Origin of the sequence: Halobellus inordinatus, assembly GCF_024464655.1 — an archaeon.
Lineage (GTDB): Archaea > Halobacteriota > Halobacteria > Halobacteriales > Haloferacaceae > Haloquadratum > Haloquadratum inordinatus.
Map to the genome: position 1 here is coordinate 222,011 of NZ_JANHAV010000002.1, position 54,549 is coordinate 276,559.

Genomic DNA, 54,549 nt, shown 5'->3' on the forward strand with positions numbered 1-54,549 from the left:
ACGCGCGTCTTAGACGACTGGCGGGAGGTGATGGCCGGCAAACTCGGCACCTCCGAGTACCTCGATCTCACGCGGATGACGGCCGCGATGGGGGAGTTCAACGCTGGTCACCTCCTCGTCGACGACGGCTACGACATCGAACCGGAGATCGAAGTGTCGACGGGGCACGCTATCGACTACCGGGCCGAAAGCGACGACGAGTCCGTCCTCGTCGAAGTGACGCGGCCGACGCCGACGGGACAGCGTCGCGCGGGCACGCCGATCGCGGCCGTCCGCGACACGGCAGCGACGAAGTCCGATGGGCAACTGGAAAAACACGGCGGCGGCGTCGTCCTCTTCGTCGACTGCTCGTCGTTCCCAGACGACGAGTGGCAGTCGATACTCGCCGAGCGGCCGGACGTGCACCACCGGCCGGCCGTGGTCTTCCGGCTCAGGCCGTCCGGTCGCGTCGAAGGCTACACGAAGGGGAACGTCCCGCTCGACGTGCCTGTGTGAACCGCCTCGGGGTCAAGTGGTTCGAGAATCTCCGATTCTCGTCATCACGGAAATCGAATATTTCCGTATGACCCCGAGGCACTCGGCCTGCTCAGCCTGTAGAATACCTCGAAAAAAGTCGTCTGTCGCGCTACGTCTCTATCTCAGAAGGACACCTGTTGAGGACCTTCCTCGCCCGTCGCGTAGGCGTCTCGATCGCTGTAGTACCGGCGACCGATGGCCTCGTGACCGAGGCCACAGAGGAGCGCCGAGTGGGCGTCGTCGGCGCTGGTGTAGGTCTCAGAGCCCGCACGAGCGAGTACGTCTCCGAGGCGCGCGGTCCCGTTGGGGAGTTCGATAGTCTGGTCGCCGTACGCCTCGATGAGGTCCTCGGTCGTGGCCGGGAACTCGTGACCGCCGATGAGATCGCCGGTGCGGTTCAAGCGCATTACACTCTACTCTGAGTGCTGGGTATTCTTAATGGTTTTCTATGATGGAATATGAGGTCTCTAAATTCCTTAATCATCTTTAATCGTGGATGGCTCTCACGGGGACTCTTGTCACGGATAGTTTTATCGCGGGTACACTTCACACGGGGCGCAAGGGCTTTGAAACGGCACCGCCGACTCTCCGACGTGACACGGGAACGCGACGACGCGACCTCGGCGGCCGACATTTCACCGGCGGCGGACCTCCACGTTCACACCACTGCGTCCGATGGGACGCTAACGGTCCCCGAGCTCCCAGCGGTCGCCCGCGACGGCGGCGTCGACGTCGTCGCCGTGACGGACCACGACCGGATCCACCCGGAACTGGACGCACCAGTGACGACGCGCGACGGCGTCACCATCGTTCGCGGGATCGAACTCCGCGTCGACGCCGGCGACCAGCGGCTCGACCTCCTGGGGTACGGCGTCGAAGCAACCGAGTCGATCCTGTCGGTGACCAGACGCATCCAGGAGAACCGGAAGCGCCGCGGCGCGGAGATCGTCGCGCGCGCCGAGGAGCGTCTCGGCGTCGACCTCGACGTGGAACTGCGCGATGGCATCGGACGACCGAACATCGCCCGCGCGATCGACGAGAGCGACGCTCCCTACGACTACGACGGCGCGTTCGAACACCTGATCGGCAACGACGGCCCCTGCTACGTCGAGCGATACGTTCCCTCCTTCTCGGCGGGAGTCGACGCCCTGCGGGACTCCTGTGCGGTCGTCGGACTCGCACACCCGTTCCGCTATCCCGACCCCGAGAGTGCCTTAGCGCGCGCCCGCGAACTCGACGCCGTCGAGCGCTACTACCCCTACAGCGACTCTAGTGCCGACCGCGAAGACGGTGCGCTCGTCGACGAAGTCGCCCAGGACGCAGCGCTCCTTCGACTCGGGGGCTCGGACGCCCACGACCGGACGCTGGGCGTGACCGGACCGCCACGGTCGGCGTTCGAGCCGTTCGCCGCCCGTCTGTCGGGCGTCTGACGCCGTTCTCGGTGTAGATAGCCGGGAGCATAGAGTTAAACCCCGAGCGGCACCAAAGAGTGTGTATGAAGTGCCACTACTGCGACCGGGACGCCGCGTACGCCGCGGAGAAGGACGGAATCAAGGTCGGGCTCTGTGAGCGGCACTTCCGGACGCAGGTCGAAGCGTTAGCCGACTCCGAAGAACTGGCCGCCATCCGCGAACAGATCGACATCGACCGGACCGAGTGAGGACCGACGCGGTCCGTCACGCCCTCCGGATCTCTATTCGCTGCCCGCACTCCGGACACTCCTCGTCGACGATCGTCACCTGCGCGTCGCACACTGGACACGCCGCTCTGTAGCAGGCCGGATCGCCCATCGGCCGATCATTCACGCCCGACCGACAAAGCCTTTCTGCGCCGCTATCGCAGCGTCGCTCGTCGTATCGCGGTCGCAATAAAAGAAGTCAGTGCCTGCGGACGTTCGGCGCGCGGTTCGGGCAGAGGGTCGCGGGTGTGGTGTAGGCGTTTTCCTGAGAGGACGCTTACATTGCGCCGCCCATACCGCCCATGCCGCCCATACCGCCCATGCCGCCGGCGCCGCCGGGTGCGCCGCCTTCGTCGCCGCCGTCGTCGCTGCTGCCGCCCTTGAGGTCGCCAGCGGCGATGACGTCGTCGATGCGGAGGATCATCACGGCCGCCTCGGTGGCGGACTCGATGGCCTGCGTCTTGACGCGGAGGGGTTCGACGACGCCGTCGTCCTCCATGTTGACGATGTCACCGGTGTAGGCGTCGAGACCGGCAGCGAAGTCGCCGTCGGAGTGCTCCTTGCGGAGGTTGACGAGCGACTCGATGGGGTCGAGGCCGGCGTTCTCAGCGAGGGTGCGCGGGATGACGTCCAGCGCTTCGGTGAAGGCCTCGATCGCGAGCTGCTCGCGGCCGCCGACGGAGCTGGCGAACTCGCCGAGCTCCATCGAGAGTTCGGTCTCGGAGGCGCCGCCGCCGGGCAGGACCTGGCCGTCTTCGAGCGTCGTCTTCACGACGCCGAGGGAGTCCTCGATGGCGCGCTCGAGTTCGTCGACGACGTGCTCGGTGCCGCCGCGGAGGATGAGCGTGACGGACTTGGCGTCCTCGACGTCCTCGACGAAGATGCGCTCATCGCCGCCGATGTCCTTCTGGGCGACGGAGCCGGCGAAGCCGAGGTCGTCGGCTTCGATGTCGTCGAGCGAGCCGACGACGTTGCCGCCGGTCGCGCGGGCCAGCCGCTTCAGGTCGGAGGACTTCGCGCGGCGGACCGCGAGGATGCCCTCCTTCGCGAGGTAGTGCTGGGCCATATCGTCGATACCGTCGCCGACGAAGACTACGTCAGCGCCGACGTCGACGAGCTGATCGACCATCTCTTTCAGCTGTTCTTCTTCCTGATCGAGGAACTGCTGAAGCTGGTCGGGGTCGGTGACGTTGACTTCGGCGTCGATCTCGGTCTCGCGAACTTCGAGGGCACCGTCGAACAGCGCGACGTTGGCGTCCTCGACGCCGTACGGCATATTCTCGTGGACGCGCTCTTTGTCCACGATGACGCCCTCGACGAGCTCGGAGTTGTCGATCGAGCCGCCGACGACCTTCTCGACGGAGACGTTGTCCGTGTCGATGCTCTCCTCGTCGGCGACCGCGACCACGGCGTCGACGACGAGTTCGGCCAGCAGGTCCTTCGAGGATTCGGCGCCCTTGCCGGTCATCGCCGTCTCGGCGATCTTGACGAGGGTGTCGCGGTCCTCCTCGGAGACCTCGATGGCGTTCTCCTCGAGAATCTCCTTGGCCTTCTCTGCGGCCTGGCGGTACCCCTGTGCGATGGTGGTGGCGTGGACGTCCTGCTCGATGAGCTCCTCGGCCTGATCGAGGAGTTCACCAGCGACGACGACAGCCGTCGTGGTCCCGTCGCCGACCTCGTCTTCCTGGGTCTCGGAGACCTCGACGATCATATTCGCCGCGGGGTGGTCGATGTCCATCTCCTTGAGGATCGTTACGCCGTCGTTCGTGACGACGACAGACCCGCCGGAGTCGACGAGCATCTTGTCCATCCCTTTCGGACCCAGCGTGGTCCGGACGGACTCGGCGACCGCCTTCCCTGCCGAGATGTTCATCGACTGCGCGTCCTTCCCCTGTGTGCGCTGGGAGTCTTCGCCCAGGATGATCATGGGCTGACCCTGCTGCATTCGCTGAGACATAATCAACCGTTGATTGTTTGTGATTCTATAAAAAAGTAACGCTACCGGCTCCAGAAACCCCGACTGCGGACGACGAAAGCCGTGGTAAAGGTTGACATAATGGTGTTTTTATATTCTCACTTCGGTCACGCCTATGCAAAGCCCTATTATCCGAACTCGCCTTACGAACGTTCGATGACGCTCCGGGAGTTCATCGACGAATTTGCGGACGGCGGCCACACCGCGTCCCTCTCTATAGTCAACAGCGACCAGCCGCCGATGGTCGCACAAATGCTGGAGTCGCTCTTCGATGAGCAGCCCGTTTCCGTTTCGGAGGTCAGCCGCGTTCTGTCCGATTCGAACGTCGTCCAGTTGCGCCGCGACGGCAGCGTCGTCGCCGAGTCGGCGTTCAGCGACGTTCGCGACTCGATTCTCGCGGTCAACTCGGACATCTACATCACGGGTACGCGTCCGCTCTCGGAAGTCGAGACTCCCGAAGTCGTCCGCAACCTGGAAGGCACCCGCTTCCGCGTCCGCGGCTACCCGGCCGGCACGAAAGGCAAACTGCTCCTCATCGAAATCTCCCGGTACATCGAGGCGATGGCGCTGCAGCACGGGGTGGGCGAACTTCACACTGGCTTTCAGCGACTCTCGCGGATCACCGACGAGCGGGGCACCGCACGTGCGTACGAACAGCTATCGCAGACCGATCTCGACCTGCACGTCTACGGAATCGGCGATCCGCGTCCGTTCGATACGTGGTCTGTGGCCGTCCACAACGACGACGTCCCGGAGATCCGAAACGGCTGGTTCGTCGTCTTCGCACCGCCTCCGGATAGCGACGCCGAGGGTGCTGCCCTCGTCGCAATCACCGAAGACGACGAGGTGTGGGACGGCGTCTGGGTACTCGACGCCGACGCCGCGCGGCAAGTCGCGTCGTATCTCTGCGACGAACACGGCGCGGCGTAGCACCGACCTTCCGAGCGGCTATCCCTTTGATACCACGACGTATACTGCGGCTTGCCGTTCCGCCGTCGCAGACGCGGCCGCGTCGCTGGAATCGAATAGCCTGATAGTCGAAAAACGAGCGCCTCGCCGATCCAGAGACCGACTCAGCCCGACTGTCGGACGTCGAAGCCCTGCGTCAGTTCGTTGTGTTTCCGTTCGAGGAACGAGTAGACCGCACCGTGGGGAGCCCCGTCGAGGATCATCCCGACGGCCCGGCGGACGGCGTCGACTTCTTCGGGCTGACCGATGACGCCCAGGGTCGTACCCTTGATGACGACTTCGGCACCGGTGAGTTCCTCCATCAGTTCCCGAGTCCGGCCGTTCTCGCCGATGAGGCGGCCTTTCTGTCGCTGGAGGTCGTTCTTGTTTCGCGTGTGCGATTCGAGGTCGACGAGTTCGAACGTCCGGAGCTCGTCGTCGAGGATCGACAGCGCCGCCTCGGGCGTGAATCCGCGCCCGATCGCCCGAACCACGTCGGGGGCGAGCATTCCGCTCACGGGATCGCCGACGTCGTCGATGGCGACCGCCCCGCTCTCGGAGTCGATGTCGAGACGTACTTCGGCCCGGCGTTCGATCTCGCGCATCGTCTCACCACCCTCGCCGATGAGGACGCCGATGCGGTCCTGCGGGACCTTTACGTGTTTCATACACCCCGCTACCCGGCGGAACGGTTTAAGAGTTTGTTCGAGAATGTACCGCGGTCACATGCCCTGTAGTAGCGTTTGCACCTGATTGCACAGCCGATCGCACGGCTGCGTGCGAGTCGGTGCGTGAAGACTTGCAAACGCTACTGTAGCAACCCCATTCAGGAGCCAGCGTCGTCCGGATTCTCGGGTGTCCCGGACGGCTCCGGCTCGACTTCGGTGACGAAGTCGTAGAGGTCCGTCCCGCTCACCTCGATGCCCTGTCGACTGAAGAACGCGGCCACGTTGCGGCAGTCCCGGCGGAGGAACTCGTCGGCGTTCGGGTGATGGATCGTCACCGCCTGTCCGAGGTCGATCACGACGAGTTCGCCGTCGTGGATGATCATATTGTACTCCGAGAGGTCGCCGTGGACGAGCCCCGCCGAGTAGAGCCGCCGCATATATTCGCGCACGACTTCGTAGGCCGTCTCGGGGTTCTCCACGTCGACTTCGGCCAGTCGCCGGGCGCGGTCTTCGACGAGCCCGACGAGTTCCATCACGAGGACGTTGCGTTCGACGGCGATCGGTTCGGGGACGCGAACGCCTGCTTCTCGCGCCCGTTTGAGATTCGCGAACTCCTTGCGGGTCCACGCGAGCACGATCTGCTTTTTGTCGTTGCCGAGCCCCTCGAACCGGGGGTCCCCTTCCAGGTACTCGCGCATCTGCCGGAAGTTCGAGGCGTTGATGCGGTAGATCTTGACGGCGACGTCGCGCTCCTCGTCGTCTTTCCTCCCGAGTGCTTCGTAGACGTTCGCCTCTTTGCCGGTCGAGATCGGTCCGCCGAAGGCGTCGACGTAGCCGTCCTGGACGAGTTTGTAGATCGCCGCGAACGTGGCGTCGTCGAAGACCGACTGCTCGACTTTGAACTGATCGGCGTCCTTCAGGCGCTTGCGGAACTCGTCGAACTCGCGGTCCCGACGCCGGGCGATCCGATCGGCCTCGGTGTCGGTGACGTCGATCTCTTCCCACTCGTCGCCCACACCCTCGGCCTCCTCGGGCTCCAGAAATCCGTACTCGTCTGGATCACTCATCGGTGTGGGTTGGGGGCTCGGTCTGAATCGCTGTACGAAAAGACGGCGTCGGCGTCGATCCCGGCCACGGACTCCACTCCGTCGAGAACGCCCCGCGTCGGGTCCACGCCGACACTCGGATCACTGGATGTGTCCTTCCTCGCGGAGCTGGTCGGCCTCGGACTTCTCGTAGCGCCAGGTGATGTCCCCTTTTTCGTCCTGCCAGTCCCACGGTTCGACGAGGACGACGTCGTCCTCGCGGATCCAGATGCGCTTTTGCATCCGGCCGGGGATTCGTGCGGTGCGCTCGACGCCGTCGGCACACCGGACTTTCACGCGGTTCGCCCCGAGCATATTCGTGACGACGGCGAACACCTCGTCGTCGTCGGGCATCCGGAGGTCACGTCGCCCCCCGTTCTCGTCGTCGCTCATACGCGGGCGTTCGTCGCGCCCCGGTTTAAGTTCTGCGAGAGGCGTCGTAACCGACGCTCCAGAACGATTTCGTCTATGCGCTCCTGGTCGGTCGTGTCCCCGAACGGCCTCAGGCGACGGTTGGCCAGCCGTTTCCGAACGAAACCCAGACGACAGTGTCATACGCGCGCCGTCGGTACCGGCGTGTATGGATTCCGATACGCTCCTCGTCGCCGGTGGCCGGGTGCTCCGCCCCGACGGCGACGTCGTGGACGCAGACGTGCTGATCGACCGCACGGCCGGCCGGATCGAGGCCGTCGGCTCGAAGCTGGCGACCGAACACGACGCCGACGAGACGCTCGACGCCTCGGGCGGACTCGTGATGCCCGGGTTAGTCAACGCACACACCCACGTCGCGATGACGCTTCTCCGGGGCTACGCCGACGACAAGCCGCTCGACGCGTGGCTCCGCGAGGACATCTGGCCCGCAGAGGCAGCGCTCACTGCCGAGGACGTCCGCGCCGGCACCGAACTCGGCCTCGTCGAGATGATTCGCTCGGGGACGACGACGTTCGCGGATATGTACTTCCACGTCCCCGAGATCGTCGAGGCCGTCGACGAGGCGGGAATGCGCGCCCGCGTCGGTCACGGCGTCGTTACCGTCGGAAAGGACGAGGCGGAGGCCCGCGCAGACGTTCAGGAGAGCCTCGACGTCGCTCGCGAGTACGACGGCGCCGCCGACGGTCGGATCCGAACGGCCGTGATGCCGCACTCGCTGACGACCGTCGACGAGGACCTCCTACGGGAGGCCGTCACCGACGCGCACGACGCCGGCATCCCGATCCACACACACGCCAACGAGACTCGGGACGAAGTCGAGCCGATCGTCGCCGAGCGCGACGAGCGTCCCCTCGCGTACGCCGACGACGTCGGTCTCCTCTCGGATTCGGACTTCCTCGCGCACGGCGTCCACGTCGACGAGAGCGAGATCGACCTGCTGGCCGAGCGTGGCACGGCGGTCGTCCACTGCCCGGCGTCGAATATGAAACTCGCCTCCGGGATTGCACCGGTGCAGAAACTGCTCGACGCGGGCGTGACGGTCGGTCTCGGCACCGACGGCGCCGCCTCGAACAACGACCTCGACCTCTTCGACGAACTCCGCGACGCCGCGATGATCGGCAAACTCGGGGCCGACGATGCCTCGGCCGTCCCCGCGGAAGCGGCCGTACAGATGGCGACGCAGGGCGGCGCCGAGGCGCTTTCGCTCCCTGGTGGCCGCGTGGAGGCCGGCGCCGCCGCGGATCTCGCGATTATCGACCTCGACGCGCCGCACCTCGCGCCCGCGCACGATCTCGTGAGCCATCTGGCGTACGCCGTCCGCGGATCAGACGTCCGCCATACGGTCTGTGACGGACAGATCCTGATGCAGGATCGCGAACTCACGACCCTCGACGAAAAGCAGGTCGTCGAGACGGCGCGACGACGCGCGGTCGACCTCGTCGCGCGCGCGGAGTGATCACTCGGAGACGACGTCGACGCCGTCGTCCGTGACCGAGACGGTCAGCGATTCGATCGACCGCTCGTAGACGCTCGCGTGCCGCCCGTTCTCGACGTCCACGCGGACGGTCTCTTCCAGTAACCCCGCGTCGACGAGTTTGCTGGTCTCCCGATACACCGTCGACAGCGGTACGCCGGACCGATCGCTGAGTTCGCAGGCCGTGGCTGGCCGCCCTGCCGCTCGGAGGAGAGCGACGCCGGTATCGCTCGCCAAAAGCGTGAGCGCCTTCGACCGCGGTAGCGTGGTTTCAGCGCCGCCCTCGCCACGACGCTGCTCACCATCAGGTGCAGACATCTACAACGACTATTGTGGGCCACGAGTCTTGAAAGATTCTGCCGCGCGCTGTCGAATCGACTGCTGATATCGTAGCATTTGCAAGTCTTCACGCACCCGAGCAGACGCTGCGTGCGCTCGGGTGCGCAATCAGTTGCAAATGCGACTGTAGGTCCGGTTTTGGCCGGCGCTTGTCGTGGCCGACCGCTTCCACGCAACAAAATAGGGGTTCGGTAGCGTTTTGCCGCACCTGACCGAACGCCGGGGTATGAGTACGTACCCGCCTATCGGAGAGCAACTCGACGACTTCGAGTCCGCTCGCGAAGAGGGCCGTCGGAAGATGGACTGGGCGCTCCAGCATATGCCCATCCTCCGGGAACTGCGCGAGCAGTTCCGAGAGTCGAAACCGCTCGCCGGGCAGACGATCGGGATGGCGATGCACGTCGAGGCCAAAACCGCGAACCTCGTCGAACTCCTCGCGCTCGGCGGCGCCGAGGTCGCCATCACCGGCTGTAATCCCCTCTCGACGCACGACGACGTGAGCGCGGCGCTCGACGCCAACGACGACATCACCTCCTACGCCAAGCGCGGCGTCGGCGAGGACGACTATTACGCCGCCATCGAGTCGGTCGTCGACCACGAGCCGACGATCACCGTCGACGACGGGATGGATATGGTCTACGCCATCCACGAGGACTACCCCGAACTCATCGACACGATCGTCGGCGGGGCCGAGGAGACGACGACCGGCGTCCACCGACTGCGCGCGATGGACGACGACGGCGAACTCCGCTATCCGGTCTTCGCCGTCAACGACACGCCGATGAAGCGCCTCTTCGACAACGTCCACGGCACCGGCGAGTCCTCGCTCGCGACGATCGCGATGACGACGAACCTCTCCTACGCCGGCAAGAACGTCGTCGTCGCCGGCTACGGCTACTGCGGGAAGGGCGTCGCGAAGAAGGCCGCCGGCCAGAACGCGAACGTCATCGTCACCGAGGTCGAACCGCGCCGCGCGCTGGAAGCGCATATGGAAGGCTACGACGTGATGCCGATGAACGAGGCCGCCGAGATCGGCGACGTGTTCGTCACGACGACCGGCAACCGCGACGTCATCACCCGCGAAGACTTCGAGGTGATGGACGACGGCGTCCTGCTCGCGAACGCCGGCCACTTCGACGTCGAGATCGACCTCGACGCGCTCTCGGACCTCGCGGTCGACGAGTACGAGGCTCGCGACGGCGTCCGCGCCTACGAGATGGCCGACGGCCGCCGTCTCAACGTCATCGCCGAGGGCCGTCTGGTCAACCTCGCCTCTCCGATCGCGCTCGGCCATCCCGTGGAGGTGATGGACCAGTCGTTCGGTATTCAGGCGGTCTGTGTCCGCGAACTCGTCGAACACGGCGAGGAGTACGACGCCGGCGTCCACGACGTCCCCGACGACCTCGACCGGGAGGTCGCAGAGATCAAACTCGACGCCGAGGGCGTCGACATCGACTCGCTGACGGAGACGCAGGCGGAGTATATGGATAGCTGGAGTCACGGCACATAGCCGTCTCGCCGACCGCGCGGGCTGCCCCGCACTCGATTGCTACTGACCCCACGTCCACTTCGCGTCGAGAACGTAGCGATAGATCCCGCTCATCAGGATCGCGGCGCCGTTCGCGACCAGATACGGGATGGCTCGCCACTCGACGAGCAGATACAGCACCGCGAGTTGGATCGGAATCGCCGTCCCGCGGACGACGTTCGTCTTGAGGAGTCCGAACAGATACTCCGCAGTCCCGGTGTTCTGGGTCGCCTGAAACGTCCAGGCGTTGTTGAGGACGTACGAGAGCACGATCGTGATCTCGATCGCGATCACCGCGCCGACGAGGTAGTACAGGCCGACAGTGTCGACGAACAGCCACAGCAGCAGCATCTGAATCCCGGCGGTGACGGCTCCGACGATGACGAATCGCCGGAGCTGCAGCGCGAGCGGACCGCTATGGAGATTGCGTAAGAAGCTCCGGATCATCTTATCGGTAGCCGAGCGCCTCCAATCGGGCTTCGAGATTTTCGTCGACCGCGTCGGTCTCTTCGCCGGTTGCGTTCGCCTCGCCCTCGCGGAGCAGTTCGACGTGGGCGTCGACGAGCGGTCGGAAGCGGTCGACGACGCGCCGTGCCTCGCTCCCGTCGACAGCGTCGTCGTCACCCGCGTCGTCCCCCGCGTCGCCATCGATGCCGGCCGCGAGGTCCGTCTGCTGATCGGGATCGTCGGGGCGGTAGTACAGTTCGTGGGTGTCCGCGTCGACGTTTCGGATGTAGGTCCACTCCCGGTCGCGGACGCTCACCAGCAGATCACCGTCCGCGAGCGATCGCGGGATCGGCTGGGCCGTCACCTCCTCGTCGCGAACGGTGACCGAGACGACCGGCTCGTCTGCCGGCGGGTCGCCGTCGAGTACAGACGAGGTGAGCGACGTGCCGCTCCAGCTGTCGGGGGCGTCGACGCCCAACAACTCCGTCACGGTCGGCGGGATGGCGTCGAGACCGACCTGACGGTCGATCCGTCGCCCCGCTGCGCCCGGCACGTCGACGATGAGCGGGACGTTGATCAGCTCGTCGTACAGCTTCGGGTAGTGCGCGAGGTGGCCGTGTTCCTGGAACTCCTCGCCGTGGTCGCCCGCGACGATGATCGCCGTCTCGTCGTCGAGGCCGTTCGCGGCGAGTTCGTCCAGCAGTCGCCCGACGCTGGCGTCGACCTGCCGCGCGGCCGCCTGATAGAGCGTCCGCAGTTCGGCGAGGGTTCGTTCCCCGACCTCCCAGCCGAGGCCGGTCCGCGTGTGTGCGTGTAGCATTCGATGGGTGCCGAGCAGGCCCGAGGAGACCTCTCGGATGTACCGCGGCGCCGGGACGTACGGCGTGTGGGTGTCCATATAGTGAATCCAGAGGAAGAACGGCTCGGAGGCGTCTTCGAGAAAGTCGCTCGCGGCGTGTTCGACGTCGAACATCCGCGAGGTGTCGAGGAAGGGTCGGTCGTCGACGTTGCCGGCGAGTCGCGATTTGATCCGTCTGATCGGTGAGGCGGCGAACTGGAGCCACGCTTCGACCGTCGGATGTGTGGCGAGATACCGACTGTAGAGGCTGGACCCGACGCTCGCGACGAACGGCTCGAACTCGTCGAATCCGTCGTCGTAGCCCCAAAACGACGTGAGAAAGCCGTTGGCGGCGTTGAAGCCGCCGGTCGCGACACCCGAATCAGACAGCGCCCGTGCGAGCGTCGGCACGTCTTCGACGCCGATATCGCCCGAATCGGCGAACACCGGACGAGACGCCAGAATCGACGGAAAGGAGAACGGCGTCCAGTTCCCGGTCGCGAAAGCCCGCTCGAAGACCGTGCCGCGTTCGGCGAGGCCGTCGATCACGGGCGTGTGTCGGCTCGAATCGTACGTCCCGAGAGCGTCCGCTCGGAGGGAATCGACGGTGACGAGTACGACGTTCGAGACCGAAGTGTCTGCGTCCATATGTGAGTCGCTGATGGTACTCCGACGGCTGATCGCCCGCCGGCGGATACGCGTATTAGTGGATTGATGGTATGTTAAACATATATACCCGCGGATTTCTCGCGGCGGTGCTCGAAGGAGTCGCCCGTATGTCAGACGTTCCCGACGAATCCGCAGCGGGGCGGTCCGGTGTCGTCCGGTTTAAGGCCCTCTCTCCCCGAGTGAGCGTATGTCTTCGAACCGGAAGGGCGACCGCCGCGAACGCGAACTCGTCAACCGTCTCGACGAGGCCGGCTTCGCGGTGATGCGCGCCCCCGCCTCGGGATCGGCGACCGACCGGGAACTCCCGGACGTACTCGCCGGCGACGGCGACGTCTTCTACGCCATCGAGGCCAAATCCAGTTCCGGCCGTCCGATCTACCTCTCAGGCGAGGAGGTCGAAGCCCTCATCTACTTCGCCCAAAACTTCGGTGCGAAAGCGCGGATCGGCGTTCGATTCGACCGCGAATCGTGGTACTTCTTCCACCCCGGTGATCTCCACGTGACCGACGGCGGTAACTACCGCGTCAAGAAAGAGACCGCGCTCGCAGAGGGCGAATCGTTCGAGTCGTTCGTCGGCGGTCCCGCGCAGGCACGGCTGACCGACGTCGACGAATCGACAGCGGACGCGACGGCGGATGGGGGCGACAGCGACGACGCCTGATAATGATCACTCTCGTCTCTTACCGCCGACCATCGCCACCGGGAGTGGCGCTCGGCGGTACACAGTGAGAGTAATCACTATGAGAACGCGATAAGCGCCCTAGCGACGCTTCACGCCCGCTGTGTCTCGGCTCCAGTCGTCCCCGACGTTCGCCCGGAGTACGGACCTGCGTCCGCTTCTCCCGACTTACCACCCTCCTCGTCGCCTGCCCGGAGTTCGACGCGCGTGAGTCGCGAGGCCGGAAACAGGTACCGTCGGCTGTCTCTGAGTGCGTCGACCCACGTCCCGAAGTCGTCGACGGCGTCGCCCGCCGGCAGCGACTCGACGTACACGACCGCGAACACCGGTTCGTGGTCGCCGTACGCCGCGTTCGTCTCGTACTCTGAGACGAGGCGCCCCTCGCCGGTTCGGACTTCGTCGGCGCGGTCGCCGATCCGGTCGACGACGACGAGCAGTGCGCCAGTCTCGCGGTCGCGGACGAGGTCGCCGGGGTCGTGGTCGTGGCGGTCACACAGCGCGGGGCCGTCTTGGTCGACTGGCGCGAACATCAGGCCACCGCAGACGGCACAGACGCGCTCGCGTTCGTCGGGGGCCGGAACGAGGCCCGACTCGATTTCGATTGCGACGCGCCGGATGTGTTTGCAGCGCGCCCCGCGGATGGCGCTGTCCGGGCACGTGCAGGTCTCGCGTTCGGCGTCGACGACGTACGTGCCGCCCTCGCTCTCGACGACGTAGCGGCCGTCGCGGAGGGGCCGCACGGTCATCGGCTCGGCGCGGGCGCGGTAGGCGCGTCCCTCGTACCCTTCCGCGGGAAAGGTTCGCTGTCGACGGACGCGGGGCTGTCGGAGGTGGGGACGTCCGGCCCTCGTGTCCGCTGGGGGGGCTTCTGACGCGGGTGTGTTTCGTGTGTGCGTCATCTCTGATGCTCCCGAGAGATCTGCTCTCTCGCTAGTTACACGTACGTTCCGGACGAACCTAAACCCTCGTTTCAAGTGGAGCTCACCGCCGGAAAACCGCATCGAAGCCCTTTTAGAATGGCCACCGGAAGGCGGACGTATGGATATCGATGCGGAGATGCGCCGGAAGATCGTCGTCTCTATCGTCTCTGTCGGCGCTTTCTTCGCCCTCTTCGTCGGGATCGGCGTCACGTACGGCCCCGACCTCGGCGACACGGGCGGACTCGCTCTCGTCGGCGCGATCGCGCTGTTCGTCCTCGTGATGGCCGGCGTCGGCGTGTATCTGCAGGACTGATACTGTCGGACAGCAGTTCGTGAATCATTTTGGGACCCACGGGGAGCCGATGATTTTCACATCGGTCTGTCCGACAGTATGACTCGCCGGTAGGACTCCCTTACCGACTCACCGGCGACGACGGTTCGTCACGCGCAGCACACGACGGCTGTTCTGTTACTCACCGGTCGTGGTTTCCCGCCAGTCGCGAACGTCGCCAGCGTCCCGTACCGCGTCCGTGTAGTACGACAGTGGATGTGAAATCGTCTCACAGCGCTCGTCGGGGTCGACGCAGTCGCCGTAGGACTGCATCGTCGTACACGACGGCGGGGGATACTGTGTTCCGTCGGCGTTCGCCAGGTACTCGACGCGCGTCTCGATGCGCTCTGCCGTGTCGCCGTCGACGTCGAGAAGCGTCGTCACGTCGTCGGCGTCCATCCCGAACGCGACGAGGAACGAGACGAGTGAGAACTCCGCGTGCCCGGGGAGTGCCTCGTCGCCGCGGGCACGGCGGACCAGCGCTTTCATACACGGTGGGAACAGCGCGGGGACGACGGCGTCGACCGTCGTTCGCCCCGCGTCGTGGTCGTTCAGCAGGGAACGGAGGTCGGCGACGGCTGTCGAGACCGCCTCCGCGATCGCGTCGCCGCCGTCGGTGCCGCGCACCTCGAACGGGAGTCCGGTCGCGACGCGGCGCTCGACGGCCGCTTCGAGTATCCGAGACAGTTCCTCGGCCGCGACACGGACCTCGCCGGCGGCGACCTCGCGGTTGACGAGTCGCCACCGACTGCCCCACTCGGCGTCCGCGAGGTCGAGGTACGATCCCAGTTCGACCCAGTAGTGCGACGGGGCTCGGCTGCCGGCGCTTGCTCCACCGCCTCGGCGGGCACCGGGGCGGGCCGTGCTTCCAGTCCCGCCCGCCTGCTCGGGGCGCACGGCGTCTGCGAGATCGAACTCTCGGAGCACCTCCTCCAGCGACGCACGGGTGCGGCCACCGCTCTGGAGGTCGTCGTCGGCCGCGAAGTCCGTTTGAAACCGCTCGCGCGCGGTCGCCGCCTCGGCTTTGGCGTACTTCTCGACTGCTGCGGGCGTCTCGATCAGCGAGACGAGGATCCGCGCGATCGGATACGAGAGTAGTTCCTCTCTGGTGTCCCACCGACGCGGGTCCTCGGCGGCGACGTTGCCCTCCATCAGGGCGCGCTCGACCCGCTCTTTGCCCCGCTCGACGGCGGGTGCGTCCTCGGCGATGAGCGCCGCCGGCGAGATTTCGGCCTCGCGGACGGCCTCGCGGGCCCCCTCGAAGAAGGGATAGCGCGCGTAGAGCGGGTCCATCGGCATCGCACGAGCGTTGCGCCCGCCGCCGAATAAACACGACGATCGGTGAAGACCCGATCTGGCAGAACCGACGATCGACCGCGTCGACGACTGACGGCGCGTCCCGAACGCCACGGTCGGCGATCCACACCGTATCATCTAAGACGACACGTGCCCACTCTCTCTGCGTGCCGCAGTTCGACTACCCGTGTCCCGACTGCCGGGCCACGAACAGCCTTCACGACGCCGACTGTGAGTTCGAGGGAACGCCCTGGCCCGACGTCGAGAAGGCCTACATCGACATCGTCTCGCGTCTCACGGCCGCGCCGACCGAGGAGGCGGACCTGTATGACGCGGTCGACGGCGAGTGGGACGGCCTCCACCGCGCCGCGCTCGAACGCCTGAAGCGCGACGAGCGCGTCACAGAGGGTAACGACGTCCTGAGGCTCCTCACCGCCGCGGAGTTCCGCGAGCAGGTGTCCGAGCCGACGCGCGAGCCGATGCGGACGCTCTACCGCCACGGGAGCGTTCCCGGCTGTCACGACAACGCGGTCTTCGCGATGATCGCGTGGTACGAGATGGTCGGGCTCTCGTGGTCGGAGACCCGCGAGAACGTCGTCGAGTGGCTGCGAGAGAGCGGTGCGTGGGCTCGTGGGGGATTCGAGGAAACCTCGCCCGAAGCGTTGGTCGACTCCAAGCGCCACGTCTACGAGGCGGGGTACGGCTGGAAGGAGAAGGCCCAGGCGGCAAAGCGCGTCATCGATCGCCACCGCGGGTGATTTTCCGCCCGTTCGACGGCCTCGTTTGGCCGCGGCTCCGCGTCTTCAGTCGCTCTGGATGCGCGGCGCGAGCATATACGTAACGTTGCCCTGTCCTTCGGCGACCGCGTAGTGGATCTTCACCGGGAATTCCTCGCCGAGTTCGACGGTGACCTCCGCGTCCTTCGGGATCGCCTTGTTCATATCCTTCAGGTAGTCCAGCGAGAACAGCGAGTCGGCCGAGCCGGCCGTGAGCGCGATGAGATCGTCGGTGTCGAGTTCGAAGTCGACGTCGTCGGTGTCGCCCTCGGCTTCGATGTGGAACGCCTCGTCGGTCGCGTCGACGCGGAGCCGCACGTGATCGGAGACCATATCGGCGGCCTTGATCCCGCGATCGAGCTGTGCGCCCTCGAGTACGATCTCCGCGGCGAGATCCAGGTCGGGGATGTCGGGCTCTTGGCGGATCGAGTCGGGGTCGATGAGCGCGAGCGTCGAGGAGAGGCCGTCCATCCGAATGTTGAGCTTCCGGGTCTCCTCGTCGAGTTCGAGTTCGACGAGCTGGTCGCCGCTCGCCATCCCGACGAAGTCTTCGAGCTTCGCGAGGTTGACGCCGATGACGCCTCCGTCGGCCTCGTAGGACTCGAAAGCGGCGGCGTCGAGCGAGAGATCCACCATTCCGACGTTCGCGGGATCGACGGCGCGAATCGACAACTCGTCTTCGTTCAGCCGGATCTTGCACTCGTCCACCAACACGCTCACCGAGTCGAGCGCATCTTGGAGCGTAGACGCGCTCACGATGGCCTTGAACATATGGGCGGGGCTACGACAGCGGGCTTAAAAATACTCCTGATTTTTGTTCGCGCGCGCGACGACGAATAAGGTGATGTCAGTCGTGGACGGCAGCCGTCAGTCGTAGATGCCGCCGTCCGTCGTCGCTCTCGCAGAGCCTACGTGCTGGATCAGTCTTCGCCGGTATTTGACAGCCCAGCGTCGGCGACGCGGTACGCGCCGAGTCCGACGATCACTGTCCCGAAGATCCCGCCGAGAATCGGTATGCCGGGGAACGACGGGATCGATCCGCTCTCCGAAGAGGACGTCTCGACCGCCGAGGACGACGCGCCGGCGCTGGATCCGGAGTCGGACGTGGCGCCCGCTCCCGCCGCCGACGCCTCCATCTGCGCTCCCGAGACGTCGACGCTTATCGTCTCACCCGCGTCGAGCGACTCGGTCGTCGTGAGAAGCGAAATCGGCGAGGAGCCGACCCGGAGGTTCTCCGAGTGGCTCACCTTCGAGGTGTTGTAGCCCTGCAGGACGACCGCGAGCGACGACGTGTTGCGGACGACCTGCTTTTCGAACTGCCGTCCGGTGAGGTCGTAGGCCGCGCCGATCTGCGTGGTGCCGTTCGCCGGCACGCTGACGTTCAACTGGACGCCGGAATCGGTGCGTCTGTACTGCGCCTGCTCGCCGCCGACCATCGCGGCGTACGGCGACGCGTCGGCCGGGAGCCCGATGGTCACCGTACCGACGAACGGCCGGTCGGTCGGATTCTCGAAGGCGACCGTCTCTACGACGCTCGGGTTCGTCGAGGCGTTCTGCGCCGGAAGCATCTGCACGACGTGGCCCGTCGGTGAGCGGTTCGCGACGTTCAATATCGAGGTGTCGCTCGTCGGCGGCTGCGCCGTGATCGTCACGCTGTCGGTCGTCGACGGGTCCACCGTGCGTCGGTACTCGGCATCGCCGACGGCCGCCCGAATCTCGTAGGTCTCGTCCGATTCGAGCGGTCCGAACGCGAACGAACCGGTCGCGTTCGTCCGGTAGGTGTCGACGACGAACTCGTCTTCGTCGACGACTTCGATGACCGCTCCCTCGGTGCCGCTTCCGTCAGGATTGCGGATCGTTCCAGACACGCGCTCTGTGAGGTCCATCGACACCTGCGTCTGATTCTGTAGTATCTCGTAGTGCGTCGCGCCGCCGTGGCTGACGCGAACGGCGTAACTCGGCGCGTCCGGTGCGTCGACGCTGAACGACGAGCCGTCGATGGTCGTCGTGACCGAGCCGTCGGCGCGTTGTTGCTGCTGCGTGAGCGGGACGACTTCGACGCGAGCGCCGTCCGTATTTCCGTCCTCGGCGGTGACCGTTCCGCTGACCGTCGTCGTCGCGGAGGCCACGGGAACGAACGCCAGACAACTGACGACGACGAGGAGCGCGATGAGACGCCGCATCAGTCGCTCACCTCCTGGACGGCACCGGCGTCACTGCCCGTCTGCTGCGCCGATCTCCGATCGCTCGTTCCTGCGCTCGCGCTCGTCCGCACGCCGTGTCGCGGATCGAAGAACAACACGAGTAACATTCCGACGAGCAGCGCGAGGATGCTCACGCGCATCAGCGTGACGAACGGCACGCGCTTGACCGAGATCGAGGCGGTTCCGTCGCTGACGCCCGCGATGACGTAGGTGTCGACGAGCGGGCCGCGGTCGATCAGCACGTCTCTGACCTGGAGGCCGCCCTGCTGGGGATACTCGCGCTGGCCGGCGACGCCGGAGACGACGATGCCGTCCTCGTCGTAGACGGCGAGTGAGACGCCGTTAGCGACGACGCGCGTCGGGACAACCGACTCGGGCGGGTCGTCAGCCGGACCGATCGTCTGCGGGCCGGCGAGGACGATCGCGTCGGCGGTCGGGACGAACTCCCACATCACCTGGCCGCGCGCGACGACCTCCTGGCCGGTTTCGATGCCGACGGACCCGTTCCCGGCGACGCCGACCCAGACCTGGGAGTTGTCGAGTTGCACCACCGTCGCCTGTGGTCCCTCACGTATCGCCGTCACCGTCCCGTGGACGGCCTGTACCGAGGTGTTCAACGACTGCCCGCGGGTGAGGACCTGCGAGGACGACAGCGCGTACGTCTCGGGTTCGGGGTTGTTGGGGAACTCGTTCTGTTCGTAGCCCAGCACGCGGACGTCGTAGGGGGAGTCCCCGACGTCGCGCTGGGAAGTGTCGACCGCACCGCTGGCGACGCCCGTGGCCATCACCGATGCCTGACCGGCGAACAGGTACATAAACGGCAGCGAGAGCACGAGAAGCGCGGCGCCGACGTGAATGAGCGTGATCCCGCTTTCTTTCAGTTTCGCGTCTCGGCTCGTCGTCGCCGCGATCCGACTGCCCGTGCGCTTCACGGTCCCGAAGATGGCGTACGCCACCGGCGGCAGCACCGACAGCGCGCTCGCGTTGCCGACGAGCTGGTAGACGAAGGCGTCGCTCGGGCGAACGGACGCCAGCCGCCAGGTCTCGGAGGGCGCGACGGCAGCTCCGACGACCGTCGCGAGGCCGAACACGCCGAGGCTGATGAGACTCCGGCGCAGGCCGTCCCGCTCGTAGTCCATATAGAAGCCCAAGAGGAGAAGCACCGCGAGCACGAGCGGGAAACTCCAGAGGTTGTAGTAGCGCGACTCGACGGACACTTCGAGCCCGGTCATCGCGCTCCGCAGGACGGGGAAGGAGAGACCCCACAACGAGACGAACGTGAGGAGGCCGAACAGCAGGACGGCGAGGTGCAGCAGATTCGAGCGGTTGATCCAGCCAGCGAGGCCGGATTCGCCCGCCGCCGCTTCGGCGTCGTCGTCAGAGTCGTCGTTCTGCAACAGCCAGTAGGCGAACGGAGCGACCACGCCCAGTAGGGTCGTGATGCCCATCAGTATGAGGAAGGACGCGCCGATGCCGCCGTCGGCGAAGGAGTGGATGCTCCTGAAGACGCCGCTCCGAACGACCGAGGTCGTGTACACGGCGAGCGCGAAGACGCTCGCGGTCATCGCCGGCGCAAGGATCCGATAGCGGCCGCCGGGCCGGTAGTTCGTGACGGCGTGTAGCGTCGCGGTCAGGAACAGCCACGGGACCAAGATTGCCGTCTCGACAGGGTCCCACGCCCAGATGCCACCCCAGCCGAGGACCGTGTACGACCAGAGGCCGCCGAGCGCGACGGCGGCGGTGAGGAAGAGCCAGCTAAGCCGGAGCCAGCGCGTGACACTTCCGATCCACGCCGAGAAGAGGCCGTCGTCGCCGCGGAACAGCGCGATGAAGTGCGCCGCTCCGATGGCGAACGGCATCGTCAGCAGGGCGTAGGAGATGAACATCACCGGCGGGTGGATCGCCATATACGGATCGACGAGGAGCGGGTTCAGGCCCTGCCCGCTCGTCGGCACGAACCCGGGCGGCGCGTTGGGGAACTCCGTTCGCACCGAGGCGAACGGGCTCTGCAGCAGCAACATCGCCGTGAAGTAGGTCACGAGGCCGACGGTGAACGCGTGGATGAGCTTCCCGCGCCGGGTCGGGAACCCGCGTGAGAGGCTCGCGACTAGCGCGACGACGGCGACGATCGCCGCCCACAGGAGCACCGATCCCTCGTTGGCAGCGTATACGCCGGTCACCCGGTAGAGAAGCGAGAGGTACGAGGCCGTGTTCTCCCACACGTACGCGTTCGTGTAGTCCTGGTTGATGAACTGGTACGTGAGGTGTGCGAGTGCGGCAACTAGAAGCACCGCCGTCCCCGCGGTCAGTTTCGGGACGTACGAGAGGTACGCGTCGTCGTCGCGGAGGTACGACCGCGCGAGAATCGCCGTCCCCGACAGTCCCGAGAGGAACGCCAGCGCGAGCAGGATCGTTCCGGGATTCATACTGCGGCCTCCGTCAACCGGCCGGCCGTGTTCTCTGTGCTCTGCGACGTTCCGTTTGCTGTCTGTCCGGCCTGGTAGCGCTGCTTGGCTGTCTCCAGATACGAGCGGAAGTCGTCTTTCGCCGCGTAGCCAGGAATTCGGGTGAGTACCTCGCCCTCAGGCGTCACGATGACGTGCTGGGGCGGGTAGTTGATGTTGTACCGCTGTTGTAGCCGGGTCGCGCTCTCGGAGTCGCTGTCGAGGTTCACTGCGACTTTGGTGAACTCGTCGAGTTCCGATTGCACTGCCGGGTCGCTGTAGACGTTCCGGTTGTAGTCCTCGCAGTAGGTACACCAGGTCGTCCAGTAGTAGATTACGACCGGCTCGTCTTCCGCGGCGGCCGTCTCCACCGCGCTCGAATAGTTCGTCTGCCATTTGACCTCGCCGTGATACGAGTAGCCTTCGTCTGACAGGACCGGAGCTGCGTTCATAGAGAGGTACCCGATCCCGAGCAAGAGGGCGAAGAAGGCGATCGTCATCGCCTTTCGTGGGTTCATCGGTGTAGCCGCTTGTAGATTCCCGCAGTAAAATGTACCGTCGTAGACTTCTCTAGTCTAGCTGGGAAGTGGCAATATTCCGCACGTTTATGTCTTCTCAGTAACTCGATTTTCGCTGAGAGCCGGCGAGAAGTTGTGCAGAAGGGAATCTTTATTACTCGGCTATATTCATACGCAGATACCGTCGTAACTGAGGAATATACGAAATGATTGTAGAAAGTACGGTCACGGTGACCGAGCGATGAGTCAAGGAGATTCCACCCTCCTGCTCAAACCCGTCCTGCTCGTCTTCGGGACGGTTCTCGCGGCGATCCTCGTCGTGTTCGCCGTCAACGGCGCTATCGCCTTTATGGGTGGTCCGTCGGACGCGCCGGCGGCCGCCAGCGGTGGCGGCGGCGAGGTGCGAGAACTCCCCGGGACGTGGAACGGGAGCAAGTGGTACAGCGAGGAGCTTCGCGAACAGGAGTTCCAGTACAAGAACGCAACGGCGGGCGAAGAAGTGAACTTCGTCCCCAAGGAGATGAACAACTCGACGCTTCCGGAGAACGAAAACCGGCGCGAACTCATCCGTGAGGGTCGTGCCATCTTCGCGAACACGTCGAACGAGATGCCCGAACACGTCGGGAACGACCTCTCCTGTGCGAACTGTCACGGCGGAGGCGATCTCCCGACGACGACCGGAATGGTCGGGCAGGACATCGATATGATTCCGCTCGTCGGGACCGCGGCCGGCTACCCCGAGTGGACCGGCCGGACCCAGCGGATGCGAGATATGCGGCAGCGCATTATGGGCTGCTTCCTCCGCAGTATGAACGCGCCGGGCTCCGAAGAGGGCGTCCCGGCCTACGACAGCCGTGAGATCCAGGCGATGGAGTCCTATATGGTCTGGCTCAACAAGGGGACGCCGAGCGAAACCGTCCCGTACTGGCGGCACATCGAGAAGCCGGAGGGCGACGAGAAGGTGCCCGTCTCCGAGGTCAACCCGGTCCGCGGGGCCGAGCTGTACCTCGAAAACTGCGCATCCTGTCACGGTGCTGACGGACAGGGCGTCGAAGGACAGTACCCGCCGCTGTGGGGTGAAGACTCCTTCAACGACGGTGCCGGAATGGGCCGTATCTACACCTCCGCAGGGTTCATCCGCGAATCGATGCCCTACGGCGCTGGCCACACGTTCTCCAACTGGGAGGACGTCCAGGACGTCGCCGGATATATGAACGCGCACAAGCGGCCGCACCTCCCGCGACAGCCCAAAGACTGGGCGGTCGCCGGTGCGCCCGACGAAGCGGTCTACTACAACCGCACGCAGCAGCGCTTGGGCTACGATATGAATCCGATGACGAAGAAGCTCATGCTCGCGGGGATCCCGGTCGACGACACCCCGCTCGAGGAGGGTATGATCCCGGACGACGTCGAGCGGTACGAACAGCCGCTCAAGAACGAGTCGGTCGACGGCTCGTGGGAGACGACGTGGATCCGGACCTACGAGGACGTCGGTAACTCGACGGCCGACAACTCCACAGAGCAGTCGTCGATGTCGGCGCAAGACGCAGTCACGACCGCCTTCGAGGGCGAATCGTCCGCAGCGTCCGGCGAGACGGCGAGCTAACGGATTCATCACGACTAGCATCGAATGATGGACAATCCGACGACCGCCGCGGTGTTTTTCGCGGGGGTTTTGACCATCCTGACGCCGTGCTGTCTCCCGATGATCCCCGTTTTAGTCGTCGGAGCGAACGGACACGTGCTGCGACCGATCGTCATCGTGATCGGGAGCACATTGACGTTCACCGCACTCGGGGTCGCGACCGGGATGATCGGTTCGGTGACCCCCGACTCAGTCCGTGCGCCGTTCGCGGTGCTGATGCTCGGTTTCGGGATCGTGATGGCCGACGACGACGTGAACGACCTGTACTCGCGGTACGCCTCACGGCTCGCGGGACGGGCGTCGCGGCTCACGGGCCGGGTCGACGAGCGCGAGCACCCGCTCGCGAACGCCTTCGTGGTCGGGTTGCTGCTGGGCGTCATCTGGCTCCCCTGCGTCGGCCCGGTGCTCGGCGGCGTCTTAGCGTACGTCGGGACGGCCTCGGACGTGGTCGGCAGCGCCCGTCTCCTGGCGATCTACGGGGCGGGCTTTTCGATCCCGCTTCTCGGGGTCGCCTACGTCGGGCAGGCCGGGAGCCGGCGGCTCCTCGATTCGGTCACGAACGGCGAATCGACCGAGCTGTTCCGGACAGCGACCGGATACGCGCTCATCGCGTTGGGAATCGCTGTCCTCTTTGGGCTCGACAAACTTGCTCTTGCATCGGTAACGAACTGGCTATAACGTATGATCGGTAGTTCATCCACGGACGGCGACGGCACGCGCAACCGCACGAGCATTCGGTTCGCCCGTATTTTGGGCACCGTCACGGCGTTTCTCCACCGCCTGACGCGGAGCCGGCTCGTCTCGTGGGGGGCGTTCGGATTCGGCCTCCTGTCGATGGTGCTGATCTTCGGCTACGCCTCGGATACGATGTACGGCATCGAACACGGGGCGAATCTACTCGCGTACTGGCACATCTCGCTCGCGTGGGTCGCCGCGGCTGCGCTCGGCTCGACGTTCATCGGGAGCGCGCTGTATCTGCGCTACCGCGGCCCCTTCTGGAGCCGGCTGGCCCACAGTTCCGGTGAACTCGGATTCCTCTTCGCGACGCTGACGCTGTTGCTCGGTAGCGCGTGGGGGCGAGTCATCTGGAACTCCTGGTGGGAGTGGACCGACGTCAGGCTCGTGACGTTCCTGATCGTGTGGTTCATCTATGCCGGCTACCTGGTCGTTCACTCGGCCACGGAGGACCAGACGGGCGATCGATACGCGGCCGTCTACGGGGTCGTCGGATTCGTGACGGTCCCGCTGTCGTACGCGTCGACGCGGCTGTGGACGCCGACGTTCCACGAGACGACGATCGGTAACAGCGGCGTCAGCGCGAACATCGATCCGCTCACGCTCGTCGTGACGCTCGTCGCGGCGACGTTCCTGTATCTCTATCTCCTCGGGATCCGGATCCACCTTCACGAACTCGAACAGCAAGTACGCAGACTGCACTCAGCACGGAGGCGATAACGATGGAACCACTACTCTTGGCCGGATACACCGCGCTCTTCGTCGCGTTCTTCGGATACGTGACGTACTTACAGCGCCGGATGTCGCGGCTGGAACGACGACTCGAAGACGCACAGACGTAACGACGCGTAGTATTGGACAGCAAACCAGAACGCACACAAAACCTCAACGACGATTCAACGACAATGGACGACACGACTGACACATCGACTGATCGACGAGCGTTCCTGCGCCGCACGGCGACGGGCGTCGGCGCAGCAGCGACCTTCGCACTCTCGGCGGACACCGCGGCCGCCCAGTCGGAACCCGACTACGGCGGCTGGTTCGACGGTGTGGGTAACTTCGAGGGCACGTACGACTTCACCGGCCAGTCCGAAGTGACGATTTCGGTCGGATCTGAGGCAAACGGCGGCTACTACGGCTTCAACCCCGCGGCGATCCGCGTCGACCCCGGCACGACCGTCATCTGGCAGTGGACCGGGAAAGGCAACAGCCACAACGTCATCGCCGAGGACGGTACCTTCGAGAGCGAGATGTACTCCGCTGCCGGCGAGACGTTCGAGTACACCTTCGAGAGCGAAGGGATGTACAAGTACTTCTGTCAGCCCCACCGCGCGCTCGGAATGCTCGGCGCGGTCGTCGTCGGCGGCAGCGGCGGGATGGACTCGAGTCAGGTCTCCCAGCCGCTGCTCGAATCCGGAGGCGACGGTGGCGGCGGTGGCGGTAGTGGCGGCGAAAGCGGTGGCAGTGGCGGCGGCGAAAGCGGCGGCGAAGGCAGCGGCCTCTCCGGTGCCTCCGGGCCGATCTCCTTCGAGGGTGCGACGTTCGTCACGACGCTCGTGCTCGGCCTGCTCTCGCCGATCTTCTTCGCCGTCTTCCTGCTGCTCAAGCAGAGCGACGAAAGCGGCGGCCCGCCCGCGAACACTAACTGAGGATTCGCGCCGCTGGCGACTGTTTTTGTACTGCCGACGCGACCGTAGCCGACGGTTCTGACCCGTCGAAACTGTAGAGGCTGTTTCTAGCACGTCGACTGATACTGATTACTCTCGTCTCTTACCGCCGATCATCGCCACCGGGAGTGGCGCTCGGCGGTACACAGTGAGAGTAATCACTATGAGAGTCGTTCACGACACCGTTGAGCTCCTGCGACGGCGTTTCATCGAGTTGTCGCTCTCTCACTCCTCGACGACGTACTCGAACGTCGCGACGCCGGCGAGCAGCACGATGCCGGCGTACAGCGTGAGGAGGCGGAGCCAGCCACCGAGGGGCGCGCCGCTTTCGAGCGCGGTCGTGAGTTCGACCCCCGCGAGCAAGAGCGGGACGACGAGCGGCACCAGGAGGACGGGTAAGGCGAGTTCGTCCAGCCCCGAGCGGAACGTCAGGATCGAGACCACGACGCCGATGGCGGAGAAACCGACGGCCGACACGAGGAGGACGCCGACGATCGCGGCCGCGGTCGACATCGAGGGACTGTAGCCGAGGAAGACCGACGTCGCGCCCAGCGTCAACAGACTCACCGCGAAGATGAACACGGTGGTGCTGAGGACCTTCCCGAGGTAGATCGCCGAGCGGTCGATCGGGGCGATGAGCAGGCCGTCGAGCGCGCCGTTCCGATCTTCCAGTTCGATCGTCTTCGTGACGCCGAACGTGCCGGAGAACACGAACGCGACCCACAGCGCGCCGCGTCCGAGCAGCGCGGCGCTCTGGAGCGTCTGGACGAAACTGAACGCGAACGTGAGCACGACGAGCAGCGCGAAGACCGCAACCGTGGTCGTCACCTGCTTCGTCCGGCGCTCGATCTGGAGGTCCTTCTTGAGCACCCGATAGATCGCGCCGAGGAACGAACTCATCGCACTGCTTCGCTCGTCTCTGGTTCGGCGACGCCGATCGCCCGCCGATACGTCGATTCGAACGACGCCGCGCCCGATTCGTCGAGGTCGACGTCGGCTTCGATCCGTCCGCGGTCGACGACGAGCGCACGCGAGCACCGCTCGACGCCTCGCTCGAGGTCGTGGGTCGTCAACACCACCGTCCGGTCGTCGAAGCCGTCGAGGACGGTTTCGAGGTCAGCGACCGACCGCTGATCGAGTCCGGTGTATGGCTCGTCGAGGAGCAACACTTCGGGGTCGTGCAACAGCGCCCGCGCGAGTGAGAGCCGCTTTCGGAGGCCGTGGGAGAACTCGCCCGGGCGGTCGCTACCGCGGTGACTCAGGCCGACGGTTTCGAGCACCGACTCACACCGCGCCGCCGGGTCGTCGACGCCGTGGAGGCCGGCGTGAAACCGGAGGTTCTCCCGTGCGGTGAGTTCGTCGTACACCATCGTCTCGTGGGTGACGACGCCAACAGTTCGATAGGTGGTGTAATCGTCCGGTGCTAACGCGACGCCGTCGACCGAGATCGTCCCCTCAGTCGGCCGCGTGAGTCCGGCGAGCATTCGGAGGAGCGTCGTCTTCCCGGCTCCGTTCGGGCCGAACAACCCGAGCGTCGATCCGCGTTCGACCGTGAACGACAGCCGTTCGACGGCCGTGAAGTGTCCGTAGGATTTCGTCACGTCCGCGACCTCGATTGCAGGCGGGACCGCGTCAGCTTTGACCGGATCGTCTCCCGACCTCATCGAGCGCTTTCGGGCCGTTCTTCGCCCTCGTGTGCACGAACCGAGAGCTTGTTCGCGACGAGTTCGCCGCCGTCGTATCGCCCTTTCGCGACGACGACACGGCCGTCCTGAAGCGTATCGGGAACAGTCCCTTCGTAGACGACCGGGACGGTGTGGTTACCGTCCGTCACTGCGAAGGTGATCGCCTGGCCCTCGGTGTCGAGGTCCGTTGCGACTCCTTCCAGATTCACCCAGTCGTCCTGATACGTTCCCTCGTTCTCGGAGATCTGCGTCGGCGAAACGAACGCGGCCGAGGCGTTCATACTCGTCACGCCGAGCGTGGCGAGTAGCACGAGAATCCCGACCGTCGTGACGAGGAGTTTGTTCTTCCGGCGCACTACCGGAGGGAGTGGCTGGGTACTCTTGATTGTACCGAATCGCCACGACTTGGGCCGCTTCTGCCCACGCCTCCCTCCTCGCTAGACAACCTCGATAGTAGTTCCGCGGTCGTCTGTGGCCCCTGCCGCGTCGACGTCGCCGCCTCGACTATTCGCGGGTGGTGTTGGCGTGCCAACTCGTCCGTGTCCGTTTCTCGGGGCTCGCTCCGACGAACCTTTCCCCGCTGACCGTCTCTTAGGTCGTATGCAACCGACGCGTTCGCCCCGCGACGATCGGGCGAGAGTATCCCACGGAGGTGGGTGGTACCGATGACTGGGAAAGACCACTACTACAACAAGGCAAAGCAGGAGGGCTACCGCGCCCGCTCGGCGTACAAACTGAAGCAACTCGACGAGGAGGCGGGCCTGTTCGGTCCCGGAAACACCGTCGTCGACCTCGGTGCGGCACCCGGCGGGTGGCTCCAAGTCGCTGCCGAGGCCGTCGGCGACCGCGGCACCGTCGTCGGCGTCGACTTCCAGCGCATCCGCGACCTCGATCACGACAACGTCGAGACGGTCCGCGGCGATATGACCGACGAGGAGACGAAAGACGAACTCCGCGAGCGGATCGGCGACGACGGCGCAGACGTCGTCATCTCCGATATGGCGCCGAATATGTCCGGCGAGTACTCGGTCGATCACGCGCGTTCGGTCCACCTCGCACGGCAGGCGTTCGAGGTCGCACTCGACCTGTTGCCCGCCGGCGGCGACTTCGCCGCGAAGGTGTTCGACGGCCAGGACCTCGCCGACCTGCGCGCGGAGATCGACGAGGAGTTCGAGTACGTTCGCTCGATCCGCCCGGACGCCTCTCGGGACTCCTCGTCGGAACTGTATCTCGTCGGCAAACACCGGATCACGGCGCCCGTCGAAGAAGGCGAAGAACTGGACGTCGTCGTCGACGACGTCGGCAGCGAGGGCGACGGCGTCGTCAAGATCGACGGCTACACGCTCTTCGTCGCCGGCACGGAAACGGGCGATTCAGTCCGTGTCCGCGTCACCGACCTGAAGCCGAACTTCGGGTTCGCCGAAGTCGTCGAAGAATAGCGGTCGACTCTTTCAGCGAGCGTCTTCTGAGGCGCTGATTCGTGGCGTACGAGCCGATTACTCGGCGGCCCAGGCCTCGTCCTGCGTGTCGATGTTCGACCCGCCGAAGAAGCCGACCACGACGTAGACGAACGGCGTGTCGACGAGCGCGATGAGCAGTTTCAGCACGTACTGGCCGACGATCAGCGAGAGGATCACCGGAATCTCGAACTGGGTGCCGAAGCCGAGGACCTGCGGCGCGACGTAGAACGCGATCGCGACGAACAGCACCGTGTCGATGGCCTGGCTGGTCGCCGTCGAGGCGATGTTCCGAAGCCAGAGCATCGACTCGCCGGTGGCCTCGCGGATGCGATGGAAGACGAGGACGTCCCAGTTCTGGCTGACGAGGTACGCCAGCAGGCTCCCGAGGACGATGTTCGTCCCGGGCGCGAGCACCGCGCGATACTGCGCAGCCGACTCGGGGTTCACCGCTGGTGCGAGGATCGTGCTCCAGACGAGTCCGAGGAGAATGAAGTTCATCGCGAAGCCGACGTTGACCATCACCTGCGCCGCGTGGCGGCCGTACAGTTCGGAGTAACAGTCCGACGCGAAGAACGTTAGCGCGTACGCCAGCGCTGCGCCGGGCAGGATGATGCTCGCGCCCGTCACAGGCAGTTCGACCGGGAGCCCGAACGCGAGCAGTTTCGAGGCGGTCAACTGGGCCGCCGCGAGCGCCGTCACGAACAGCGCGACGAGCGCGATCCGCCCGGTCTGTGCGCGCGTCTCACTCATCGTCGATTCGTCCGTGCCGTGCGTCGATCTCGTCTAATCTATCCAGCGTCTTGCGGATCGACGCGCGAACCGCGTCGCTCCGGTTGACGAACTTCCCGTCGTCGCCGACGTGTTCGTCGAGGTCCGCGAGCAGTTCGTCGGGAATCTCTACGCTTATCTTGGCCATATCACGGGATTCTCTCGCGAATATTTAGGGCGTTCGCTATCGACTCCGTCGATCACGAAATCCGCTGTGTGTCGGCAGTTAACGCCGAGTGTGCCGGTTCGAGTTAGATCTCGGCGCTGCGAGACGGCGCGAGATCACGCCGTCCGCCGAGCGTGATCACGAACAGGACGCCCAGCCCGATCCCGTAAGCGACCATCAGCGGGATGGTCACGAGGAACATCGTGAGCACGTCTGCGGGGGTGAAAAGCGCCGCGAAGGCGAGGATGCCGACGGTCACCTCGCGCCAGCGCCCCCGCATCGTCTCGTACCCGACGCCCGCGCTGTTGAGCAGGATCATCAGGATCGGGACGTCCGCGAGGAGGCCGATACCGGCGGTCGTGAAGAAGATGAGCCAGAAGAAGTTGGTGATGCGGTAGGCGATCACCATATTCGCCTGGACCGCGTCGTTGACAAGCCAGGAGATGACCGAGGGCGCGATCGTCGTGTACCCGAGGACGAAGCCGCCGATCAGCCCCACCGTGAGCGCGCCCGTCCACACGAAGATCGCACGACGGCGCTGTCTGACGATGTTGCGCTCTCTGAGCGCCGGCCACGCGTAGTACGCGAGCAGCGGGGCCGTCACGAGCGCGGCGACGATCGTCGAGAACTTCACCTCGAACACGAGCGCCTCCATCGGGTGCAGCGCGACGACGTTGAGCACCTCTTCGGGCCGGACCTGCGCGGGCAGGCGGCGCAGGAAATCCTCGTAGACGCGCTTGATCCCGCCAGTGTAGAGCCAGCCGAACGTGACCGCCAGCACGGTCATAAACACCCCGACGATGCGGAACGCGTTCGAGGTGACGGAGTCGAGGATGAACGCGAGGTCGGTGTAGTACCCCTCGAAGTCGTCGTCTTCGGCGTCGCTCTCGTCTGCGTCCGCCTCCGACTCTGTGGCGTCCTCCTCGTCGCCGCCGGTGAACTCCTCGAAGAAGGCGCTGCCGGCGCGGGTGGCCCGGTCACTGATCGAGGAACCGCCGCTCTTCGCGGCTTCCCCCGACGCCGCTGCTGCGTCCCCGTCGGCCGCCTCGGCGTCCGCGTCCGCACCGGCACCGCCGTCTTGGTCGAAGCGGTCGACGATGGCCCGCGCTTTCGCCTTGTCGCCGGCGTCGAGCGCGTCGCCCGCGGCCGCCATCGCCTCGTCTTCGTCCATCGCGGCGAACACTTCCGGCGGAGCCGAGCGAACGCCCTGAACGTCGAGGTCGGAGAGGTCGATGGCGGTCGGATCGCCGATGCCGGCTTCCACGACCGCGAGGTCGTCGATGTCCTGATAGACGAAGTAGCCGACGGCGACGGCGGCAGCCAGGATCGCCGCGACGAGTACGTAGAGTCCAAGCAGTGCTAGCGAGGCCGGCGCGAAGACGACGTAGTCGCTCCCGATGGCGGCCAAGCCCTGATTAAGGTAGTCGACGCCGCCGCGCTCGAAGAAGGCGTAGACGAGGAGTCCGCCGACGACGCCGACGCCCGCGATCGAGTTCCAGTGGGCGCTGACCGTCCCCGCGACGTCCATCTGCTCGCTGCCGCGGCGGGCGGTGGTAACGATCTTCGCGAGATAGAGGCTGACGGCGTAGAGCGTCAGGACGGGGATCGCCCACATAATCTGCGTGAACGGGTCCGGCGGCGTGAACATCGCGCCGGCGGCGAAGACGCCGACGGCGGCGTGGCGCCACTTGTCGCGGAAGGTCTCGTAGGGGACAATCTCGGCGTACGAGAGCCCGGTCATCGCGAGCGGGAGTTGACTCGCGAGACCGAACGAGACGGTGAGCAGGAAGATGAACTGCGCCCACTTGACGATGGAATACGTCGGCGTGAAGCCGGCGGCGATGGCGTTCTTCGCGAGGAAGGAGAACGTGAACGGGAAGAAGACGTAGTAGCCGTAGGCCACGCCGAGCACGAATAGGCCGACCATCCCAGAGAGAATGAGCACGAGTTGCCAGACGGGGACCGGCGAGGAGGGCCAGAACCCGCGCACTTTCAGCGCGTCTCTGGCGAAGTAGACGAATGCGGGTGCGGCGAGGATGACCCCGACGGCGAGACCGATCTTCGCCTGCAAGAGGATGACGTCGAACGGCGTCTGTGCGATGATCGAGACCTCGCCGCTCACCTGTGCGGACATCTGGGCTCTCGTGACCCGTTTGAAGAAGTCCCACACGAAGAGCCGGAGCGCGTAGAACGTGCCGAGAAAGCCGATCAGGAAGAATATGAAGACTTTCTGGAGGTCCTTCTGCGCGGCTCGAAGCATCGCGCCGGCGGTCTCCCGCCCGGCGTCGAGTGTCTCTCTCGTGTCGTCGTCGAGCGCGCTAGACATACGTGAAGTGAGCCCGCTCGCAGTTATCAATCTTTTCGACCGCCGCGCCGGCGCGTCCGGACCGCGGCGGCCGGCCGTCGTCGTCTCAGCGGGTGACAGCGTTCACATAGCAGCGCGCCGATGCGGAAAGGCCTATAAGATCCGGGCGGCGAAACTCTGGTGAATGGCCGACGATTCGGAGCACGCGGACCAGACGCCCGACGCCGACGCATCTACGGCCGATGCAGACTCGTCAGACGCTGCCGCGGATTCATCTCGCGCCGACTCGTCCCCGGACGACGCGGCGCAGTCCGACACCGACGGAGCGCCGTCTGCGGCCGACGACGTGCCCGGATCGTCTGCTCACGGCTCAACCTCAGACGCAGAATCAGGCGACGACTCCGAAACCGCGTCCGGCGACGACTCCGAACCGGGACCTGGTGCGTCCACCGACGCCGATAGCGGTTCTGACTTGTCTCCTGACGCCGATAGCGATTCTGACTCGTCCACCGACGCCGAATCACCCACCGAAGTCGATTCGGCGGCGACGGTCGACGAACTGACGGCCGACGCTGACGCCGCTGACTCCGAAGACGGCGAGTCCGAAGACGGCGATTTCGACGGTTCGCCCACCGATGACGGAGACGCCGACGACACGGCGCCGGCTGACGACGCCGACTCCGAAACGGCGGACTCCGACTCCGCGACTTCGGACCCTGGCGTCGACGCGGATACGACCGACTCGGACGTCGATACCGATGGTCCGGCCCCTGCGACTTTCGATCCCGACGCCGCCGCCCCCGAAGCGGCTGTCGGCGACAATCCAGCCGTTGGCGACGACCCAGCCGTCGCCGGCACGGACGGCGGCGCCCCGGCGAACGCAGAGGCCGGTCCCGGCCCCGGGGCCGCGGAGATTTCAGAGCCCGGCGTCGACGAGGGATTCGTCTCCGAAGGCCCCGAGAGCGACGAGGAGATGCCGCTTGCGGCACACATCGAGGAGATGATCCGCCGGCTGGCGGTCGTTCTCGGGATCGGCGGCATCGTCACGCTCCTGCTGTATCCCGGTGCCGACCTCGTCAACTCGGCGTTCGGTCTGAACCTCGTCAGTTCCACCGAGGTCATCGACTTCCTCTGGAACAAGCACATCCCCGGCGCGCCGGAGATGGTCGACCGCCGACCGCGCGTGTACGGCCCGCTCGAACTCCTCTTGACCGAACTGAAGGTCGCCGCACTCGGTGGCCTCGTGGTCGGCTTGCCGGCGTTCGTCTACGAGACGTATCTGTTTATGCGACCGGGACTGTACCCCAAAGAACGGCGCTACTACCTCGCTGCGGTCCCGACGAGCCTTATTCTCGCGTTCGTCGGCATCTCTTTCGCGCACTTCCTCGTCCTTCCCGCGATCTTCGCGTACTTCACCTCCTATACCACCGGGACAGCGCTCGTGGCGTTCGGTCTCAAGGAGACGTTCAACCTCATCCTCATCCTGATGGGGTACAACGCCATCATCTTCCAGATCCCGCTGTTCGTGATGCTGGCGATTATGATGAACCTCGTCACGCGGCGGTGGCTCGAAGACCGCCGCCTCCTCTTTTGGGGGACGTTCCTCGGCCTCGCGTTCCTCGTCAGCCCCGACCCGACCGGGATGGCCCCGATCATCATCGGCGCGACGATGATCACGCTGTTCGAGGGGACGCTGTTCGTGCTGCGGTGGACCGGGAGAGGTTCGCTGGCTCCCACCGCCGAGGGACTGGCGGCCCGCCGCCCCTATGCTGCCGTGCTCGCGGCGCTCGTCGGGTACCTCCTCAGTCCCCTGCCGGCCCCGACGGGCTATTACGACCTTCTCCCCTCGGTGGTCGTCGAGACGCTCACGGCCAACGGCCTCGCGGTGTACACGCCTCTGATCATCGCGGGCGCCCTCGTCGGGGTGTTCGAACTCGTGTCGCTCCTCCTGCGCCGCTACGGCCGCTCGCGGCGGATGCTGCGGGCCCGTCTCGCGGTCGACACTGTCCGCCGTCCGGTGTGGCTGCTCGCCGTCGTCGTGGGGTATCTCGGTAGCCCCGATCCGGCCGTCCTCCGGTGGGTCACCGAGCTGAATCTTCGCCCGGCGCTGGCCGGCGGGATCGCGGTCGGGTTGGTGCTCGGCTACGAGGTGCTTCGTCTGCTGCTTGCGTCCCGCGAAGATCGTGCGGCCTGAGCTATCGGCTCTCTGTGCCCTTCCGGACAGCCAGAATCAGGTTCACAACGCTCCGACCATCCGCTGCCGCGGCTTCACTCGCTGGCGGTCGGGTACTCGGTCCCGAACACGTCTTCGACGAGCGGTTCGTCGCCCGAATCGTCGCTGTCGGCGCCGTCCTGCTCGTCCTCGCCCGCTGGACTGACACTGCCCGTCTGATACCCGTGGAGATCGAGCGTCACGTGCTCGAAGCCGAGATCCGTGAGGTGCTCGCGCGCGGCGACGACGAAGTCGTGATTGAGCGCCGCCTCCAGTTCGTCGGCGGCGATCTCGATCCGCGCGAGACCGTCGTGGTCGCGGACGCGGAACTGCGAGAAGCCCCACTCCCGGAGCACGCGCTCGGCCTTCTCGACGCGCGTGAGCCGCTCGGTCGTCACTTCGAGCCCCGTGGGAATCCGCGAGGAGAGACACGCCATCGAGGGCTTGTCCGCGACCGAGAGTCCGTACTCGTCGGCGATCGCGCGGACTTCGTCTTTCTCGATACCGGCCTCCAAGAGCGGCGAGCGGACGTCGAGTTCGTCGACGGCGCGGAGCCCCGGCCGGTGCCCCTCGCCCGGATCGGAAGCGTTGGTCCCGTCACAGACTGTCCCGACCCCTCGGTCGCGGGCCGCCTCGTACATCCGGCCCAGTCGCATCGTCCGGCAGTGATAACACCGGTCGCCGTCGTTGACGACGAAGTCGGGGTTGTCGAGTTCGGAGAACTCGACGATCTCGTGGCGGATGCCGATCTCGTCGGCGACGCGGCGGGCGTCGTCGAGTTCGGCCGCTGGGAGGGTCTCCGACTTGGCCGTGCACGCCACCGCATCGTCGCCGAGCGCGTCGTGCGCCAAGGCGGCGACCACCGCGGAGTCGACGCCGCCGGAGAACGCGATCAGGACGCCGTCGCGTTCGCCGAGCGACTCGCGGACCGCCGCTGCTTTCTCCGTCACCGACTGTGCGTCGGCGTCCTCGCCCCCAGCCGTCTCGGCAGCGGCGTCGACGTCGGCGTCCGCACCCGTCTCGATTCGCATACCCGCACTACCGGGTGCAGTCCCAAAAGCACGTTGTCGTAGACGCCGAGGCGGATCGAGCCCTGTCACCCGAGCGTCACACCCGTAACGTTTTGTCCGATCGCGAGCGAAGGCATCCTCGAATGGAGTTCGAGGCCATCCCGGGCGTCGGCGAGAAGACGGCAGCGGCGCTGTCGGAACTCGACGACGCCGAACGGGCACTCAGCGAGGGCGACGTGGCGACGCTGGCTCGCGCACCAGGACTCTCGGAAGGACGGGCGGCCGCCGTCGCCCGCGGGGCGATCCGCCGCCGACACGACGACGACGGCGGCTTTCTTGCGACCGACCGGGCCCGAGAGATCTACGACGACGTCCTCGGTCTCCTCCGTGAGCGAACCGTCACCGACTACGCCGCAAAGCGCGTCGCGACGCTCTACCCGACGCAGTCGGCCTCGCGGATCGCGGAGGTCCGAGCGTTCGTCGACCGTGCGACCGAGCGCGACCCCGACCCCGCGGCTCTCGACGCGCTCGACGGCGTCGAACCGCTCGCGCCGCCGTCGCCTCGTCGCGTCCGCGATCGCTGTCTCGCCACGGCCGACGCCGAGCGCTTCGCGGCGGCCGAGGAGGCGTTCCCCGAACTCTCCGTCGAAGTCGTCGAGGACACCCGCGGACTCGCCGAACTCGCCCGCTCGTACTCGACTGTCGTGGCCCTCGACGAGCAGTTCGCCGGCGTCGACGTCGAGGGCGACGTCCGCGTGCGCCCCGACGCGCTCGAACACCCCGACGAGATCGTCCCCGAGCGCGTTCTGGCGTTCTTCGCGGAGAACCGCTCGCGGATCCTCGCGGCCGCGGAAGTGCACGAGGCGGCCGGTATGGACGCACCGTGCGATATCGACGCCCTCCGCGACGCGCTCGCTCGGCTCGACGACGACGGGACGATCGTCGGGGACGCGGAACTGGACCGCCTCACCACCGCGGTCGACGACCTCGACGCGACGGTCGCCACCGCGGAATCAGTCGCCAACGACCGCCTCCGCGACGCGATCCGCGAGCGTGACGTCACCATCGAGGGAACGGACTTCCTCTCGCTGGTCGAACAGGGTGCGCGCGTCGACTCACTCTTGGATCGCGAACTCGACGACGAGTACGACGACGCCGTCGCGGCCGCGCGTGAGCACCTCGTCGACGCGCTCGACCTCCGTCCCGAGGAGGCGGATTTCGCCGAGCGGGCCTTCCCGAACGACCCCGCGTTTCCCGTCGAACACGAGTCGTCGGTCGTCTCGCGGCTCCGCACGGAACTCAAAGCGGGCCGCGACCGCCGGGCCGCCCGCCTCAAGCGCGAACTCGCGTCGGATCTCTCGGCGCTTCGCGACCCCGTCGAGGCGCTCGTCCGCGACGCGCTCGAAGTCGACGTCGCATATGCGGTCGCCCGATTCGCTGACGACTTCGACTGCACGCTCCCCGAGTTCGTGGACGGACTGGACACCGACGCGAGCGGTACGCGAGAAGGCGGGACTGCGAGCGACGCCCACGGCTTCCTCATCGAGGGGGGCCGCTCGCCGCTCTTGGACGTCGCCTTCGGCGAGGTCGACCCCGTCGATTACGGCGTCTCGGGGGCGACGTTGCTGTCGGGCGTCAACTCCGGCGGGAAGACGTCGACGCTCGACCTCGTCGCGCTCGTCGTCGTTCTCGCGCAGATGGGATTGCCCGTACCCGCCGAGCGCGTCGAACTCGAACGCTTCTCGGAATTACACTACTACGCGAAGACGCAGGGAACGCTCGACGCTGGGGCATTCGAGAGCACGCTGCGGGACTTCCGAAGCCTGGCCGACGGCGCGACGAACCGGCTCGTCCTCGTCGACGAACTGGAGAGCATCACCGAACCCGGCGCGTCCGCGAAGATCGTCGCCGGCATCCTGGAGGCGCTCGACGAACAGGCCGCGACGGCCGTCTTCGTCTCTCACCTGGCGGGCGAGATCCGCGACGCCGCAGACTTCGACGTCGCCGTCGACGGCATCCAGGCGCTGGGCCTCGAAGACGGCGAACTCGTGGTGAACCGCTCGCCGGTCAAAGACCACCTCGCGCGCTCGACGCCCGAGCTCATCGTCGAGAAACTGGCCGACGGCGACGAATCGGGCTTCTACGACCGATTGCTGCGGAAGTTCTGATTCGACCCACTTCCGAGCGGAGATTTTTCATTCAGTTCGGCGAACGAACACGTATGGCCCCCGAAACGTCCGCCGACGAGGAGAGCCGTGACGCGCCGCTCGCGCCCGACAGCGACGCCACCTACGAACTCGTCTATCGCGCCACCCGCGACGCGATCTGGGACGTGCTGGGGACGGCGACGCTCATCCTGTTTTACCTCGCGCTCGCGGCGATCAGCCTCTCGATCGCGTTTGCAGGCCTCGGGCCGTATCTCCGCGGCTCGGCGTCGTACACCGCGCTCGCGGTCGGTCTCGTTGCCCTCGGCGTCGGCTTTTTCGCCGTCTACCGCGTGTTCCGACTCGTCACCGAGTGAGCAGGTCACATCGGCCGGCGGCACTATAGTAGCACTTGCGCGTCTCCACGCGCGTGGTCGCACGCGGTCGTGCGGTCGATTGCGCAATGAGTTGCAAACGCTACGATATCCGTCGTCTGGGGAACGATTAAGTAGACTCCTCGACGTGGTTGAATCGATGAGGGACGACCCCGACGAGGGGATGCTGTCGTGGGACGAGTCCGTCTTCCGCGACGAACACGTCTTCGAGATCGACTACGTCCCCGAGACGTTCGAGCACCGCGAGAGTCAACTGGAGAGTCTGAAGTACGCACTTAGACCCGCCGTCCGTGGCTCGCGCCCCCTGAACACGATGGTCCGCGGCCCACCGGGAACGGGCAAGACGACCGCGGTGCAGAAACTCTTCGGCGAACTCGGCGCGCAGGGCGGCGTCGAGACCGTTCGTGTCAACTGTCAGGTCGACTCGACGCGCTATGCCGTCTTCTCGCGTATCTTCGAGCACATCTTCGAGTACGAACCGCCCTCGTCGGGCATCTCGTTCAAGAAACTGTTCGGGCAGATCACCGACCGACTGGTCGAGGAAGACGAGGTGCTCGCGGTCGCGCTCGACGACGTGAACTATCTGTTCTACGAGAACGAGGCCTCAGATACGCTCTACTCGCTCCTTCGGGCTCACGAGGCGCACTCGGGAGCCAGGATCGGCGTCGTCGTCATCTCCTCGGACCTCTCGCTCGACGTGATCGACGAACTCGACGGGCGCGTCCAGAGCGTCTTCCGGCCCGAGGAGGTGTACTTCCCCGTCTACGACGTCGACGAGATCGTCGACATCCTCCGCGAGCGCGCCCGTCGCGGTTTCCACGAAGGCGTCGTGGGCGCGCCCGAACTCGATCGCGTCGCCGAACTCACCGCCGAGAGCGGCGATCTCAGGGTCGGGATCGACCTCCTGCGCCGCGCCGGACTCCACGCGGAGATGCGCGCCAGTCGCACCGTCGCCGTCGAAGACGTCGAGGCCGCCTACGAGAAGTCGAAGTACGTCCACCTCTCGCGGAGCCTCCGCGGCCTCTCGGATCGCGAGCGCGACCTCGTCCGCGTCGTCGCCGAACACGACGGCAGTCAGGCCGGAGAGGTGTACGAAGCCTTCCGCGAGGAGACCGGCCTCGGCTACACCCGCTACTCCGAGATCGTCAACAAACTGGACCGCCTCGGGGTCGTCGACGCCGACTACGCCGACATCGACGGTCGCGGCCGGTCGCGGTCGCTGTCGTTGGCGTACGACGCCGACGCCGTCGTAGAGCGTCTGTAGTGCCGAACCAGCGTCGCTGTCGAATGCCACCGATTGCGGAGCGGAAGCTTTGTGCCGCACGTCGCCGAGACGACGCGTATGAAGACGACCGGCGGAACCGACGATCAGAAGCGACGCGCGGGCGAACGCGCGGCCGAACTCGTCTCCGACGGCGACGTCGTCGGCCTCGGCACCGGCAGCACGGCCGCGCACGCGATCCGCGCTATCGGCCGGATGGTCGCGGATGGACTCGACGTCCGCGGCGTCCCGACATCGTTCGACTCCCGTGCGCTCGCCCGCGAAGCGGGAATTCCGCTCCGGTCGCTCGATGAGATCGACGGCGTCGACGTCGCGGTCGACGGCGCGGACCAACTCGATCGAAACCTGGCGGCGATCAAAGGCGGCGGCGCGGCCCACGCCCGCGAGAAGGTCGTCGACGCGGCGGCCGACCGCTTCGTCGTCGTCGCCGATCCCACAAAAGTCGTCGAGACGCTCTCGCGCTCGGTGCCGGTCGAAGTGCTCCCAGACGCCCGGGCGGCCGTCGAACGCGACGTCGCGGATCTCGGCGGGGACGTGACGCTCCGTCGGGCCGAGCGCAAGGACGGGCCGGTCGTCACCGACAACGGGAATCTGGTCCTCGACTGCGAGTTCGGCACGGTCGACGATCCTGATGGACTCGCACAGGACCTCTCCCGGCTCCCGGGCGTCGTCGAACACGGTCTCTTCGTTGACCTCGTCGACGAGGCGTACGTGGGGATGGACGACGGCGTCGACGTCCGTACTCGGGAGTAGTCGGCCTCACGACCGTCTATTGACCGCTGTTCGAGCAATCGGCGGCGCTATCGCCGGTCGCTGTCGGTATCGGGACCGCTACGATCGGCGGCGCTATCGCTGGTCGGCGTCGTGGCCACAAAAAATCGGGATCGAATCGCCGGTTTACAGGTCGCGGGGCTGGACCGTTTTGCGGTCGTTCTCTTCCGCGCGACGGGCGGCGTCTTCGAGCAGTTCGTTCACTTCTGCGTCGAGTGCATCGTAGAAGTCAGAAGCGACGTTCTTGTCCTGGAGCGCTTCCTTGACGGCTGCCTTGACAATGAGGTCTGCCATACACGTCCCCCTATATCGGCACTATATAAAAATATTTTCCAAAACGCCGGCGTCTCCGTCCATACGGGTCGTCTATGGGGTTTCCTATGGGAATAATTTATATACCCAGGGGGCACATTAACCCTTCCTTTCGATATTGGGCGATACGGGCCACAAGCGGGCCCACATCGGGTGGCCGACCGCTCGATCCGGCCGTCGTCGAGTCGCCCGCGGTGAGACGCGCTGGGACTGTCGGACGTCTGTAGCGAAGTTCGTCACTCGGGTGATGACTATCCCGAAAAATAGCTCTATCCGACAGTGTGAAGCGACAGGTACGTGACGCTCACTCCCGGAGTGGTTCGTATGCGCGAAGTACTGGAAGCCGTCGCGGCGGGCGATCTCTCGCCGACGGAGGCCGAGGCGCGGTTGGCGGGGTACGTCACCACCGATGCGGGTCGATTCGACGCCGCTCGTGAGCAGCGACGCGGCGCGCCCGAGGGCATCCTCGCCGAGGGGAAGACACCGGCGGAGGTTGCCGTGCTCGCGGCTGCCGCCCTCGATTCGACCGGCCGGGCGCTCATCACCCGTGTCTCCGAGGATCACGTCGTCGCCGTCGCCGAGGAGGTCGACGCTTCGATCGACCTGTCGCACGACGAGCGCGCGCGAACGCTGGTCGCACAACGACCCGACTTCGACCCCCCGACGCTCGATGCGACGGTCGGGCTCGTCACCGGCGGGACGGCGGACGCGGCGGTGGCCGGCGAAGCGGCGACCGTCCTCGACGCGATGGGTGCAACCGTCGAACGCGTCGACGACGTCGGCGTGGCGCACCTCGGCCGTATCCTCGATCACCTCGACGTGCTCCGCGCGGCCGACGTCCTCGTCGTCGCCGCCGGACGCGAAGGCGCACTTCCGACCGTCGTGGCGGGACTCGTCGACACGCCGGTCATCGGACTCCCCGTCTCGACCGGCTACGGCCACGGCGGCGACGGGGCCGCGGCGCTCTCGGGAATGCTCCAATCCTGTACGGTCCTCTCGGTCGTGAACGTCGATGCCGGCTTCGTCGCCGGGACGCAGGCGGGCCTCGTCGCTCGCGCCGTCAGCGACGCCCGCTCCCAGTGAGGCCCGGATCGGCGACGTCTTCGACCGCGAGCCTGCACCCGACCTGTGTCACCAACTCACAAACAAACGGTCGATTTTGTGGCGCATTTCTGGACGTTCTGCACTCCCGCGCGCGTTCGCGGGAAGCCATATATGCCGTGCGCTCGTAGCGCAGGTACCGGCAATGGTGGCTGCCGGACACACGCATGCCAAGTTGTGACCACTGCGGGTCACACGTCTCCGATCGCTTCGCACGCGTGTTCGCCGACGAGTACGGGCGACTCCTCGCCTGTCCAAACTGCTCGGCGAACGCGGGTATTGCGGAGGTCGCGCGACGTCGAACCCGCACAGCGTGACCACTGAAGCGGAAATAGACCACCACGCGAAGCCGTACTCCGTATCTATCGGACGGCTGAACCCCCGTCCGATCACAATTCCCACGTCCCCGAGAGCGACAGCGTTCGCTCGACGGCGGGATCGGAAGGGCTACTTGACTCTCCACGAACGTTCTCTGCAATGAGTGAGGGCCCCGAGATCCTGTTGACGAACGACGACGGCATCGACGCGCCGGGCATTGCCACGCTCCGAACCGAACTCACCGCGCTCGGCGACGTCACCGTCGTCGCTCCGGACGGCAACCAGAGCGGTGTCGGACGTACGCGGAGCCACACCGCCGTCATCCGCGATCACCCGTGGGGCTACGCGCTCTCGGGTACGCCGGCAGACTGCGTCGCCTACGGCCTTCGCGGGCTGGAGACGGACTTCGACGTCGTCGTCTCCGGCGTCAACAACGGCCCGAACGCCGGCAACTACGTCGTCGGTCGCTCCGGGACGGTCGGCGCGGGTATCGAAGCGGCGTTCCTCGGCACCCCCGCGCTCGCCATCTCGGCGTATCACTCGACGGACTTCTTCCTCTCGCCGCCCGAGGAGTACGACTTCGCGCGCCCGGCACGGATCGCGCGGCGACTCGTCGCCCGGGCGCTCGAATCCGGCGTCTACGACGACGTCGACCTGCTGAACGTCAACGCCCCGGTGGACGCCTCCTCGCCGCCGGTCATCCTCACAGAGCCGCACCACGACTACGAGCAGGAGGTCGAACCGGCCGACCCGGTTGACGTCGACGACCACGAGGGCCAACTGACCGAGGACGAACGCCTCGTCCGCCTTCACGACCGGACGTGGCCCGGCGTCGTCGGCTGGGAGAGCCCGTTTCCGCCGACCGACGAGCACCGACAGCGCTACCCCGTCGGCAGCGACCGGCGCGCACTCGTCGACGCCGCGGTCAGCGTCTCGCCGCTCGCAGTGAGTCACGCCTCGCCCGACAGCGCCGCGCTCGCGGACGTCGTCGAGACGATCGACGTCGAGTGACCTCGCACCCGCCGCTCTCGCCACCCACGAGTGATGTCGACGATGACTGACGACCACTACGTCTACGTCTTGGAGTGTGCCGACGGCTCGCTGTACACGGGCTACACGACCGACGTCGAGCGCCGCGTCGCCGAACACGACGCCGGCGAGGGCGCGAAGTACACACGGGGACGGACGCCGGTCGACCTCGTCCACGTCGAGTCCTTCGACTCGAAGTCGGCCGCGATGTCTCGCGAGTACGAGATCAAACAGCTCTCTCGCGCCCAGAAGGAGCGGCTGGTCGGGTTGGACTAATCGACGACGGCGTCGGGGTGGCTGAATCGACGACGGCGCCAGGTCGGACTACTCTTAGGGATTATCGTCACTGTTCGGAGATTCTCGCCGTATCGTCCGGCGAGAAATCTATGAGGACTTACGATAATCCCTATCTGAGACGGCCTCGGGATGGAGCCGCCGCGCCTCGGCGACGACGGCCACGCCCAGTTCTTCCAGTCGGCGGGCGACGTCGACGTCGGTGAGCGTGTCGCCATCGTACTTCTCGGAAGCGCGTCGAATCCCCACCTGTTCGGGCACCGTGTGACCGTAGACGCCGCGGATCGTGCTCCGCATATGTTCGAGCGTCGCACCGTAGGAGCCGCCACCCGCGGTCGCGACGAGGCCGACGGCGGTGTCCCGGTACTCGTCCTTCGAACAGTAATCGTGGAAGTTGCGGAACGCCGAGGAGTACGAGCCGTGATAGACGGGTGAGCCGACCACGACAGCCTCGGCGTCGCGTACGATCCGCGTCAGGCGCGCGGAGTCGCCCTGCTCGTCGACGTCGGGATGATACAGCGGAAGGTCCACCGCCCCGAGGTCGAGCAGTTCCGTCTCTACACCCTCCTGGCGGGCGGCTTCGAGCACCAATTCGAGCGACTTTCTGGTGTAACTCATCCTGCGCCGACTGCCGCAGACTGCGACGACCGAGATCATTGTACTCACTCCGGGACCGAGGGCGAAAAGCGCGGCGGGTGTCAGATGCGAGCCGGCCCGTTGGTCGGCCGTTCCGTCGTCCAAGTGGCCGCTTCGCCGCACCTTTTTGGTCGCTGACGAGGACGGACCGATATGGACGCGATCTCCTTCGGCACGGACGGGTGGCGCGCGACCCTCGACACGTTCACCGACGAGCGCGTACGGATCGTCGGGCAGGCGGTCGCAGACTACCTCTCGGACGAGGGCTACGACGACCCCGTCTTCGTGGGCTACGACGCCAGAGCGACCTCGAAGGGGTTCGCCGATTCGCTCGCGGCGGTGCTCGCGGGCAACGGCTTCGACGTGCTCTTGCCGGAGCGCGACCGGCCGACGCCGCTCGTCGCCTACGCGACCGTCGACCGCGGGCTCTCGGGCGCGCTGATGGTGACGGCGTCGCACAATCCGCCGGAGTACAACGGCGTGAAGTTCATCCCCGACGACGGCGCGCCCGCGCTCCCCGAGGTGACCGACGCGGTCGCCGCGCGCCTCGCCGAACCGGACCTCCTCCCGGAATCCGAACACGGCACGATCGAGACGGTCGACGTCGTGACGCCGCACGCCGAACACGCCCGCGAACTCGTCGGCGCCGACCTCTCGGGGCTCACGGTCGTCCACGACGCGATGCACGGCTCTGGCCGCGGCGTCACCGACGAACTCCTCCGGTCGGCGGGAGCCGAGGTCGTCAGCATCCGCGACGACCGCGATCCCGACTTCGGTGGAACGCCGCCGGAACCGAGCGCAGAGAACCTCGAACCGCTCGTCGAGGCGGTCGACGCCCACGACGCGGACCTCGGCATCGCGAACGACGGCGACGCCGACCGCGTCGCGTTCGTGACGCCCGAGCGCGGCCACCTCGACGAGAATCTCTTTTACGCCGCCGCCTACGACTACCTCCTCGAATCGGACGCCGGCCCGGCGATCCGGACCGTCTCGACGACGTTCCTGATTGACCGGATCGCCGAGGCGCACGGTCAGGACGTGTTCGAGACCGCCGTCGGCTTCAAGTGGGTCGCGCGGGCGATGGCCGAGCACGACGCCCTCATCGGCGGCGAGGAGTCCGGCGGCTTCTCGATCCGCGGACACATCCGCGAGAAAGACGGCGTCTTGATGAGCCTGCTCGGGGCCGCCGCCGCGAGCGAGGAGGCGATGGACGCCCGCGTCGACCGCCTGCTCACAGCCCACGGTGACATCGTCGCGGACAAGATCAGCCTCGACTGTCCCGACGCCGAGAAGCAGCGCGTCATCGACGACCTCGACGACGCCCTGCCCGAGCGGGTCGCCGACCGCGACATCGCCGACGTCGTGACGCTCGACGGCTTCAAACTCCTCCTGGAGGACGGGTCGTGGCTCCTCGTTCGGCCGTCCGGAACCGAGCCGAAGATGCGAATCTACGCCGAAGCGCAGAGCCGAGAACGCGCCGATGCGTTGCTGTCGGCGGGCCGGGAACTCGTCGCGCCGCTCATTTGAGGACCCCGCACAGGCGGTCGTCGCGGCGGTCCTCCGCTCGGTCTGTCTCCTTGTCGTCGGTTCCCGCATCGGATTCTCCACCACTTCTTTCCGCATCGGTCTCTCCACCACTTCTTTCCGCATCGGTCTCTCCACCACTTCTTTCCGCATCGGTCTCTCCACCACTTCTTTCCGCATCGGTCTCTCCACCACTTCTTTCCGCATCGGTCTCTCCACCACTTCTCTCCGATTCGATTTCTCCAGCACTTTCCCCGCCCTCGACGATCTCGAACCCGAGCGCGTCGTAAAACGGACGCACCTGCTCGTGGAAGCGTGCCACGAGCGGCCCGTCTGCTCGCTCGGCGGCGGCGTCGACGAGGCGGCTCCCGATTCCGCGACCGCGGCGCGACCGGTGGACGGCGATCTGTTCGATCTCGGACGGCTCGGGATCGTCCGCCGCGAGTGCTCGACTACACTTGCCTGCATCGTCCGTACCGTCGACGCGAGCGAGCACGCAGACGCCGACGACCCGGTCGTCCGGCGCGTCAGTCCCGTCGTTCGTAGCGGTGTCGGCACCATTCTCGACCCGGTCTGTGTCGGCCGCTTCGGCCCGCTCTTGATCCTCAGCCCCGTATTCGGTCACAGTGGCGACGAGGACGTCGCCCGCGGCGATTCGACGGCGCACCCGCTCGGGATCGATTTCGAGCATCGCGGCGTCGAGCAGGCGGACGACGTCGTCGGCGTCCGCCGGCGTCGCCTCGCGGACGGCGTGTGTCACGTCGGAGAATAGGCGGCGGGGGTTAAGATTGCGTTCGAACGAGGCGAGCATCCGGCTCCAGCCGGTTCACCCGCCTTTGATCAGTCGCAGGACCCGCACGTGGGCGGATTCGACCGGTTGATCCTCCGGGACGGGGGTGCCGTCGACGATGACGGAGACCTCGTGGGGCGAGTAGCCGACTGACCGGACGACGTCGGCGTACGTTTCGTCGTCGTCGACGTCGACTGCTTTCTCGCCCTCGCCGACGACTTCGACTGTCACGCGCATACGCCCTGTTCGGCGCTCGCGGGCTTGCCGGTTTCGTTCCGCGCGGTCGAAGCGCCCAGTGATGGACCGGGTGGACCGCGACGGAACGCGGGTGGTTTATGGGCCGGCGGGTCCCTCTCACGCGTATGAGTGAGGCCGACTCGTCCGAGGACGTTCCGGCGGGGCGTGAGATCTGGATCGAAAAGTACCGGCCCGAGACTCTCGAGGATATTTACGGCCAAGAGGAGATCGTCGAACGGCTGCAGTCTTACGTCGCGCAGGACGACCTCCCGCACCTGCTCTTTGCGGGTCCTGCGGGCATCGGCAAGACCACCTCGGCCACCGCGATCGCCCGCGCGATCTACGGCGACGACTGGCGGAACAACTTCCTCGAACTGAACGCCTCTGACGAGCGCGGGATCGACGTCGTCAGAGACCGCATCAAGAACTTCGCGCGCTCTTCTTTCGGCGGCTACGACTACCGGATTATCTTCCTCGACGAGGCCGACTCGCTGACCGACGACGCCCAGTCGGCCCTGCGCCGGACGATGGAGCAGTTCTCCGACAACACGCGCTTTATCCTCTCGTGTAACTACTCCTCGAAGATCATCGACCCGATCCAGTCGCGGTGTGCCGTCTTCCGGTTCTCGCCGCTCTCTGACGACGCCATCCGGCAGCAGGTCGAAGACATCGCCGAGACGGAGGGCATCGAGGTGACCGAGGACGGCCTCGACGCGCTCGTGTACGCCGCGGGCGGCGATATGCGCCGCGCGATCAACTCCTTGCAGGCGGCCGCGACGACGGGCGAGGTCGTCGACGAGGAGGCCGTCTACCTGATCACCTCGACCGCGCGTCCGGAGGACATCGAGGAGATGGTACAGGCCGCTATCGACGGCGACTTCGCGACCGCGCGCGGCCGCCTGGCGACGCTGCTCGTCGACACCGGGATGGCCGGCGGCGACATCATCGACCAGCTCCACCGCTCGGCGTGGGACTTCGACCTCGACGAGCGGACGACCATCCGCCTGATGGAACGGATCGGCGAGGCCGACTACCGAATCACTGCGGGCGCGAACGAACGGGTCCAACTGGAAGCGCTCTTGGCGTCGCTGGCAGCCGAAGAGTAGTCGCCTCGATTCCGCAGTTTTTCACCCGAAACCCCCCGTAGCCGTCCGCTCTGTCTCCTGCACCCGGAACTGTTTTACCCGGCCGTGGGTCAACTGACGGGTAATGAGTGAACTCGAAGCGGAGTATCGCCTCGATTACTTCGAGGAGGAGGGCTTCCACCGGAAGCAGTGTCCGGTGACGGGCGTCCACTTCTGGACGCGCGACCCCGACCGCGAGACGTGCGGTGAGCCGCCCGCGGACGACTACTCCTTCATCGACAACCCCGGCTTCGACGAGGAGTACTCCCTCGAAGAGATGCGCGAGAAGTTCCTCTCGTTCTTCGAGGAGCACGGCCACGAGCGTATCGAGCCGTACCCGGTCGCGGCCAACCGCTGGCGCGACGACGTGCTTCTCACCCAGGCGTCGATCTACGACTTCCAGCCGCTCGTCACGAGCGGGCAGACCCCGCCCCCGGCGAATCCGCTGTGTATCTCCCAGCCCTGCATCCGGATGCAGGACATCGACAACGTCGGCAAGACGGGGCGTCACACGATGGCGTTCGAGATGATGGCCCACCACGCTTTCAACGCCCGCGAGGAGGCCGGCGACGAGTACGCCTACTCCGGCGAGGTCTACTGGAAGGACGAGACCGTCGAACTCTGCGATCAGTTCTTCGAGCATATGGGCGCAGACCTCGAAGAGATCACCTACATCGAGGATCCGTGGGTCGGCGGCGGCAACGCCGGGCCGGCGTTCGAGGTCCTCTACCGCGGCGCGGAACTGGCCACGCTCGTCTTTATGTCGATGGAACAGGACGACGATGGCGAATACGAGATGAAAGACGGCAACCGGTACTCGCCGATGGACACCTACATCGTCGACACCGGCTACGGCCTCGAACGCTGGACGTGGGTCTCACAGGGGACGCCGACGGTCTACGAGGCCGTCTACCCCGACACCATCGACTTCCTCAAGGAGAACGCCGGGGTCTCGCTGACCGACGAGGAGGAGGAACTCGTCCACCGGGCGGCGAAGCTCTCGGGCTATCTCGACATCGACGAGGTCGACGACCTGACTGCGGCGCGCGCCGACGTCGCCGACGAACTCGACGTCGACGCCGACGAACTGACCGAACTGCTCGAACCGCTGGAGACGATCTACGCGATCGCCGACCACTGCCGGACGCTGGCGTATATGTTCGGCGACGAGATCGTCCCCTCGAACGTGGGCACGGGCTATCTCGCTCGGATGGTCCTGCGTCGGACGAAGCGGCTCGTCGACGACGTCGGCGTCGACGCGCCGCTCGACGAACTCGTCGATATGCAGGCCGAACGCCTCGGGTATGAGAACCGCGACACGATCCGCGACATCGTCCGCACCGAGGAACGGAAGTACCGCGAGACGCTCGAACGCGGCCGTCGCAAGGTCGAGACGCTGGCGGCGGAGTACGCCGAGAAGGACGAGGCGATCCCCGTCGGGGAACTCATCGAACTGTACGACTCCCACGGGATCCAACCCGAGATGGTCGAGGAGATCGCGGCCGACCACGGCGCGTCCGTCGACGTCCCCGACGACTTCTACTCGCTGGTCGCCGACCGACACGAGGGCGAGGGCGCGTCCCGCGACGCAGTCGAACGCAGCGAGCGCCTCGCGGACCTCCCCGAGACGGAGAAACTCTACTACGACGACCAAGAGCGCACGGAGTTCGAGGCGGTCGTCCTCGACGTCATCGAGCGCGAGGAGGGCTACGACGTCGTCCTCGATCAGACGATGTTTTACCCCGAAGGCGGCGGTCAGCCTGCCGACCACGGGACGATCTCGACCGACGACACCACCGTGCAGGTGACGGACGTTCAGATCCGCGACGGCGTCGTCCTCCACCGGGCCGACGGCAACCCCGGCAAAGGCGAGTTCGTCCGCGGGCAACTCGACGTTGAGCGTCGCCGTCGGTTGATGCGGCACCACACCGCGACGCACGTCATCGGGTACGCTGCTCGACAGGTGCTCGGCGAGCACGTCCGACAGGCCGGCGCACAGAAGGGAACCGACCGCGCCCGGCTCGACGTCGCCCACTACGAGCGGATCACCCGCGAGGAGGTAAAGCAGATCGAGGCGGTCGCCAACGACGTCGTGATGCGAAATCTCTCGGTGAAACAGGACTGGCCCGACCGCCACGAGGCCGAAGAGGAGTACGGTTTCGACCTCTATCAGGGCGGGATCCCGCCGGGACAGAACATCCGCACGATCACCGTCGGTGACGACGTGCAGGCCTGCGGTGGGACGCACGTCGGCCGGACCGGCGACATCGGCGCGATCAAGATCCTCACCACCGAACCGGTTCAGGATGGCGTCGAACGCATCGTCTTCGCCGCCGGCGACGCGGCGATCGACGCCACTCAGCGCACAGAAGACGCGCTTTACGAGGCCGCCGACGTGCTGGACGTGACGCCCGAAGACGTCCCCGAGACGGCCGAGCGCTTCTTCACCGAGTGGAAGGAGCGCGGCAAGACGATCGACCGCCTGAAGACCGAACTCGCGGAGGCGCGCGCCGCCGCGGACGAGGGCGAGATCGAGATCGACGAGACGCCCGCCGTCGTCCAACGTCTCGACGGCGACGCCGACGAACTGCGCGCGACGGCGAACGCCCTCGTCGAGGAGGGGAAGATCGCCGTGCTCGGCTCCGGGGCTGGCGGTAGCGCCCAGTTCGTCGTCGGCGTTCCGGACGACGTCGGCATCAACGCCGGGGAAGTCGTCGGGCGACTCGCGGCCGAAGTCGGCGGTGGCGGCGGCGGCCCGCCGGACTTCGCGCAGGGCGGCGGCCCGGACGTCGACGCCCTCGACGAGGTGCTCGAACAGGCCCCCGAAATCCTCCGCGCCGTGCAGCGCGCATAAGCCGATCTCTCTTCGTTGCCGGACTGTTCTTTCGCTGACGACCTTCCGGCAACGCCCTCGTTCGACAGAAGACTTATCGACAGATGTCGGTTAAGTAACACTGTGTCCTCGATAGAGGGTGCTGTATCCCAGATCGACGCCGTCCAAGCGGCCTTAGTACTGCGACCGCAGACGGCCGCCAGCGAGGACCTCACCTGCAAGCGCGCGCTCGTCGACGACCCCAGCGAGGTCGAACTCCTCGGTGTCTCGTTCTCCCAGCGACCCGCCCGGTGGTACGACGAGTGGTGTGATGCGCTCGGCGCGGACCCAACCGCGGCCACAGTGATCACGACGCCCGAATTGGGTGACGACGATCTCGGCGATCGCGACCTCGGCGTCGAGACGGTCGCGGCGCCGTCGAATCTCACCGGCGTCGGTGTCAAAACGACCCCATATCTGAACGAGTGGTCCGACGCCGTCGTGGCTGTGGAGTCGTTGACGGTACTCCTCCAGTACGCGAGCCCACAGGTCGTCTATCGGTTCCTCCACGTACTCACGACGCGGATACAGACGACCGGTTCGGCGGGACAGTTCTATCTCGACCCGACGATCCAGGACGCCCAGACCGTCGACCTGCTCACAACGCTCTTCGATGTCGTCGTCGAGTGCGACGGCGGCGAGGACGACTGGACCGTTCGTCGCCGCGAGTAGCGACGCTAGGTGGACCATCGGTCGCCCAGATCCGTGGACCCGGCCACACTGCTCCGAGACGCATAAACCGCGCCTCGCCGATTCACGGGTATGCCCACGACCTCGAACGGCGGCGTCGACCTGTACTACGAGACGGCTGGCACGGGCGACACCGTCGCGTTCGTCGGCGACGTCGGCTACGGCGCGTGGCAGTGGGGCTGGCAACACGCGGCCGTCGCCGGTCCCTACGAGAGCCTCGTCGCGGACCTCCGCGGTGCCGGCCGCTCGGATGCGCCGTCTGGTCCGTACACCGTCGAAGACCTCAGCGACGACCTCACGACGATCCTCTCGGACGCAGGCGTCCGCTCCGCGCACGTCGTCGGCGCGGGCCTCGGCGGGATGGTCGCACTCTACACGGCCCTTGACACTGCACGCGTAGACAGCCTCACTCTCGTCGGCACCGCCGCTCGCGGCGACGGCCTCGACCTCGAACCGCTGTGGGGGGCACCCGACGACGAGGCGGAACTCGAACGCTCGCTCGCCGCCGGACTCTCCGAGCAGTTCGTCGACGCCCACCCCGACGCTGTCGAGCAGATAGTCGGCTGGCGCGCCGCGGAAGACGCGAACCGCAGTGCTTGGGAGGCACAGGCGACCGCCGCTGCCGACTTCGACGTCTCGGATCAGCTCTACGAGATCACCGTCCCGTCGCTCGTCGTCCACGGGAGCGCAGACGCGGTCTGGCCGCCTGCCCGGGCCGAGGCGCTCGCGACGGGGCTCCCGCGCGGTACGTACCGCGAGATCGACGGGGCGGGGCATCTCGTTCACGTCGAGGCGTCTCGCCGCGCCAACGACGACCTCCTCGGCTTCCTCGCCGACGTCTGATACTGTCGGACAGAAGTCCGTGAATCGTTTTGGCCCCCTTGGGGTGCCGATACGCTTCACATAGTTCTGTCCGACAGTATGAGCCGCTTTTTCGCCGCTGCAAGGATCTCCACAGCGGCTCGCCGTCCGCGAGACCGGCAGGACCCACCACGGGCGCAAGGCCTTTTTCGCCCCGTTGCCTTCGAGATGACGATGAGAGAGGGGAGCGACCGACTTCGATTTGCCCTGCTGGACGCGTCTCACGGCGACGAGCACACGCCGCGGAACTTCCGCCGCGAACTCGACGCCGACCTCGTCGAGTTCGACGTGACGCAACACGAGCGGCCGGCGCACTTCGACTTCGACGCCGTCGTCGTCACCGGGTCGCGCTCGTCGGTCTACTGGGACCGCAACTGGATCCGACCGCTGATCGAGTACGTCGCGGCCGCCGACGAGCGCGGCGTGCCGATCCTCGGCGTCTGTTACGGCCACCAGGTCCTCGCGTCGGCGCTCGGCGGCCGCGTCGAGGATATGGGCGAGTACGAGATCGGCTACCGCGAGATCCGACAGACGGCGGACGACGACCTGCTCGAGGGCATCCCCGAGTCGTTCACCGCGTTCACGTCCCACTCGGACGCCGTCACGGAACTCCCGCCGGGTGCGGACCTGCTCGCCGAGAACGACTACGGAGTGCACGCCTTCCGCCGCGGCGACGCCTGGGGCGTCCAGTTCCACCCGGAGTACGACCCCGAGACGGCGACCGCCATCACGAAAGAGAAGGACCTCTCCGAAGGGCGCCTGCAGGCGGTTCTGGACGGCATCACCGCCGAGAACTACGACGCGGCCTGCCAGACGAAGCGGCTCTTCGAGAACTTCACCGCGTACGTCCGTCGCGCGCGCCGGACCCGCGAACCGGCCACGCAGTAATCAGACTAGGATTCGCCCTCCCAGTAGTCGACGTCGTCCTCGCGGCGGAAATACCCCGAGACGACGCGCTCGTCTTTGTCGCCGCCGGGCGGCGCGCCGGCGTACACGCCGATCTTCTCCGAATCCGGATAGACCGTCACGTCTGGATCCTGCATCGTCGACACCGCGAGAAAGCGGAGCGGCTCCATCCCGTCGTTGTAGAAGCGGTGCGCGCCGTCGGGGTCGGCCGCGAACGCACAGTAGTCTCCCGGTTCGACGCGCGTCTCTCCGTCGGGCGTCCTGAGGAGTCCGGTCCCCGACAACACGTACACGGCCTCCGCGTTCCCGGTGTGGAAGTGATACGGCCACGAGGCGGCCTCCGGCGGTAGTTCGTAGAGACTCGCCCCGATGTCGTCGACGTCGGTTTCGGCGCCGAGGGTCTTCCGCCGGAAGTGCGTCTCCCCGCGCTCGACGTCGGTCCACTCGAGTTCACGTTCGTTGACGTGTCCCATAGCGGGACTCGTGCGGCGTGGATCTTAATATCCTGGTTCGACCCGCTGTCGGCTTACCGACGGTGTTTTTGTTCCCTCGCAAGTAGTCAACCCTAATGGGAATCGATCCGAACTTCGACAGCAACCGCGAGAAGGTCGGCGAGGAGAACGGCGTCGACGTGTGGGGACCGGTCGATCCGCCGGAGAAACTGGGGATCCACGGGATGCACGTCGCGGTCGATTACGACCTCTGTGTCGCCGACGGCGCGTGTCTGGAGAACTGTCCGGTCGACGTGTTCACGTGGGTCGACACGCCCGGCCATCCCGAGTCCGAGCAGAAAGTCGAACCGACGCGCGAGGATCAGTGCATCGACTGTATGCTCTGTGTCGACATCTGCCCGGTCGACGCCATCGACGTCGACGGCTCGCGCGTCTGATAGGGGTTATCGCAAGCCCCCATAGATTTCTCGCCGGACGATACGGCGAGAACCTCCGAACAGTGACGATAATCCCTATGACCTGCGCTGTCGCACTCCCGACCCGCCTCACCTCTCCTCGCCGACAGTATCTTGTCGCCGGCCGTCGAACGTCCGGACGTTATGTCAGACGAGGTCACCCGCCTGTTGAAGAAGGCCTACCAGGACGAGATCGAGACCGTGATGAACTACCTGTCGAACTCGATCGTCCTCGACGGCGTCCGCGCAGAGGAGATCAAAGAGTCGCTCCAGCAGGACATCCAGGAGGAGCTCACTCACGCCGAGCAACTGGGGAACCGACTCAAGCAACTCGACGAGCAGCCGCCGGGGTCCGGGGAGTTCGAGGCGAACCAGATGAGCCTCCAGCCACCCCAGGACAGCACCGACGTCCTCTCGGTCGTCGAGGGCGTTCTCGACGCCGAAGAGGATGCCATCGAGACTTACCGCGCCCTCATCGATGCCGCCGAGGAAGCCAACGACCCCGTGACAGAAGACCTCGCGGTGACGCTCCTCGCCGACGAGGAGGCCCACCGCACTGAGTTCCGCGGCTTCGAGAAGGAGTATCTGCAGGCGTAACTGCCCGATCGAGTCGGCAGGTCCGAACACGTCCCTGTTTTTGCAGCGGTGGCTCTCTCATCCTCCACAAGACCGATCACAGCAGCGCCGCCCCGACGAGTGCGGCGACGACGACGAATCCGAGCGCGTCGGTCCGCCCGAATCGGAGTTCCGGAAGCGTCGGATTCCACGCGAAACAGCGCACCCGAAGCGCGAGCGCGAGTCGGTCGGCGCGGGCGAACGCTCGGCGGATGCCGGTAGCCCCGACGAGTCGCATCCGGTCACGCAACGGACGCTCGTCGCCCAACCGCGCCGTCGAGGCCTCGCGGACGCGCCGAAGGTCCGCACGCAAGAGCGGG

General features: G+C 66.1%; 58 protein-coding genes and 1 pseudogene (2 of these 59 only partly in view). 32 read left to right on the forward strand and 27 right to left on the reverse strand.

The features are described from left to right. Nucleotides 1-495, forward strand: partial view of a DUF5784 family protein gene (locus tag NO347_RS05420; protein ID WP_256288632.1) — the end only. The gene continues 495 nt to the left of window position 1, outside the view; the window shows 495 of its 990 coding nt (coding positions 496-990); its start codon lies beyond the left edge, outside the window; it ends in the stop codon at nucleotides 493-495. 143 nt (nucleotides 496-638) lie between these two features. On the opposite strand, the gene NO347_RS05425 is transcribed toward NO347_RS05420, so the two are convergent. Further along, the gene (locus NO347_RS05425; RefSeq protein ID WP_121568678.1) at nucleotides 639-923 is read right to left on the reverse strand and encodes a DUF5789 family protein; all 285 of its coding nucleotides are present in this window, start codon (nucleotides 921-923) and stop codon (nucleotides 639-641) included. Between the two features lie 186 nt (nucleotides 924-1,109). Here NO347_RS05425 and NO347_RS05430 point away from each other — a divergent pair, with 186 nt between their 5' ends. Both NO347_RS05430 and NO347_RS05435 read left to right on the forward strand, forming a co-directional pair. Then, on the forward strand, nucleotides 1,110-1,946 hold the full coding sequence (locus NO347_RS05430) for a PHP domain-containing protein (RefSeq protein ID WP_256288633.1): 837 nt from the start codon (nucleotides 1,110-1,112) through the stop codon (nucleotides 1,944-1,946). A gap of 65 nt (nucleotides 1,947-2,011) precedes the next feature. Then, nucleotides 2,012-2,176 (forward strand): DUF6757 family protein, encoded by a 165-nt coding sequence (locus tag NO347_RS05435; protein ID WP_175454563.1) that lies wholly within the window; start codon nucleotides 2,012-2,014, stop codon nucleotides 2,174-2,176. Nucleotides 2,177-2,471: 295 nt separating this feature from the next. On the opposite strand, the gene thsA is transcribed toward NO347_RS05435, so the two are convergent. Then, nucleotides 2,472-4,121 carry a thermosome subunit alpha gene (gene thsA / locus NO347_RS05440; protein ID WP_256288901.1) on the reverse strand — a complete coding sequence of 550 codons (1,650 nt, stop codon included), beginning with the start codon at nucleotides 4,119-4,121 and terminating at the stop codon, nucleotides 2,472-2,474. 204 nt (nucleotides 4,122-4,325) lie between these two features. On the opposite strand from thsA, the gene NO347_RS05445 reads away from it, so the two are divergent. Further along, nucleotides 4,326-5,099 carry a DICT sensory domain-containing protein gene (locus NO347_RS05445; RefSeq protein WP_256288634.1) on the forward strand — a complete coding sequence of 258 codons (774 nt, stop codon included), beginning with the start codon at nucleotides 4,326-4,328 and terminating at the stop codon, nucleotides 5,097-5,099. A gap of 143 nt (nucleotides 5,100-5,242) precedes the next feature. Here NO347_RS05445 and NO347_RS05450 read toward each other — a convergent pair whose 3' ends face one another. The 3 genes from NO347_RS05450 to eif1A form a co-directional block, all read right to left on the reverse strand. Continuing rightward, nucleotides 5,243-5,785: a KH domain-containing protein gene (locus NO347_RS05450; RefSeq protein ID WP_121568674.1), complete on the reverse strand. Its 543-nt coding sequence runs from the start codon at nucleotides 5,783-5,785 to the stop codon at nucleotides 5,243-5,245. Nucleotides 5,786-5,943: 158 nt separating this feature from the next. After that, the gene (gene rio1 / locus NO347_RS05455) at nucleotides 5,944-6,852 is read right to left on the reverse strand and encodes a serine/threonine-protein kinase Rio1 (RefSeq protein ID WP_256288635.1); all 909 of its coding nucleotides are present in this window, start codon (nucleotides 6,850-6,852) and stop codon (nucleotides 5,944-5,946) included. Between the two features lie 120 nt (nucleotides 6,853-6,972). Beyond that, a complete protein-coding gene (gene eif1A, locus NO347_RS05460; protein WP_049985645.1) occupies nucleotides 6,973-7,263 on the reverse strand; it encodes a translation initiation factor eIF-1A in 291 nt (96 codons plus the stop codon). A gap of 187 nt (nucleotides 7,264-7,450) precedes the next feature. Here eif1A and NO347_RS05465 point away from each other — a divergent pair, with 187 nt between their 5' ends. Continuing rightward, nucleotides 7,451-8,758, forward strand: a complete 1,308-nt coding sequence (locus tag NO347_RS05465) for an amidohydrolase (protein WP_256288636.1) — start codon at nucleotides 7,451-7,453, stop codon at nucleotides 8,756-8,758. Here NO347_RS05465 and NO347_RS05470 read toward each other — a convergent pair whose 3' ends face one another. Further along, nucleotides 8,759-9,094: a winged helix-turn-helix domain-containing protein gene (locus tag NO347_RS05470; protein WP_256288637.1), complete on the reverse strand. Its 336-nt coding sequence runs from the start codon at nucleotides 9,092-9,094 to the stop codon at nucleotides 8,759-8,761. A 247-nt stretch (nucleotides 9,095-9,341) separates the two neighbouring features. Between NO347_RS05470 and NO347_RS05475 the strand changes: the two genes are divergently transcribed. After that, nucleotides 9,342-10,625 carry an adenosylhomocysteinase gene (locus NO347_RS05475; protein WP_256288638.1) on the forward strand — a complete coding sequence of 428 codons (1,284 nt, stop codon included), beginning with the start codon at nucleotides 9,342-9,344 and terminating at the stop codon, nucleotides 10,623-10,625. A 39-nt stretch (nucleotides 10,626-10,664) separates the two neighbouring features. Here the strand turns inward: NO347_RS05475 and NO347_RS05480 are convergent, their stop codons facing one another. Beyond that, nucleotides 10,665-11,090 (reverse strand): GtrA family protein, encoded by a 426-nt coding sequence (locus tag NO347_RS05480; RefSeq protein WP_256288639.1) that lies wholly within the window; start codon nucleotides 11,088-11,090, stop codon nucleotides 10,665-10,667. Nucleotide 11,091: 1 nt separating this feature from the next. Beyond that, complete coding sequence (locus NO347_RS05485; RefSeq protein ID WP_256288640.1) at nucleotides 11,092-12,576, reverse strand: sulfatase; 1,485 nt, start codon at nucleotides 12,574-12,576, stop codon at nucleotides 11,092-11,094. Nucleotides 12,577-12,784: 208 nt separating this feature from the next. On the opposite strand from NO347_RS05485, the gene hjc reads away from it, so the two are divergent. Then, nucleotides 12,785-13,258 carry a Holliday junction resolvase Hjc gene (hjc, locus tag NO347_RS05490; RefSeq protein ID WP_256288641.1) on the forward strand — a complete coding sequence of 158 codons (474 nt, stop codon included), beginning with the start codon at nucleotides 12,785-12,787 and terminating at the stop codon, nucleotides 13,256-13,258. 110 nt (nucleotides 13,259-13,368) lie between these two features. On the opposite strand, the gene NO347_RS05495 is transcribed toward hjc, so the two are convergent. Beyond that, a complete protein-coding gene (locus tag NO347_RS05495) occupies nucleotides 13,369-14,175 on the reverse strand; it encodes an SWIM zinc finger family protein (protein ID WP_256288642.1) in 807 nt (268 codons plus the stop codon). A 139-nt stretch (nucleotides 14,176-14,314) separates the two neighbouring features. Between NO347_RS05495 and NO347_RS05500 the strand changes: the two genes are divergently transcribed. Beyond that, on the forward strand, nucleotides 14,315-14,509 hold the full coding sequence (locus NO347_RS05500; RefSeq protein WP_121568666.1) for a DUF7472 family protein: 195 nt from the start codon (nucleotides 14,315-14,317) through the stop codon (nucleotides 14,507-14,509). Nucleotides 14,510-14,665: 156 nt separating this feature from the next. Here the strand turns inward: NO347_RS05500 and NO347_RS05505 are convergent, their stop codons facing one another. Further along, nucleotides 14,666-15,820: a DNA primase large subunit PriL gene (locus NO347_RS05505; protein WP_256288902.1), complete on the reverse strand. Its 1,155-nt coding sequence runs from the start codon at nucleotides 15,818-15,820 to the stop codon at nucleotides 14,666-14,668. 170 nt (nucleotides 15,821-15,990) lie between these two features. On the opposite strand from NO347_RS05505, the gene NO347_RS05510 reads away from it, so the two are divergent. Next, nucleotides 15,991-16,581 (forward strand): DUF7474 family protein, encoded by a 591-nt coding sequence (locus NO347_RS05510; protein ID WP_256288643.1) that lies wholly within the window; start codon nucleotides 15,991-15,993, stop codon nucleotides 16,579-16,581. Nucleotides 16,582-16,626: 45 nt separating this feature from the next. On the opposite strand, the gene NO347_RS05515 is transcribed toward NO347_RS05510, so the two are convergent. The 4 genes from NO347_RS05515 to NO347_RS05530 form a co-directional block, all read right to left on the reverse strand. After that, nucleotides 16,627-17,370, reverse strand: a complete 744-nt coding sequence (locus NO347_RS05515; RefSeq protein WP_256288644.1) for a DNA polymerase sliding clamp — start codon at nucleotides 17,368-17,370, stop codon at nucleotides 16,627-16,629. Nucleotides 17,371-17,519: 149 nt separating this feature from the next. After that, a complete protein-coding gene (locus NO347_RS05520) occupies nucleotides 17,520-18,782 on the reverse strand; it encodes a carboxypeptidase-like regulatory domain-containing protein (protein ID WP_256288645.1) in 1,263 nt (420 codons plus the stop codon). Next, on the reverse strand, nucleotides 18,782-21,229 hold the full coding sequence (gene ccsA / locus NO347_RS05525; RefSeq protein WP_256288646.1) for a cytochrome c biogenesis protein CcsA: 2,448 nt from the start codon (nucleotides 21,227-21,229) through the stop codon (nucleotides 18,782-18,784). Before ccsA (NO347_RS05525) ends, NO347_RS05520 begins: the two co-directional genes overlap by 1 nt. Then, on the reverse strand, nucleotides 21,226-21,765 hold the full coding sequence (locus NO347_RS05530) for a thioredoxin family protein (protein ID WP_256288647.1): 540 nt from the start codon (nucleotides 21,763-21,765) through the stop codon (nucleotides 21,226-21,228). Before NO347_RS05530 ends, ccsA (NO347_RS05525) begins: the two co-directional genes overlap by 4 nt. 241 nt (nucleotides 21,766-22,006) lie before the next feature. On the opposite strand from NO347_RS05530, the gene NO347_RS05535 reads away from it, so the two are divergent. The 5 genes from NO347_RS05535 to NO347_RS05555 all read left to right on the forward strand — a co-directional run bounded on the left by NO347_RS05535 (nucleotide 22,007) and on the right by NO347_RS05555 (nucleotide 25,797). After that, nucleotides 22,007-23,371, forward strand: a complete 1,365-nt coding sequence (locus NO347_RS05535; protein ID WP_256288648.1) for a c-type cytochrome — start codon at nucleotides 22,007-22,009, stop codon at nucleotides 23,369-23,371. Between the two features lie 24 nt (nucleotides 23,372-23,395). After that, the gene (locus tag NO347_RS05540) at nucleotides 23,396-24,088 is read left to right on the forward strand and encodes a cytochrome c biogenesis CcdA family protein (RefSeq protein WP_256288649.1); all 693 of its coding nucleotides are present in this window, start codon (nucleotides 23,396-23,398) and stop codon (nucleotides 24,086-24,088) included. Nucleotides 24,089-24,091: 3 nt separating this feature from the next. Further along, nucleotides 24,092-24,865, forward strand: a complete 774-nt coding sequence (ccsA, locus tag NO347_RS05545) for a cytochrome c biogenesis protein CcsA (protein ID WP_256288650.1) — start codon at nucleotides 24,092-24,094, stop codon at nucleotides 24,863-24,865. A gap of 2 nt (nucleotides 24,866-24,867) precedes the next feature. Beyond that, the gene (locus NO347_RS05550; protein ID WP_121568659.1) at nucleotides 24,868-24,987 is read left to right on the forward strand and encodes a CcmD family protein; all 120 of its coding nucleotides are present in this window, start codon (nucleotides 24,868-24,870) and stop codon (nucleotides 24,985-24,987) included. Between the two features lie 63 nt (nucleotides 24,988-25,050). After that, nucleotides 25,051-25,797 (forward strand): halocyanin domain-containing protein, encoded by a 747-nt coding sequence (locus NO347_RS05555; RefSeq protein ID WP_256288651.1) that lies wholly within the window; start codon nucleotides 25,051-25,053, stop codon nucleotides 25,795-25,797. Nucleotides 25,798-26,040: 243 nt separating this feature from the next. On the opposite strand, the gene NO347_RS05560 is transcribed toward NO347_RS05555, so the two are convergent. Genes NO347_RS05560 through NO347_RS05570 form a run of 3 tightly spaced genes read right to left on the reverse strand, consistent with a single transcriptional unit; the run spans nucleotide 26,041 to nucleotide 27,856 of the window. Next, nucleotides 26,041-26,715 carry a heme exporter protein CcmB gene (locus NO347_RS05560; RefSeq protein ID WP_256288652.1) on the reverse strand — a complete coding sequence of 225 codons (675 nt, stop codon included), beginning with the start codon at nucleotides 26,713-26,715 and terminating at the stop codon, nucleotides 26,041-26,043. Further along, the gene (ccmA, locus tag NO347_RS05565; protein WP_256288653.1) at nucleotides 26,712-27,479 is read right to left on the reverse strand and encodes a heme ABC exporter ATP-binding protein CcmA; all 768 of its coding nucleotides are present in this window, start codon (nucleotides 27,477-27,479) and stop codon (nucleotides 26,712-26,714) included. The genes NO347_RS05560 and ccmA overlap by 4 nt, the downstream gene beginning before the upstream one ends. Beyond that, complete coding sequence (locus tag NO347_RS05570) at nucleotides 27,476-27,856, reverse strand: cytochrome c maturation protein CcmE domain-containing protein (RefSeq protein ID WP_256288654.1); 381 nt, start codon at nucleotides 27,854-27,856, stop codon at nucleotides 27,476-27,478. The genes ccmA and NO347_RS05570 overlap by 4 nt, the downstream gene beginning before the upstream one ends. A gap of 309 nt (nucleotides 27,857-28,165) precedes the next feature. Here NO347_RS05570 and NO347_RS05575 point away from each other — a divergent pair, with 309 nt between their 5' ends. Beyond that, complete coding sequence (locus tag NO347_RS05575) at nucleotides 28,166-28,939, forward strand: 23S rRNA (uridine(2552)-2'-O)-methyltransferase (RefSeq protein WP_256288655.1); 774 nt, start codon at nucleotides 28,166-28,168, stop codon at nucleotides 28,937-28,939. 57 nt (nucleotides 28,940-28,996) lie between these two features. Here NO347_RS05575 and NO347_RS05580 read toward each other — a convergent pair whose 3' ends face one another. The 3 genes from NO347_RS05580 to tatC (NO347_RS05590) all read right to left on the reverse strand — a co-directional run bounded on the left by NO347_RS05580 (nucleotide 28,997) and on the right by tatC (NO347_RS05590) (nucleotide 32,220). Then, entirely contained in the window at nucleotides 28,997-29,710 is a 714-nt protein-coding gene (locus tag NO347_RS05580) for a queuosine precursor transporter (RefSeq protein WP_256288656.1), read from the reverse strand. Continuing rightward, complete coding sequence (locus NO347_RS05585) at nucleotides 29,703-29,876, reverse strand: ribbon-helix-helix domain-containing protein (protein WP_121568652.1); 174 nt, start codon at nucleotides 29,874-29,876, stop codon at nucleotides 29,703-29,705. Before NO347_RS05585 ends, NO347_RS05580 begins: the two co-directional genes overlap by 8 nt. Before the next feature lie 103 nt (nucleotides 29,877-29,979). Then, nucleotides 29,980-32,220 (reverse strand): twin-arginine translocase subunit TatC, encoded by a 2,241-nt coding sequence (tatC, locus tag NO347_RS05590; RefSeq protein WP_256288657.1) that lies wholly within the window; start codon nucleotides 32,218-32,220, stop codon nucleotides 29,980-29,982. 163 nt (nucleotides 32,221-32,383) lie between these two features. On the opposite strand from tatC (NO347_RS05590), the pseudogene tatC (NO347_RS05595) reads away from it, so the two are divergent. After that, nucleotides 32,384-33,916, forward strand: a pseudogene (tatC, locus tag NO347_RS05595) (twin-arginine translocase subunit TatC); the annotation flags it as partial. 551 nt (nucleotides 33,917-34,467) lie between these two features. On the opposite strand, the gene larE reads toward tatC (NO347_RS05595), so the two are convergent. Further along, nucleotides 34,468-35,442 (reverse strand): ATP-dependent sacrificial sulfur transferase LarE, encoded by a 975-nt coding sequence (gene larE, locus NO347_RS05600; protein WP_256288659.1) that lies wholly within the window; start codon nucleotides 35,440-35,442, stop codon nucleotides 34,468-34,470. A 122-nt stretch (nucleotides 35,443-35,564) separates the two neighbouring features. Between larE and NO347_RS05605 the strand changes: the two genes are divergently transcribed. The 4 genes from NO347_RS05605 (at nucleotide 35,565) to rpiA (ending at nucleotide 39,995) form a co-directional block, all read left to right on the forward strand. Next, entirely contained in the window at nucleotides 35,565-37,589 is a 2,025-nt protein-coding gene (locus NO347_RS05605; protein WP_256288660.1) for a MutS-related protein, read from the forward strand. 53 nt (nucleotides 37,590-37,642) lie between these two features. Beyond that, nucleotides 37,643-37,942: a hypothetical protein gene (locus NO347_RS05610; RefSeq protein ID WP_256288661.1), complete on the forward strand. Its 300-nt coding sequence runs from the start codon at nucleotides 37,643-37,645 to the stop codon at nucleotides 37,940-37,942. A 157-nt stretch (nucleotides 37,943-38,099) separates the two neighbouring features. Further along, a complete protein-coding gene (locus NO347_RS05615; protein ID WP_256288662.1) occupies nucleotides 38,100-39,224 on the forward strand; it encodes an ORC1-type DNA replication protein in 1,125 nt (374 codons plus the stop codon). Between the two features lie 78 nt (nucleotides 39,225-39,302). After that, the gene (gene rpiA, locus NO347_RS05620) at nucleotides 39,303-39,995 is read left to right on the forward strand and encodes a ribose-5-phosphate isomerase RpiA (RefSeq protein ID WP_256288663.1); all 693 of its coding nucleotides are present in this window, start codon (nucleotides 39,303-39,305) and stop codon (nucleotides 39,993-39,995) included. A 144-nt stretch (nucleotides 39,996-40,139) separates the two neighbouring features. Here rpiA and NO347_RS05625 read toward each other — a convergent pair whose 3' ends face one another. After that, nucleotides 40,140-40,307, reverse strand: a complete 168-nt coding sequence (locus NO347_RS05625; RefSeq protein ID WP_121568646.1) for a DUF1931 family protein — start codon at nucleotides 40,305-40,307, stop codon at nucleotides 40,140-40,142. A gap of 342 nt (nucleotides 40,308-40,649) precedes the next feature. Here NO347_RS05625 and larB point away from each other — a divergent pair, with 342 nt between their 5' ends. The 4 genes from larB (at nucleotide 40,650) to NO347_RS05640 (ending at nucleotide 43,049) form a co-directional block, all read left to right on the forward strand. Then, nucleotides 40,650-41,408, forward strand: a complete 759-nt coding sequence (gene larB / locus NO347_RS05630) for a nickel pincer cofactor biosynthesis protein LarB (RefSeq protein ID WP_256288664.1) — start codon at nucleotides 40,650-40,652, stop codon at nucleotides 41,406-41,408. Nucleotides 41,409-41,593: 185 nt separating this feature from the next. After that, on the forward strand, nucleotides 41,594-41,743 hold the full coding sequence (locus NO347_RS17350; RefSeq protein ID WP_425492345.1) for a DUF7563 family protein: 150 nt from the start codon (nucleotides 41,594-41,596) through the stop codon (nucleotides 41,741-41,743). Between the two features lie 160 nt (nucleotides 41,744-41,903). Next, nucleotides 41,904-42,755, forward strand: coding sequence for a 5'/3'-nucleotidase SurE (surE, locus tag NO347_RS05635; protein WP_256288666.1), 852 nt, complete (start codon nucleotides 41,904-41,906; stop codon nucleotides 42,753-42,755). A 42-nt stretch (nucleotides 42,756-42,797) separates the two neighbouring features. Continuing rightward, a complete protein-coding gene (locus tag NO347_RS05640) occupies nucleotides 42,798-43,049 on the forward strand; it encodes a GIY-YIG nuclease family protein (protein ID WP_256288667.1) in 252 nt (83 codons plus the stop codon). 108 nt (nucleotides 43,050-43,157) lie between these two features. Here the strand turns inward: NO347_RS05640 and NO347_RS05645 are convergent, their stop codons facing one another. Next, a complete protein-coding gene (locus NO347_RS05645; RefSeq protein WP_256288668.1) occupies nucleotides 43,158-43,724 on the reverse strand; it encodes an NADPH-dependent FMN reductase in 567 nt (188 codons plus the stop codon). A gap of 132 nt (nucleotides 43,725-43,856) precedes the next feature. Between NO347_RS05645 and NO347_RS05650 the strand changes: the two genes are divergently transcribed. Then, complete coding sequence (locus tag NO347_RS05650; protein WP_256288669.1) at nucleotides 43,857-45,230, forward strand: phosphoglucomutase/phosphomannomutase family protein; 1,374 nt, start codon at nucleotides 43,857-43,859, stop codon at nucleotides 45,228-45,230. Here NO347_RS05650 and NO347_RS05655 read toward each other — a convergent pair. Both NO347_RS05655 and samp2 read right to left on the reverse strand, forming a co-directional pair. After that, nucleotides 45,223-45,987, reverse strand: coding sequence for a GNAT family N-acetyltransferase (locus NO347_RS05655; protein ID WP_256288670.1), 765 nt, complete (start codon nucleotides 45,985-45,987; stop codon nucleotides 45,223-45,225). The two genes, NO347_RS05650 and NO347_RS05655, sit on opposite strands and share 8 nt — an antisense overlap. A 66-nt stretch (nucleotides 45,988-46,053) precedes the next feature. After that, nucleotides 46,054-46,254, reverse strand: a complete 201-nt coding sequence (gene samp2 / locus NO347_RS05660; RefSeq protein ID WP_256288671.1) for a ubiquitin-like small modifier protein SAMP2 — start codon at nucleotides 46,252-46,254, stop codon at nucleotides 46,054-46,056. 125 nt (nucleotides 46,255-46,379) lie between these two features. Between samp2 and NO347_RS05665 the strand changes: the two genes are divergently transcribed. From NO347_RS05665 to NO347_RS05685, 5 genes are all read left to right on the forward strand, one after another. Further along, the gene (locus NO347_RS05665; RefSeq protein ID WP_256288672.1) at nucleotides 46,380-47,360 is read left to right on the forward strand and encodes a replication factor C small subunit; all 981 of its coding nucleotides are present in this window, start codon (nucleotides 46,380-46,382) and stop codon (nucleotides 47,358-47,360) included. A 103-nt stretch (nucleotides 47,361-47,463) separates the two neighbouring features. Beyond that, entirely contained in the window at nucleotides 47,464-50,232 is a 2,769-nt protein-coding gene (alaS, locus tag NO347_RS05670) for an alanine--tRNA ligase (RefSeq protein ID WP_256288673.1), read from the forward strand. A 102-nt stretch (nucleotides 50,233-50,334) separates the two neighbouring features. Further along, on the forward strand, nucleotides 50,335-50,922 hold the full coding sequence (locus tag NO347_RS05675; RefSeq protein ID WP_256288674.1) for a DUF7504 family protein: 588 nt from the start codon (nucleotides 50,335-50,337) through the stop codon (nucleotides 50,920-50,922). A 90-nt stretch (nucleotides 50,923-51,012) separates the two neighbouring features. Then, on the forward strand, nucleotides 51,013-51,783 hold the full coding sequence (locus tag NO347_RS05680) for an alpha/beta fold hydrolase (RefSeq protein ID WP_256288675.1): 771 nt from the start codon (nucleotides 51,013-51,015) through the stop codon (nucleotides 51,781-51,783). Between the two features lie 192 nt (nucleotides 51,784-51,975). Then, nucleotides 51,976-52,689 (forward strand): type 1 glutamine amidotransferase, encoded by a 714-nt coding sequence (locus tag NO347_RS05685; RefSeq protein ID WP_256288676.1) that lies wholly within the window; start codon nucleotides 51,976-51,978, stop codon nucleotides 52,687-52,689. Nucleotides 52,690-52,694: 5 nt separating this feature from the next. On the opposite strand, the gene NO347_RS05690 is transcribed toward NO347_RS05685, so the two are convergent. Then, nucleotides 52,695-53,180 (reverse strand): cupin domain-containing protein, encoded by a 486-nt coding sequence (locus NO347_RS05690; protein ID WP_256288677.1) that lies wholly within the window; start codon nucleotides 53,178-53,180, stop codon nucleotides 52,695-52,697. Nucleotides 53,181-53,275: 95 nt separating this feature from the next. Here NO347_RS05690 and NO347_RS05695 point away from each other — a divergent pair, with 95 nt between their 5' ends. Further along, nucleotides 53,276-53,596, forward strand: a complete 321-nt coding sequence (locus tag NO347_RS05695; protein ID WP_121568634.1) for a 4Fe-4S dicluster domain-containing protein — start codon at nucleotides 53,276-53,278, stop codon at nucleotides 53,594-53,596. A 162-nt stretch (nucleotides 53,597-53,758) separates the two neighbouring features. Further along, the gene (locus NO347_RS05700; RefSeq protein WP_256288678.1) at nucleotides 53,759-54,211 is read left to right on the forward strand and encodes a ferritin-like domain-containing protein; all 453 of its coding nucleotides are present in this window, start codon (nucleotides 53,759-53,761) and stop codon (nucleotides 54,209-54,211) included. A gap of 76 nt (nucleotides 54,212-54,287) precedes the next feature. Here NO347_RS05700 and NO347_RS05705 read toward each other — a convergent pair whose 3' ends face one another. After that, on the reverse strand, nucleotides 54,288-54,549 hold the final stretch of the coding sequence (locus NO347_RS05705) for an energy-coupling factor transporter transmembrane component T family protein (protein WP_256288679.1). Its footprint extends 455 nt past the window's final position; the window shows 262 of its 717 coding nt (coding positions 456-717); the start codon falls outside the window, past its right edge; its stop codon occupies nucleotides 54,288-54,290.

Bases quoted from the DNA above. Each gene is read 5' to 3' on its own strand.
- NO347_RS05625 (WP_121568646.1), bottom strand. From the start codon at position 40,307: ATGGCAGACCTCATTGTCAAGGCAGCCGTCAAGGAAGCGCTCCAGGAC.
- alaS (WP_256288673.1), top strand. From the start codon at position 47,464: ATGAGTGAACTCGAAGCGGAGTATCGCCTCGATTACTTCGAGGAGGAG.
- rpiA (WP_256288663.1), top strand. From the start codon at position 39,303: ATGAAGACGACCGGCGGAACCGACGATCAGAAGCGACGCGCGGGCGAA.
- NO347_RS05605 (WP_256288660.1), top strand. From the start codon at position 35,565: ATGGAGTTCGAGGCCATCCCGGGCGTCGGCGAGAAGACGGCAGCGGCG.
- tatC (WP_256288657.1), bottom strand. From the start codon at position 32,220: ATGTCTAGCGCGCTCGACGACGACACGAGAGAGACACTCGACGCCGGG.
- ccmA (WP_256288653.1), bottom strand. From the start codon at position 27,479: ATGAGGTCGGGAGACGATCCGGTCAAAGCTGACGCGGTCCCGCCTGCA.
- NO347_RS05450 (WP_121568674.1), bottom strand. From the start codon at position 5,785: ATGAAACACGTAAAGGTCCCGCAGGACCGCATCGGCGTCCTCATCGGC.
- NO347_RS05690 (WP_256288677.1), bottom strand. From the start codon at position 53,180: ATGGGACACGTCAACGAACGTGAACTCGAGTGGACCGACGTCGAGCGC.
- NO347_RS05665 (WP_256288672.1), top strand. From the start codon at position 46,380: ATGAGTGAGGCCGACTCGTCCGAGGACGTTCCGGCGGGGCGTGAGATC.
- thsA (WP_256288901.1), bottom strand. From the start codon at position 4,121: ATGATCATCCTGGGCGAAGACTCCCAGCGCACACAGGGGAAGGACGCG.
- NO347_RS05640 (WP_256288667.1), top strand. From the start codon at position 42,798: ATGACTGACGACCACTACGTCTACGTCTTGGAGTGTGCCGACGGCTCG.
- NO347_RS17350 (WP_425492345.1), top strand. From the start codon at position 41,594: ATGCCAAGTTGTGACCACTGCGGGTCACACGTCTCCGATCGCTTCGCA.
- NO347_RS05645 (WP_256288668.1), bottom strand. From the start codon at position 43,724: ATGATCTCGGTCGTCGCAGTCTGCGGCAGTCGGCGCAGGATGAGTTAC.
- NO347_RS05485 (WP_256288640.1), bottom strand. From the start codon at position 12,576: ATGGACGCAGACACTTCGGTCTCGAACGTCGTACTCGTCACCGTCGAT.
- NO347_RS05550 (WP_121568659.1), top strand. From the start codon at position 24,868: ATGGAACCACTACTCTTGGCCGGATACACCGCGCTCTTCGTCGCGTTC.
- NO347_RS05495 (WP_256288642.1), bottom strand. From the start codon at position 14,175: ATGACGCACACACGAAACACACCCGCGTCAGAAGCCCCCCCAGCGGAC.
- NO347_RS05530 (WP_256288647.1), bottom strand. From the start codon at position 21,765: ATGAACCCACGAAAGGCGATGACGATCGCCTTCTTCGCCCTCTTGCTC.
- NO347_RS05480 (WP_256288639.1), bottom strand. From the start codon at position 11,090: ATGATCCGGAGCTTCTTACGCAATCTCCATAGCGGTCCGCTCGCGCTG.
- NO347_RS05505 (WP_256288902.1), bottom strand. From the start codon at position 15,820: ATGGACCCGCTCTACGCGCGCTATCCCTTCTTCGAGGGGGCCCGCGAG.
- NO347_RS05685 (WP_256288676.1), top strand. From the start codon at position 51,976: ATGAGAGAGGGGAGCGACCGACTTCGATTTGCCCTGCTGGACGCGTCT.
- samp2 (WP_256288671.1), bottom strand. From the start codon at position 46,254: ATGCGCGTGACAGTCGAAGTCGTCGGCGAGGGCGAGAAAGCAGTCGAC.
- NO347_RS05475 (WP_256288638.1), top strand. From the start codon at position 9,342: ATGAGTACGTACCCGCCTATCGGAGAGCAACTCGACGACTTCGAGTCC.
- NO347_RS05580 (WP_256288656.1), bottom strand. From the start codon at position 29,710: ATGAGTGAGACGCGCGCACAGACCGGGCGGATCGCGCTCGTCGCGCTG.
- NO347_RS05575 (WP_256288655.1), top strand. From the start codon at position 28,166: ATGACTGGGAAAGACCACTACTACAACAAGGCAAAGCAGGAGGGCTAC.
- NO347_RS05500 (WP_121568666.1), top strand. From the start codon at position 14,315: ATGGATATCGATGCGGAGATGCGCCGGAAGATCGTCGTCTCTATCGTC.
- NO347_RS05470 (WP_256288637.1), bottom strand. From the start codon at position 9,094: ATGTCTGCACCTGATGGTGAGCAGCGTCGTGGCGAGGGCGGCGCTGAA.
- NO347_RS05585 (WP_121568652.1), bottom strand. From the start codon at position 29,876: ATGGCCAAGATAAGCGTAGAGATTCCCGACGAACTGCTCGCGGACCTC.
- NO347_RS05465 (WP_256288636.1), top strand. From the start codon at position 7,451: ATGGATTCCGATACGCTCCTCGTCGCCGGTGGCCGGGTGCTCCGCCCC.
- NO347_RS05425 (WP_121568678.1), bottom strand. From the start codon at position 923: ATGCGCTTGAACCGCACCGGCGATCTCATCGGCGGTCACGAGTTCCCG.
- ccsA (WP_256288646.1), bottom strand. From the start codon at position 21,229: ATGAATCCCGGAACGATCCTGCTCGCGCTGGCGTTCCTCTCGGGACTG.
- NO347_RS05650 (WP_256288669.1), top strand. From the start codon at position 43,857: ATGGACGCGATCTCCTTCGGCACGGACGGGTGGCGCGCGACCCTCGAC.
- NO347_RS05535 (WP_256288648.1), top strand. From the start codon at position 22,007: ATGAGTCAAGGAGATTCCACCCTCCTGCTCAAACCCGTCCTGCTCGTC.
- NO347_RS05700 (WP_256288678.1), top strand. From the start codon at position 53,759: ATGTCAGACGAGGTCACCCGCCTGTTGAAGAAGGCCTACCAGGACGAG.
- larB (WP_256288664.1), top strand. From the start codon at position 40,650: ATGCGCGAAGTACTGGAAGCCGTCGCGGCGGGCGATCTCTCGCCGACG.
- NO347_RS05560 (WP_256288652.1), bottom strand. From the start codon at position 26,715: ATGAGTTCGTTCCTCGGCGCGATCTATCGGGTGCTCAAGAAGGACCTC.
- ccsA (WP_256288650.1), top strand. From the start codon at position 24,092: ATGATCGGTAGTTCATCCACGGACGGCGACGGCACGCGCAACCGCACG.
- NO347_RS05515 (WP_256288644.1), bottom strand. From the start codon at position 17,370: ATGTTCAAGGCCATCGTGAGCGCGTCTACGCTCCAAGATGCGCTCGAC.
- rio1 (WP_256288635.1), bottom strand. From the start codon at position 6,852: ATGAGTGATCCAGACGAGTACGGATTTCTGGAGCCCGAGGAGGCCGAG.
- NO347_RS05435 (WP_175454563.1), top strand. From the start codon at position 2,012: ATGAAGTGCCACTACTGCGACCGGGACGCCGCGTACGCCGCGGAGAAG.
- larE (WP_256288659.1), bottom strand. From the start codon at position 35,442: ATGCGAATCGAGACGGGTGCGGACGCCGACGTCGACGCCGCTGCCGAG.
- NO347_RS05695 (WP_121568634.1), top strand. From the start codon at position 53,276: ATGGGAATCGATCCGAACTTCGACAGCAACCGCGAGAAGGTCGGCGAG.
- hjc (WP_256288641.1), top strand. From the start codon at position 12,785: ATGTCTTCGAACCGGAAGGGCGACCGCCGCGAACGCGAACTCGTCAAC.
- NO347_RS05555 (WP_256288651.1), top strand. From the start codon at position 25,051: ATGGACGACACGACTGACACATCGACTGATCGACGAGCGTTCCTGCGC.
- NO347_RS05680 (WP_256288675.1), top strand. From the start codon at position 51,013: ATGCCCACGACCTCGAACGGCGGCGTCGACCTGTACTACGAGACGGCT.
- eif1A (WP_049985645.1), bottom strand. From the start codon at position 7,263: ATGAGCGACGACGAGAACGGGGGGCGACGTGACCTCCGGATGCCCGAC.
- NO347_RS05610 (WP_256288661.1), top strand. From the start codon at position 37,643: ATGGCCCCCGAAACGTCCGCCGACGAGGAGAGCCGTGACGCGCCGCTC.
- NO347_RS05445 (WP_256288634.1), top strand. From the start codon at position 4,326: ATGACGCTCCGGGAGTTCATCGACGAATTTGCGGACGGCGGCCACACC.
- NO347_RS05540 (WP_256288649.1), top strand. From the start codon at position 23,396: ATGATGGACAATCCGACGACCGCCGCGGTGTTTTTCGCGGGGGTTTTG.
- surE (WP_256288666.1), top strand. From the start codon at position 41,904: ATGAGTGAGGGCCCCGAGATCCTGTTGACGAACGACGACGGCATCGAC.
- NO347_RS05615 (WP_256288662.1), top strand. From the start codon at position 38,100: ATGAGGGACGACCCCGACGAGGGGATGCTGTCGTGGGACGAGTCCGTC.
- NO347_RS05520 (WP_256288645.1), bottom strand. From the start codon at position 18,782: ATGCGGCGTCTCATCGCGCTCCTCGTCGTCGTCAGTTGTCTGGCGTTC.